We start from the raw sequence: 57,671 nt of genomic DNA, 5'->3' as shown, positions 1-57,671 counted from the left end.
CGCCTGCTGACGCAACCCTTAGCGTCACTGACGTTGAAAAAAGTGCTGCTCGGTGGCGCGATGATCCCGGTAGAACTGACCGAACAGGCGGAAGCGCTGGGCATTCGCTGCTGGTGTGGTTATGGTCTGACCGAGCTTGCATCCACCGTCTGTGCCAAACGCGCTGATGCACGACCTGGCGTTGGGGTGCCGCTGGCAGGACGGGAAATTAAGCTGGTCAATGAAGAGGTCTGGATCCGTGCGCAGAGCCTGGCGCGGGGATATTGGCAGCACGGCACCTTACAGCCCCTTGCCGATGATCAAGGCTGGTTCCATACGCGCGATCGCGGCGTGATGGAACAGGGTGAGTTACGGATCCTCGGGCGATTGGACAATCTGTTTTTCAGTGGTGGAGAAGGCGTTCAGCCAGAGGATATTGAGCGCGTGTTGTCGGCTCACCCGCAGATTTCCATGGTGGTGGTGGTGCCTGTGAATGACGCTGAGTTTGGTCAACGACCGGTGGCGGTGATCGACAGCGAGGAGCCCCTGTCGTTGGAAGCGCTGCTGGCCTGGTCGCAGGAGCGATTGGTGAATTTCCAGCGGCCGATGGCGCTGTTGGCGATGCCAACCGAATTGAAAAGCAGTGGTATTAAAGTATCGCGCCGGCAGTTGCAACAATGGGTGGCGCAACAGATAGCAGGTCGCTAAGAAAGGCCGCCGAAAGGCGGCCTAAATGATCACGGAGGGGCTATTTCAGGCCAAGTGCTTTGGCTACACCTGCACCGTAGTTCGGATGCACTTTAGTAAACAAGTCAACCTGACGACGTTGGATCTGTTCCGGCACTTGCGACAGCTCCCCGGCGATGCGGGTAAACATGCGCTCATGCTCTTCGGCGCTCAGCAGGTTGAAGAGTGCGCGCGGTTGGCTGTAGTAATCATCGTCTTCACGATGGTTCCAGTGGTCGGCTGCCCCTTCAATGCTCAATGGCGGTTCGCTAAAGTCCGGTTGCTCCTGGAACAAACCGAAGCTGTTTGGCTCATAGGTTGCGCCGTTGCCGCTATTGCCATCCACCCGCATGGCACCGTCACGATGATAATTGTGGAACGGGCATTTCGGGCTGTTGACCGGGATCTGGTGATGGTTCACGCCCAGACGATAACGGTGCGCATCCCCGTAAGAGAACAGACGCCCCTGTAGCATTTTGTCCGGCGAGAAGCTGATGCCTGGCACCACGTTGGCCGGATTTACAGCCACCTGTTCCACTTCTGAGAAGTAGTTTTCCGGGTTGCGGTGCAGTTCGAAGAAACCGACGTCGATTAACGGGTAGTCGCCGTGCGGCCAGACTTTGGTCAGATCGAACGGGTTATACGGGGTCTGTGAGGCTTCGTGTTCCGGCATAATCTGGATTTGCAGTTTCCAGCGTGGGTAATCACCCCGTTCGATGGCCTCATAGAGATCCCGTTGCGAACTTTCACGGTCTTTGGCGATGATGGCTTCCGCTTCATCATCCATCAGGTTTTCAATGCCTTGTTCGCAGCGGAAATGGAATTTCACCCAAAAACGCTCGTTGTTGGCATTGATAAAACTGAACGTATGGCTGCCGAAGCCGTGCATATGACGATAGGATTTCGGGATGCCGCGGTCGCTGAAATCTATGGTCAACTGGTGCAAACTTTCCGGTGACAGCGAGAAGAAATCCCACTTGTAGGTTGGATTGCGCAGATTAGTGCGGGGATCGCGTTTGACCACGTGGTTGAGATCGGGGAATTTCAGTGGGTCGCGCAGATAGAAGACCGGCGTGTCGTTACCCACCAGATCCCAATTGCCTTCCTCGGTATAAAACTTCATGGCGAAACCACGAATGTCGCGTTCGGCATCCGCGGCACCGCGCTCACCGGCAACGGTAGAGAAGCGGATAAACATGTCGGTTTGCTTGCCGATTTCAGAGAAGATTTTTGCGCGGGTGTACTGGGTAATATCGTGAGTGACGGTGAACGTGCCGTAGGCGCCGGATCCCTTGGCGTGCATGCGGCGTTCAGGGATAACTTCACGGTCGAAATGGGCCAGCTTTTCCAGGAACCACACGTCCTGTAGCAGCATCGGACCGCGTTTACCTGCGGTAATCACGTTATTATTATCGACAACCGGTGCGCCGGCTGCAGTAGTCAGTCCTTTCTTGCTCATTACTTGCTCCTTATCGTATTGCAATCGAGTAAAACTCGGGTGGCTTAAGCATTCATCATATAATCCTGCAAGGGGGCTTACCCTGACCTCGGTTAATGCCACTACTAGTTGTAGACCTATTGAACGCTCGCGGCAAATAGGTCTGAGTTATCGTTGTCATTGCCGTCAAGGGTGATGCCTTTGTTTGCACAACTTTACATTCATTTGATTAATTAAGGATTTTTTCGCCTTTATCCCTTAAAGACTGGTTGTGCTTTGGTATAGACTCGTGACGGTATTATTACGGGTTAACTCATATCGTCCGTAATGGATGAAGTAGCAAGAGGGATAGATGATGAAAAAGACGTTGGTCGCCTGCGCAGCAAGCATGCTGTTTGTGACGGGTGCAGCGAGTGCGCTTAGCCTGTCGGGCGAGGCCGGGCAGCATTACACCAATCTTGGCTTTGGCCAGGATACCGGCACTTCCGGGTTAGGATTAACAGGCAACTGGGCGCGCAGTGACCATGACGGCAACGTTGGTAGCCTGGGGTTGAATTTCGGCCTGCCACTGGGGCCGTTGACCGCGACGGTAGGCGGTAAGGCACTGTATCTGAGCCCGAAAGACGGTAAAAGCGGTGGTGCAGTAGCATTGGGTGGTGGTCTGGATTGGGCCATCAACCGTTACTTCAGCCTGCATGGCGAAGGCTATTTTGCACCAGACTCGCTGACCAGCGGCGTGAAGGCCTACAACGAAGCCAGCGGCGGCCTGCGCTGGAATATCTTCCGTCCGCTGAGTGTGGATGTGGGTTACCGCTACATGAAGATGGAAGGAAAGGATGGGCGTCGTGACAACACCTTGGCCGATGGCCCGTATGTCGGTGTTGGTCTGAGCTTCTGATCCAAACGACAAGGGGCCCAGTGGGCCCCTTGTTTTACTGACAATTGATCACCCCACCGCAGGCAATATGCCGCTGGCGATGCCCAACTGAATGGCAATCACCGTTATCCCGCAGACAAACACCAACGCCAATGCAGGCGTCCCACCCCAAACACGGTATTTCGCTTGATGCTGCTGGCGTGTTTTCCATACCAACAGCGACGGCAGCAGCAACGCCAATATCGCCAGCGCAATGGCGGCAAAACCCAGAGCCAGTACAAAGCCTCGTGGGTAGAACAGGGCGAAAGCCAACGGCGGCAGGAAAGTGATGGCACCGGTTTGCAGACGACCGCGGACGTTATCCTGGCGTTTGAACAAATCGGCGAGGAAATCAAACAACCCGAGAGCGACGCCAAGGAACGAGGTCGCCAACGCAAGATCGGCAAACAGATGCACGGCCAGCTCTACGTGTGGCGATGCGACGACGTCACGCACTGCCTGCAATAAACCGTTCAGACCCGCCTGTTGCGCCAAAATACCGACGAAGGTGGTTGAGCTGATGCTACCGAGGGTAGCCAATTGCCAGAAGATATAGGCTATCAACGGAATGGCGCTGCCGATAATGAACACCCAGCGCAGTTTGCGGATGTTGCCGCCCATGTAGTTTACGATGCTGGGTACGCTGCCGTGGAAACCAAATGAAGTGAAGATCACCGGGATGGCAGACAGTGCCAGCCCTTGTTCCAGGGGTAACGTCATCAGGTTGGTTTGGTGAATATTTGGCAGCATCAAACCCAGCATGACGATCAAGAACACCACTTTGGCACTGAACAGGATGCGGTTAAACAGATCGACCGAGTGGGTGCCGATGCAAACGACGCCACCAGCAACCAGAGTAAACAGCAACACGCCTAACGTGGTGGGGAAATTTTGTGAGGTCCATTGGCTGATACTGGCCGCCAGCAATTCGCCGGCCCCGCTAATGTAGGCGGCGGTCAGCGCGTACATCAGAAACATCATGCTGAAACTGGTTAGCCATTGGCCCCCACCACCAAGGTAGCGCTTTGCCAGGGTCCCCAGGCCGGTATCTGCTTGCTCGTGCTGATAGACTTCGACCAGCAGCAGGGCGGTATAGCACATCAAGAGCCACAGTCCGACCAGCAGACCCAGCGTGACGCCGAAGCCTACACCTGCTGCCGCCAACGGCATTGCCAACATCCCGGCGCCAATGGTGGTTCCTGCCACGATAAAAACACTGCCAAGCGTGCGATTTTTCACGTTTTTCTCTATCAGCAAAAGATTTTGGAAAATTATAGGTAACCTATTCTAAGTGCGGCAGGATAGTTGATGCATTATTTTGTGTCAAACAGGCGTTACGGGTGGTGTTCAGATATATTTACACTGTTAAGGGCCGCGTGATGCCGTAAAAAAATGCCTCCGACAGAAATTATCCGGCGATGCTTAGTGAAAACTTATTTACGGGCTTCTATAGTGGAAAGATCAGAAAATGTGGGAGAGATCAATGTTAAGGGTGGAGATGCTCAGCACCGGTGATGAGGTGTTACACGGGCAAATTGTAGATACCAACGCTGCCTGGTTGGCTGACTATTTGTTCCAGCAGGGCATGCCGATGAGCGGCCGTGAAACCGTGGGGGACAACCTCTCCTCTTTGATCGAGACATTGCAGGAGCGCAGCCATATCGCCGATGTTCTGATCGTTAACGGGGGATTGGGGCCGACCAGTGACGATCTCAGCGCCCTGGCGGCGGCGATGGCCTGTGGTGTTGAGCTGGTTGAGCAAGCGGAATGGATGGCCCGCATTGAGGCCTATTTTGCCGAGCGTGGTCGGCCAATGGCCGCCTCCAACCGTAAACAGGCGCAGATCCCGGCTAACGCAGAGATGCTCGACAATCCGGTGGGGACGGCCTGCGGTTTTGCCTTGAAACTGAACCGATGCATGATGTTTTTCACGCCGGGGGTGCCATCTGAATTTAAAGTCATGGTCGAGCAGCAGATTGTGCCGCGTTTACGTGAGCGATTTACGCTGCCTGAACCGCCGCTGTGCCTGCGCTTAACCACCTTTGGCACGTCTGAAAGCGATCTGGCTGCGGAGCTGGACGGCATGCCGTTGCCACCGGATGTGGTACTCGGTTACCGTTCTTCCAGCCCGATTATTGAACTGAAGCTCACTGGCCCGGTGACCCAACGTGCGGCGATGGAACAGGCGTGGGAAAAGGTTCGCCAGGTCGCCGCTGACAACACCTTGTTTGAAGGCACACTGGGTTTGCCTGCGGTGCTGACGCAGAAGCTGACCCAGCAGGGGTTGAAGCTGGCGTTGAGCGAGCAGTTTAGCGCCGGGTTGATCAACCTGCAGTTGCAGAGTGAAGGCGCACCCCTGGCCGGTGGCGAGTTATTGCCGTCGCACTGTGTAGAAACGCTGGAAACCACGCTGGCGCGTGCGCGTTCGCTGGCTGAGCTGACCGGGGCGCAAGTGGCGTTGGCCGTCAGTGCCATGCGCGGTGATCAGGTCAGCGTGGTGCTACATACGCCGAAAGGCGGTATGGGCCAGACGGTGCGTTATCGGGCTGCTCGTCACCATTTACGGCTGCGGCAGGAGTCGGTCGCAATGCTGGCATTGGACATGTTACGACGTTGGCTGAACGGTGGGCCCGTGTGTGGCAAGAACGCTTGGCTGGAAATCGTCGAGAGTATTGAGTGATGCGCTGAATGGGGGATTTTCCCCCATTCGTTATTTAGGCTGCGGGTACAGTACCCAATGATAGCCGCGCCGATGCCTGACGCGATAACTGCATAGCGCGTTGCGCACGGTCCCTCATTTCCTGCTCATAGCCCCTCAATGCCGCGATGCCTTGCTGTACGGTCCTGGCGCTGCTCAGGCAATCAGCCAGGTTGGCGGCATCAGCCAGAGCGGTATTCGCCCCCAATCCACCCGCAGGGCTCATGGTATGTATGGCGTCACCCAAGAAACTGACCCGTTCACTTGGCCATAGCGGGATATCCTGTGCGATATAAACGGGGCGGGCGCTTAGCGAAAGAGGGTCGCTTAGTGCCAGTAGTGTCCGTAACTGCGTGTCCCAGCCATGGGTGAGCGCGAGTATCCGTTCTTTTAGCTCGATGCCGTTATCGGCTAACGCGCCACCAAGGCGTGATGACGTGCCAATGAAGGCCCAATAAAGATAATTATCTATCGGGCTGAGTCGGCAACGAGGCGCGTATTCTGCCGCTAATTGTGGCATTGAAGCTTGAAATATCATCGGCTCAATGACCAGGGTAAAACCCTCGGCGAAAACCACGGAAACCTTTTGCAGCCAGGCCGACGCGAGTTGGGCTTGCGTTTCTACGGTTATTGGCGTTTTGCCATAGAGCGTGATGGTATCGCTATCCACGGGCTCTGCCTGAGGCAAACACTGTTTGCGCACCGCTGAATTTATGCCATCGGCCGCAATCAGCAGGTCAACCCACATTTTTTGCCCTTCTGCCAATTGGAGTTCAATGCCCTGAGACGTTTCCTCAAACGCGCTTAACGCTTGGCCGAAACGCACATGATCTTGCAGGCCATCAAGAAGAATCTCCCTTAGCGTTTGCCGATTAACCGCCAGATCGCCGTTGGGCACTGCCATTTTCACTTTACTCGAGGGGAGCCAATGTTCAGGGCGGCGATGATGAAGTTGGTTGAGGAAAGGATCCAGCAAGCGGCTTTCACCCAGATTTTGTGCGCAAGTCGCGCAGAAAAGTTGGTATTGTTCAGCCGACAGGCATCGGGCAAGTGCCTGTTGGCCTGTGGGATCGACGCGTAGCCGATAACCTTGATTGCGGATCTGCGGTGTGGCATCGCGCTCAATAATCACGACGTCGATACCGGTTTTGCGCAACCCTTGCGCAAGACACAAACCGCCTAGCCCGGCCCCTACAATTCCAATGCTGAATGTTGTCATGACATCTCTCCATATGTGTTCTTTTCTATTGAGATCGTGAGCGTACTGCCGTGACGCTCTGGAAAGATTTCATTATGCGAGTCATGGCAAAAGCCGATATAACGGCATATGGACTATAAATAGTGATTAATGGCCAATGTGAGGGATGAAAACGTGCAGTATCAACATGACTTCAGCGAGTGGTTGGCGGGGCCATCGTTGATTGCACTTGGCGGCGATGATGTGCCAGACACGGAGTTCCGGCTCGGCACGCGTGAGTACGACTGGCATCAGCATGCTCGCGGGCAGGTGTTTTGTGTCGAGACGGGGTTGATTCACGTTCAGACTGTACAAGGTTCCTGGGTACTGCCGCCGCAGCGGGCAGGATGGATCCCGCCAGGGACAGTGCATAAAGTGCAAGTTTGCGGTGCTCTGACCGGTTGGAGCCTGCTGATCACGCCAGACGTTTGTACTGATTTGCCATCAGAGCCCTGTGTCATTGGCACCAGCGAACTTCTCAGGGCCTTGGTCAAACGGGCGGTGACGTGGGAAAAACACGACGTGTTGCAACCCGAACAAGAACGGATGGTATCCGTGATGTTTGACGAAATACGCCGTGCACCGGATGAACCCCTCCATTTACCGATGCCGCGGCATCCTCGCCTTACTCGCATTCTGCGTGCATTACTGGAAGAACCTGGCAGTGATCGTTCATTAGAGGAGTGGGCAAAATGGGGGGCGATCTCGTCGCGCAGCCTGCGGCGGTTAATGATGGCAGAAACCGGGTTAAGTTTTGCACAGTGGCGGCAACAGGCCCGATTATCCTATGCCTTGGCCCGCCTAGCTAACGGTGAGGCCGTCACGCAGATCGCGGAGGCGCTGGGCTACGCGTCGCCGAGTAATTTTATTGCCATGTTTCGCCGTGCTTTTGGCGAGCCGCCCGCACGCTATTTTACGGGACGCCCCTAAAAGGCCTCAATGCGAATAAGGGCTGGGGTTTTACAAGGATATAGGGATTGAGGCATGTTTGAGACTGTTCGTCTTGGGCATGGTGTGAAAATGCGGATAATTTAGGTGATTGAAGGTTATTTTTGAAAATCAAATTTCCAGCTCGATGTCCGTCAGCGGCATGCAGCAGCAGGGCAGGATCTCGCCGTCATTGATAAACGCCAGCGGCTGTTGGTGATAGGTCACTTCGCCTTTTACCAATTTCAGGCGGCAGGCGCCGCAATAGCCTGAGCGGCACTGGTATTCCACTTCGACGTTGTGCAATTCCAGGACATCGAGCAGGCTGCGTTCATTCTTGGGGCAGGATAGCTGCGTACCTGTGGTACGCAGCGTCACATTGGATGATGACATCGCTTAGAGTTCGAAGTCGCTCAGGTCGTCGGCATGCACTTCCGAGTCGATCTGGCCTACCAAATAGGAACTGACTTCCACTTCCTGCGGCGCAACCTGGACGTTGTCGGAGACTAACCAGGCGTTGATCCACGGGATCGGGTTAGAGCGGGTTGCGAACGGCAGGCCGAGGCCCACTGCCTGCATGCGGATATTGGTGATGTATTCCACATACTGACACAGGATGTCCTTGTTCAGGCCGATCATAGAACCGTCACGGAACAGGTACTCTGCCCACTCTTTTTCCTGCTCTGCCGCCAGCACGAACAGGTCGTAGCACTGCTGTTGACACTCAACGGCGATTTCCGCCATTTCCGGGTCATCGGCACCGGAACGCATCAGGTTCAGCATGTGCTGTGTGCCGGTCAGGTGTAACGCTTCATCACGGGCGATCAGTTTGATGATTTTAGCGTTGCCTTCCATCAGTTCGCGTTCCGCAAAGGCGAATGAACAGGCGAAGCTGACATAGAAGCGGATAGCTTCCAGGGCGTTGACGCTCATCAGGCACAGATAAAGCTGTTTTTTCAGCGCACGCAGGCTGACGGTGACGGTTTTACCGTTGACCTGGTGTGTGCCTTCCCCCAACAGGTGGTAGTAACCCGTCATCTCGATCAGATCGTCGTAGTAGCCGGAAATGTCTTTCGCGCGCTTGAGGATCTCTTCGTTGGTGACGATATCATCAAACACGATCGCCGGATCGTTGACGATATTACGGATAATATGGGTGTAAGAACGGGAGTGGATGGTCTCGGAGAATGACCAGGTTTCCACCCAGGTTTCCAGTTCCGGGATCGAGATCAGCGGCAACAGCGCCACGTTAGGGCTTCGGCCCTGGATCGAGTCCAGCAGCGTCTGGTATTTCAGGTTGCTGATGAAAATGTGCTTTTCATGATCCGGCAGTGCCTGATAGTCAATACGGTCACGGGAGACGTCAACTTCTTCAGGACGCCAGAAGAAAGACAGTTGCTTCTCAATCAGTTTTTCGAAAATTTCATGTTTTTGCTGATCGAAACGCGCAACGTTAACGGACTGACCGAAAAACATCGGCTCCAGTAACTGATTGTTTTTGTTCTGAGAAAATGTGGTGTAAGCCATAAGCCTGAATCCATTAGTGCCGTGCTGAATTAAGAGGGGCCGGAAGAGTTCCGGCCCGCTGTGTCAAACTTTAGATCTTGCAGGCGCCGCTTTCGCAATCATCATCGCCGTCTTTAGCCGGCAACAAATCTTCCTGGACATCTTCTGCACCGTCGCGGGTGTTCTGATAATACAGCGTCTTGACACCAAACTTGTAGGTGGTGAGCAGGTCTTTCAACAGCTGCTTCATAGGCACCTTGCCGCCCGGGAAACGGGTCGGATCATAGTTGGTGTTGGCAGAAATCGACTGGTCGATAAATTTCTGCATCAGACCGACCAGTTGCAGGTAACCGTCGTTGTTCGGCATTTCCCACAGCAGTTCGTAGTCGTTTTTCAGACGCTCATATTCTGGCACTACCTGGCGCAAAATACCGTCTTTCGACGCTTTGATACTGATGTGGCCACGTGGTGGCTCAATGCCGTTGGTGGCGTTGGAAATCTGCGAAGAGGTTTCCGAAGGCATCAGCGCTGACAGGGTGGAGTTACGCAGACCGGTTTCCACGATCTCTTTACGCAACGTTTCCCAGTCGTAGTGCAGAGGCTCCTGGCAAATGACATCCAAATCTTTCTTGTAGGTGTCGATTGGCAAGATACCCTGCGAATAGGTGGTTTCATTGAACCACGGGCAGGCGCCTTGCTCCTGAGCCAGACGGTTCGATGCCTTCAGCAGGTAATACTGGATAGCTTCGAATGTCTTGTGGGTCAGAGCGTTAGCGCTGCCGTCAGAGTAACGCACGCCGTTCTTCGCCAGGTAGTAAGCATAGTTGATCACGCCAATACCCAAAGTACGGCGGCCCATCGCGCCACGGTGAGCGGCTTTGATTGGGTAGTCCTGGTAGTCCAGCAGGGCGTCCAGCGCACGTACTGCCAGGGTAGCCAACTCTTCCAGATCGTCCAGGCTTTCGATAGCGCCCAGGTTAAAGGCCGACAGCGTACACAGGGCGATTTCGCCGTTTTCGTCGTTGACGTCGTCCAGCGGCTTGGTCGGCAGAGCGATTTCCAGGCACAGGTTAGACTGGCGCACCGGTGCGATCTGCGGATCAAACGGGCTGTGGGTATTGCAGTGGTCGACGTTCTGGATGTAGATACGGCCGGTTGAGGCACGTTCCTGCATCATCAGTGAGAACAGTTCAACCGCTTTCACACGTTTCTGACGAATACTGTCGTCTTGTTCGTACTGGGTGTAAAGACGTTCGAATTCGTCTTGATTGGCGAAGAACGCATCATACAAACCAGGGACATCAGACGGGCTGAACAGGGTGATGTCCTGGCCCTTGATCAGGCGCTGGTACATCAGGCGGTTCAACTGCACGCCATAGTCCATGTGTCGAACGCGGTTGCCTTCAACGCCACGGTTGTTCTTCAGTACCAACAGACTTTCAACTTCCAGATGCCACATCGGGTAGAACAGGGTGGCTGCGCCACCGCGAACGCCGCCTTGAGAGCAGGATTTTACCGCGGTCTGGAAATGCTTGTAGAAAGGGATACAGCCGGTATGGAAGGCTTCACCACCGCGGATCGGGCTACCCAGCGCGCGGATGCGGCCAGCGTTGATACCGATACCGGCGCGTTGCGAAACATATTTCACAATGGCGCTGGAGGTCGCGTTGATGGAATCCAGGCTGTCACCACACTCGATCAGCACGCAAGAGCTGAACTGGCGGGTTGGGGTGCGTACGCCGGACATGATTGGCGTAGGCAATGAAATCTTGAAGGTGGAAATCGCGTCGTAGAAACGTTTGATGTAATCCAGACGGGTTTCACGCGGATAGTTGGAGAACAGGCAAGCTGCCACCAGGATATACAAGAACTGCGCGCTCTCGTAGATCTCACCGCTGACGCGGTTCTGCACCAGGTATTTCCCTTCCAGCTGCTTAACGGCCGCGTAGGAGAAATTCATATCACGCCAGTGATCGATAAAGGAGTCCATCTGCTCGAACTCTTCAGAGCTGTAGTCTTCCAGCAGATGCTTATCGTACTTGCCCATTTCTACCATGCGCGCTACGTGATCGAGCAGCTTTGGCGGCTCAAATTGGCCGTAAGCTTTTTTGCGCAGGTGGAAGATTGCCAGGCGTGCTGCCAAATACTGGTAGTCCGGCGCATCGCGCGAGATCAGATCGGCTGCAGCTTTGATGATGGTTTCATGAATATCAGCAGTTTTGATGCCGTCATAAAACTGAATGTGGGAACGCAACTCTACTTGAGAAACCGAGACGTTATTTAACCCTTCCGCGGCCCAGTCGATGACGCGGTGGATTTTGTCGAGGTTGATGCGCTCTTTACGGCCATCGCGTTTAGTTACAAGCAGACTTTGGTTCATGTGGTGTTTTACCTGTCCGTATGGTGCCCCTAAGCAGAAGTGTAGTAGCTCTGCTCAGTATGTAAACACTATATATAGGGGGTGTATGTCGGTGAGGTAACAAGATAGTGAGAAAATAGGGCGTTTGCAAGTGAACAAAAGTGGGCTAATTTGTGGATAACTTGGGGGTGAAATGTGACTTGTCTTTGGAAGTGCGCGCTGTGACTGGCGCGACAAGCTTGTCAATAAGTGGGATAAGAATTTCCCTATAATCAGAAAAACGTGATCGTTTGCCGCTTTATTAAACGTTAGAAAAAAACGGCATATTGATCTGATTTAATATTCTTAAAAACTGTTTACAACGGTGATTTTGATCGAAAGCGGATAAATTAGGTATTTATCTTACTGTTAGCTGCGCACCGGAGCTGGCAAGCCAGTCCCGGCGCGGGACGGATGACTCAGCCTTCGTGCTGAGTATGTACCATATAGTTCACATCAACGTTACGACCCAGTTTGAAATGGTCGGTAATCGGATTGTAATGCAGACCAATCATGTGTTTTTCGCGTAGCGGTGTGCCATCAACCCAGCCGATCAGTTCAGAAGGGCGAATGAACTTCTTGTGATCGTGTGTACCCTGCGGCACCATTTTCAAGATGTATTCTGCACCAACCACCGCCATCAGCCAGGCTTTGGTGTTGCGGTTGATGGTGGAGAAGAACACGTGGCCGCCCGGTTTCACCAGGTGAGCACAGGCGCGTACTACGGAGGCCGGGTCGGGGACGTGTTCCAGCATTTCCATGCAGGTGATGACATCATACTGTTGCGGGTTGGCCTGCGCATGGCTCTCTACCGTTTCCTGTATGTAATTCACTGCCATGCCGCTTTCCAACGCGTGCAGCCGAGCGACCTGCAGCGGTTCAGCACCCATGTCCAACCCGGTGACCAGAGCGCCTTCACGTGCCATGCTTTCCGCTAAGATGCCGCCGCCACAGCCCACGTCGAGCACTTTTTTGTCAAAAATGCCGCCGGCACGCTGCAGGATGTAGTTCAGGCGCAACGGGTTGATACGGTGCAGCGGTTTGAATTCACCTTCCAAATCCCACCAGCGTGAGGCAACGGCCTCGAACTTGGCGATTTCATGATGGTCTACGTTTTGCGCTTGGCTGGATGATTCTGCATTCATGGGCGTATTTGGCTCCTGGTTCTCGTTGCGCGGATTATACATGTTCCGGCGCAGCGCCGTCTGCGCCGATGCATTTTTACCGCACATATATGCACAATTTCAGTTAAAGAGCGGCGGTTATTTTCCCGTAAAGCGTGCTTTGTGATATAGTTTTACACCTTTGCCACTATGGCAGCGGGCAGATGAATCATTAGTAGAGGGATAGCAGCTCCATGAGCGACCTTGCCAGAGAAATCACACCGGTAAACATCGAAGACGAGTTGAAAAACTCGTATCTGGACTACGCGATGTCCGTCATTGTCGGACGTGCGCTGCCAGATGTTCGTGATGGACTGAAGCCGGTGCATCGCCGCGTACTGTACGCGATGAATGTACTGGGTAACGACTGGAATAAACCATACAAGAAATCGGCCCGTGTCGTCGGGGACGTGATCGGTAAATATCACCCTCACGGTGACAGCGCGGTTTACGACACCATCGTGCGTTTGGCCCAACCGTTCTCGCTGCGCTATATGCTGGTGGACGGTCAGGGTAACTTCGGTTCCGTCGACGGCGACTCCGCTGCGGCGATGCGTTATACCGAAGTGCGCATGTCCAAAATTGCTCACGAACTGCTGGCGGATCTGGAAAAAGAAACCGTCGATTTTGTGCCTAACTATGATGGCACCGAACAGATCCCAGCGGTCATGCCAACCAAGATCCCGAACCTGCTGGTCAACGGCTCGTCAGGTATCGCTGTGGGCATGGCGACCAATATTCCGCCACATAACCTGTCAGAGGTTATCAACGGGTGTTTGGCGTATATCGATGATGAAAACATCAGCATCGAAGGCCTGATGGAGCACATCCCAGGGCCGGACTTCCCGACTGCAGCGATCATCAACGGCCGTCGCGGTATCGAAGAGGCCTATCGCACTGGGCGTGGTAAAGTTTACGTCCGCGCACGCGCTGAAGTAGAAGCCGACGCCAAAACGGGTCGCGAAACCATCATTGTTCACGAGATCCCGTATCAGGTGAACAAGGCGCGTCTGGTCGAAAAGATCGCCGAACTGGTCAAAGAAAAACGCGTTGAAGGCATTAGCGCGCTGCGTGACGAGTCTGACAAAGACGGTATGCGTATCGTCATTGAAGTCAAACGTGATGCGGTCGGTGAAGTGGTGCTGAACAACCTGTACTCGCTGACTCAGCTGCAGGTGACCTTCGGTATCAACATGGTGGCATTGCATCAGGGGCAGCCAAAACTGCTGAACCTGAAGGATATTTTGCAGGCGTTTGTTCGCCACCGCCGTGAAGTGGTTACCCGTCGTACCATCTTTGAACTGCGTAAAGCGCGCGATCGTGCCCATATCCTGGAAGCGTTAGCCATTGCGCTGGCGAATATCGATCCGATTATTGAAATGATCCGTCGTGCGCCAACCCCTGCGGAAGCCAAAGTTGCGCTGGTTGCTCAAGCGTGGGAGCTTGGCAACGTGAGCGCCATGCTGGAACGCGCCGGTGACAATGCTGCTCGCCCTGAGTGGCTGGAGCCGGAGTTCGGTATCCGTGACGGTAAGTACTACCTGACCGAGCAGCAAGCCCAGGCGATTTTGGATCTGCGTCTGCAGAAACTGACCGGTCTGGAGCATGAAAAGCTGCTGGACGAATATAAAGAGCTGCTGACGGCGATTGCTGAGCTGATCTTTATTCTGGAAAACCCAGACCGTCTGATGGAAGTGATCCGCGAAGAGCTGATTGCAATCAAAGAGCTGTATAACGACGGTCGCCGTACTGAAATTACCGCCAACACTTCAGATATCAATATCGAAGACCTGATCAACCAGGAAGACGTGGTCGTTACGCTGTCGCACCAAGGCTATGTGAAGTATCAGCCGTTGAGTGACTATGAAGCGCAACGCCGTGGCGGTAAAGGCAAGTCAGCTGCACGTATCAAAGAAGAAGACTTTATCGATCGCCTGTTGGTTGCCAACACCCACGATACGATCCTGTGCTTCTCCAGCCGTGGCCGTTTGTACTGGATGAAGGTGTACCAACTGCCTGAAGCCAGCCGTGGTGCGCGCGGGCGTCCAATCGTCAACTTGTTGCCGCTGGAAGCCAATGAGCGTATCACCGCTATCCTGCCTGTACGCGAGTACGAAGAAGGGCGTCACGTGTTTATGGCGACGGCCAGCGGCACAGTGAAGAAAACCGCCTTGACCGAGTTTAGCCGCCCACGCAGTGCCGGCATCATCGCCGTTAACCTCAATGAGGGTGACGAGTTGATTGGTGTTGACCTGACCGACGGCAGCAACGAAGTCATGCTGTTCTCTGCCAATGATAAAGTGGTTCGCTTCCCAGAAACGCAGGTGCGTTCGATGGGCCGTACTGCTACCGGTGTTCGCGGTATCAATCTGGGTGAAGGCGACAGCGTTATTTCCCTGATTGTGCCACGCGGTGAAGGCGATATCCTGACCGTCACCCAGAACGGCTACGGGAAACGTACAGCCGTGACCGAATATCCGACCAAATCACGCGCCACCCAAGGGGTTATCTCTATTAAGGTGAGCGAGCGTAATGGTCAGGTTGTGGGTGCGGTACAGGTTGAAACGACCGATCAGATCATGATGATCACCGATGCCGGTACGCTGGTACGTACTCGCGTATCTGAAGTCAGCGTGGTGGGTCGTAACACCCAAGGTGTTACGCTGATCCGTACTGCTGAAGACGAGAACGTCGTCGGTCTGCAGCGCGTTGCCGAACCGGTGGAAGACGAAGAGCTCGACAGCTTGGAGCCGGGTGCGGAAGGCGCAGAAGAAGACGCAGCGCCGCTGGACGAAGGCGATGATGATTCTGACGCGGTAGACAATGCGGATGATGATAACGCCTAAGTTGTAGGGGGGCGTGTCTCCCCTGTTGCATTGGTATGAAGGGCCTGGCAGCGATGCTAGGCCCTTTTTCAGTTATATGGTTTAATTACCAAACCCAAACCAGAGATACCGTCTCTGATATGAATTCGCTGGTCGCCACTTACTTCTGTATGGTATCCGATTGAAATATTTAGCCTCTTTTCGTACCACGTTAAAAATATCCCGCTATCTGTTCCGTGTACTGGCGATTATGTTGTGGTCGTTGGGAGCGTTGCTCACCACCTTCTATATCCTGAATATCCTGCACCAGAAAGAGTCTGACATCCGTCAAGACTACAATTTGAATTTTGATCAGGCGCAGGGATATATCCGTCATTCTGCCGATATCATTCGTGATATTAAGTACATGGCAGAAAATCGTCTCAATGGTTCGGTCAATAGTCTGGACATGTTCAGCGGCATCTTCCCCGGCAAGAGCAGCGCCCCGGAGTTTTTCCCGTTGTATCCTGAGTCCAACTGTTCACTTAACACCACATACCGCAGTTCGCTTACGTCGCTGAGCGGGCTGATTCAATACTGGAAAGAGAATTTTGTCGCAGCCTATGACCTCAATAGGGTGTTCTTCATCGGCGGCGACAGCCTGTGCATGGCGGAGTTTGGTGGCAGCAGCGGTGTCGCCAACCGGGCAGACGCGCTCAAAACCCTGCATGAGCGAATCCTCAAATACCGTAACGCCAAAAACCAGGACAAAGACAATAATCTGTACTGGATAAGCCCAAGCCAACAGCGGCCGGATGTCGGCTATTTGTATGTGCTGACCCCAATTTATATTGGCAACAAGCTCGAGGCGTTGCTGGGCATTGAGCAGACGATACGTTTAGAAGACTTCGTCACCGCTGGCAACCTGCCGATTGCGGTGACTCTGCTCGATGAGAATAACGATCCGATATTGCGGCTGGCAGATGGCGAGCGCGATGTGCAAGCGTCCAGCAGCTACCCGGACGAGCAAGCCTACTTTGGTTATGTGGATAATTACCGCGATCTCATCATGAAAAAGGCGCTGCCACCGTCATCGCTCAGCATTGTGTATTCCGTGCCGGTGAAGACCGTGGTTGAGCGTTTCAAGATGCTGATACTCAATGCGATATTGCTTAATTTGCTGTCCGCTATTGTGCTGTTCACACTGGCCTGGCTATTTGAGCGGAAAATGTTTTTGCCAGCGGAGGACAATGCGTTCCGGTTGGAAGAGCATGAGCAGTTTAACCGCAAAATTGTTGCTTCGGCGCCGGTGGGGATTTGTATTTTACGTATCAGCGATGGCACGAACATTCTGAGTAACGAGCTGGCGCATAACTACATCAATTTACTGACTCATGAAGACCGCGATCGCATTACACGCATCATTTGCGAACAGCAGGCAAATTTTGTCGATGTGATGACCAGTAATAACAATAACCTGCAAATCAGCTTTGTTCATTCCCGCTACCGCAACGAGGATGTGGCGATCTGTGTGTTGGTCGACGTCAGCGCCCGCGTGAAAATGGAAGAGTCGCTGCAGGAGATGGCGGCGGCGGCTGAGCAGGCCAGCCAGTCGAAGTCGATGTTCCTGGCGACGGTGAGTCACGAACTGCGCACCCCCTTGTACGGTATCATCGGCAACCTCGATTTGTTGCAAACCAAGGAACTGCCGCAGGGCGTCGATCGGTTGGTCAATGCGATGAACAACTCCTCGGGACTGCTGCTGAAGATTATCAGTGATATTCTCGACTTCTCCAAAATTGAGTCCGAACAGCTGAAAATTGAGCCACGCGAGTTTTCCTGCCTGGAAGTGATCACCCATATTGCCGGCAACTATTTGCCGCTGGTGGTGAAGAAACGTCTGGGCTTGTACTGCTTTATCGAACAAAACGTGCCGGAACGTATTTCAGGCGATCCGGTACGGTTGCAGCAGGTCTTATCTAACTTGTTGAACAACGCCATTAAGTTTACCGATACCGGTTGTATCATCTTGCAGGTCTGCACGCGCGGCAGTTATCTGGAGTTCAGCGTTCGCGATACCGGCGTCGGCATTCCTGAGAAAGAAATCACCCGCTTGTTTGATCCGTTCTTCCAGGTGGGGACTGGCGTTCAGCGTCATTTCCAGGGGACTGGGCTGGGGCTGGCGATTTGTGAAAAGCTGATTAACATGATGGACGGTGACATTGCTGTTGAATCCGAACCGGGATTGGGCAGCATGTTTACTATCCGCATCCCCCTGTTTAATGCACTGTTCCCGATCCCGCAGGCCAGTGACACCTGGCAGGGGAGAACACTGTGGCTGGATATCCGCAATCAACGGCTAGAAAGCTATCTGATGGCGATCCTGGGCGGTTATGGCGCTACGATGTTACGCTATCAGGGGGAGAATACTGCCGCGAGTGATGTGATGCTCAGTGACCATCCACTGATGATCGGTACGCCGCTGCTGGCGCAAATCCAATTCTCTATTGAGCATATTGGTCCGTCGCAGGAGACCCGGCCGGGTTACTGGATGCACAGTACTTCGACGCCGCGTGAAACCATCGCATTGCTTAACCGGCTATTTGGTACTCTTGATGAAAGTGGCAATACTCTGATGCAATTACCTTTGCCGGTTAAGGCCAGCAAGGTAGACAACGGCGATATTCATTTGCTGGTGGTGGATGACCATCCTATTAACCGCCGGTTGTTGTCCGATCAGTTGAGCTCGCTGGGTTACCAAGTGGTGACGGCGAATGATGGTGTCGATGCATTAGATGTGCTGAATCACAATAGGGTCGATATTGTGCTGACCGACGTTAACATGCCGAACATGGATGGGTATCTCCTGACTCAGCGTTTGCGTCAATTGCACTTTACCTCACCGGTGATCGGCGTGACGGCGAATGCGTTGGCGGAAGAGAAACAGCGTTGTATCGAGGCAGGGATGGACAACTGCCTGTCAAAACCGGTGACGTTAGAAACGTTAGAACAAACGCTGGCATATTACAGTCAGCAGGTACGCCGCCTGCGCGCTGAGCGGGAAGAGAAATAAAAAGCAAAAGGGCGCAGCATGATGCCGCGCCCTTTGAGCACCACCGGACGGTTTTAGTCTTTGTCCAACGGTGCCATGCTGACAGAAGAGAGGTAGTTGAGCAGCGCGATATCGTTCTCAACACCCAGCTTCATCATGGCCGATTTTTTCTGGCTACTGATGGTTTTGATGCTGCGATTGAGCTTCTTGGCGATCTCAGTCACCAGGAAACCTTCGGCGAACAGGCGCAGTACTTCGCTCTCTTTCGGTGACAGACGCTTATCACCGTAGCCACTGGCGCTGATCCTCTCCAACAGTTTGGAGACGCTTTCCGGCGTGAACTTTTTGCCTTTCTGCAATGCGGCCAGTGCTTTAGGCAGGTCAGTGGGTGCACCTTGCTTCAACACGATGCCTTCAATATCCAGATCCAACACGGCACTCAGAATTGCCGGGTTGTTGTTCATAGTCAGAACGATGATCGACAATTGCGGATAATGGCGTTTGATGTATTTGATCAGCGTAATGCCATCGCCATACTTATCACCAGGCATCGAAAGATCGGTGATCAGGACGTTAGCGTCCAGTTTGGACAGATTGTTGATCAGTGCTGTTGAGTCTTCAAACTCCCCAACGACATTCACCCATTCAATTTGCTCAAGTGACTTCCGGATGCCAAACAGTACGATAGGATGGTCATCAGCAATAATTACGTTCAGGTTATTCATGTTGTTGGCTACCTTGCTGCAGCAGTCTACTGACGAAAAAATCAATCTGACTGATGTTATTCTCGATCTTGAGCGCATCACCGTCTGCGATGTGCTGTTCTAACGATTCACACAGTTGCTTACCGGGAAGCAGATTTAACATGGCAAACACGCCTTTTAGGCGATGTGCGGTCTGTGACAGAGCATTGAAATCACTGCTGCCCGCCTCAGTATACAGTTTTTTGACATCGTCGGGTACTGTATCGACAAACAGGCCATAGTAATCACTTGATTTCAATTGTTTTTCATAGAGTTGGATGTCATTTGCGGTCAGCGAAAGCGCACTTTCCTGCTGTTCCAGAGCGGCCATTTGCTGCTCAATCAGCATGAGAACGGCGTCGATCATTGCACCACTCAGGTTATAGTTTACTCGAATGTACCGTTTTTCAAGCTGTTGCCACCCGGCCTCATCGCTGGTCAGCAGCAAGGTATAATCGTCAGCCCGTTGTGGGTTATCCGTCAGTAGCACGTCGTAATCGCGATTAATCTGTCGTTCATCGGTTACGATGCAGCTTGCACCATAGGCATGCAGCAGGTGAGTGACAATGCCGCGGACTTCCTCAGAAGTAATGTCCAGCAGCGCCGTTACGCCATCGAGCAGTTTTTCCTGTGCTTCCGCGTCTTTTTTCTCCATCTCCATCGGCACACGGATGGTATAGCGCGTGCCGATATCCACCTTGCTGCGTATATCCAACTGCCCATTAAGCTTTTTGCACAGTTGGTTGCACAGGAAGAATGTGAGGCCGGAGCCATGATTAAAGCGATCCACCAACGTCTGGCTAAGGAACGGGTAGTTCAGATTGCTGATTTCCTCATTGGAAATTCCAGAGCCGGTGTCGTTAATATGGAACACCAGGCGATCGGGGTGTTCGGGTTCATGATCGACCACCAGCGAAATCTTGCCGCAGGACGTGGTGATAATGGCGTAATGCACCAACAGAGAGAGCACTTTGCGTAGCGCGTCGGCGTCACCCACATAGTGCTGCTCAACATCGAGTTGGAAATGGTTAAACAGCGTCAGCCCTTTTTGATTGATGGACGGCAGGGCTTCACGCAGTAATTCATCAATCAAGACAGACGGACTGAAAGGATGGCGCGAAGGCTGCCAATCCTGGGTTTCCAGGCGGGTGAGCAGGGTGATATTTTCAATCAGGCCCAGCACCGATGAAGACTGTGCCGTCAGCTGTTTCAGCAGTGCTTGCTGCTGTTCTTCATCGGGTTGGGTGCGCAGGCGGTCGGCCTGGTCGTGCATTTGGCGCACCGGCTGATTCAGCTCAATACCCAGATTATGCAACATCAGTTTACGCGCCTGCACGTTCTTGTCGTATTCGCGCTGTGCTTGCTGCAGGCGCTTGTTCACCATCACTTCTTTGTCCTGATCATTGAGCAGGAACAGATACGTTTCCGGCGACAGCTGGCTGCGGAAGATACGAATCTCATACACCTCGTTGTTGACTGTCGCCTGGATAACGCCGTGGTGCTGTTCGGCCATATGGGCAATTTTTTGCAGGCTGAGGTGAGGTAGCAGGTGCTGGGCAATCTTATTACTGGCAATGACGGTGTTACTGGTGAAGTTATACACCAGCAGGCCTGAAGGTAAACTGGCGATGATTTCCTGATTCAGTGCGCGCTCGGTTTCCAGCTCCACGGCCATATTTTCGCTCGGGCGAATGTATTGGCGACGAATAAAGTAAATGCCCACCATCGACAGCGCCAACAGCAACAGGTTGATGGCGATCAACCAGATATTGTTGCGCAGTAGATCAATGGCGAGGTTGATAGCAGAGACGCGATAAACCACTTTCAGCGGTGCATTGGGCAGTGGGGCACTGAACTCGACCCAGTTGCCGGTCATTGAGACACCGGCATTGGTCGCGGTATCTCCCGAAACAGCGCTGTCATCCAGAGTCATATCATCAGGCAGCAGCATAAAGTTGGCGCGTGCCATATTGATAGGAATGATGTCATTAATCGGCAGATCAAAGGCGATCACCGTGGCCAGATGCCCCGGTTGGTTAAAGGTGGTGCGGATTGAAAATGAATAAGCGTTTTGGAAGCGCTGCTTACGCAGTGCAGAAAAGCTTTCACGTTCATCGAGCATGTTGGCTTGCTGCAGCATCTCGGCCCGGCGATCCTCCGCCGAGGTCGTCAGGTAACTTTCTTTGAAGCGTGAGGCCAGTTCTTTTAGCGGTTGAGTGGTGATCAAACTCAGGCTGTTGTCTTGGCCATTGAGATAATACATGGCGTAATTTTCGGTCTTGGCTCCCCAGCGGGTATCCAGATAATCTGAAATGTTGGCGATCATCGCCAAGGTGCCTTCGTCATGGCTGCCGAAAATTATCGCATCCGTTTTCTTATGCGGTTTTTCCAGGTAATAAACGTCCGGACGCAGTCGAGTTTCCTGCAGGCTGGGATCTACGTTTAAAGAGGGGGCATTGCCGAACTTGTCGTAAATTTGATAGGTGATGTAACGGTAACTATCAATACGTTTTTGCAGGGCGTTGGCGATGCTATTCAGTGCATACTTTTTTTCTGCCACCCAGGCATTGGTATAGTTGTAGCCGTACAGGCCGATAGCAATCGTCAGCAGTACAGCAAATAACAGGAAGCAGCGGGTGATATTGCTTGAGCTAATCGTCAGTTGTTTATTTTGCATAGTTGACTGCGTATTCCTGAATCAACGGGTTACGGCTCTGGCGCTGGCGGTGACCGCCAGAAGTAATACTGCAACGCAGGCAAAAGCCGCTGTCAGACTCGAGAATTGTGCGATGAATCCGATCAGTGCAGGCCCCGCGAGAATACCGGCATAACCCACGGTGGTGACGGAGGCAATGGCCAGGTTTGCGGGCATATCGTGCTGATTGCCAGCGGCACTGAACAAAATCGGCACCACATTAGAGGCTCCCAGGCCGACCAACATAAACCCCATCAACGAAATGATGGCGTTATTGAAGACAATGGCCAGACTGAGGCCAATCGCGGCGCACAGGCTGCCGAGCAGCAACACTTTGTATCGACCCAGCGTGTTCACCACCCGATCGCCATTCAGCCTGCCGATGGTCATGGTGATAGAGAATAATGCATAGCCTAGCCCTGCCTGGCTGTGATCGACACCCCGCAAGGTGGTGAGGAACAGAGCACTCCAGTCGAGCATCGAACCTTCGGCGAGGAACATAATAAAGCACAGAATACCGATAAACATGACCCAACCGCGTGGCAGCACGAACATTGGGCCGCCTTCTTCGCCGCCGCTTTCACGCAGTAAATTGCGGCTGGCGAGCATCAATAGCGCGGCGATGGTTAATACGGTGATCCACGTTGCGACTAAGGGCGATAATCCTAGCCATAGCATCACGCTGACTCCACCGGCACCGGCAATGCCACCCACACTGAAAAAACCGTGGAAACCCGACATCATCGCTTTGCCACTGGCGCGTTCGACCACCACGGCTTGCACGTTCATCGCCACATCAATCATGCCGATTGCCGCACCAAACAGCAGCAGGGCAAGCGCCATACCTGTCGTGGTATTCATCAGCACCAGCAGGGGTAAATCAATACACAATGCCAGACCGGCCAGCAAAATCACCGGGCGACACCCCAGCTTACCTGTCAGATAGCCGGTTAATGGCATTGCCAACATCGAACCGGCACCAATGCACAACAGCAGCAACCCCAGAGAACCGTCATCTATACCGATGCGCGCTTTGGCAAATGGCACAAGCGGTGCCCAAGCGGCCATGCCGAAGCCGGCGACAAAAAAGGCCAACCGCGTGGCTATCTGCGCCGGAACGCCAGGTTTTTGCTGTTCATTGCACAAGGTGGATGTCATGTGGGCATCAGGATCTGTTGTGGGAGTATGGGCTGAAAGTTATGGAGTGTTTTTATCACAATCCGCGATCCGGGTCGAAAGGATTTGCGCTGTCATCGGCCTTTACGCTGGCTCTGCGTTCCAACCACAAAGCAATGACGGCCACAATATAGTGCTTTTGCTGTTCGTCCAGGGCTTGGCCTGGTGGAATATTATGCCATTTGGCCAGACAGCCGCGACAACAGGTGGCCGTGGCGTGCTGCGCGACAAACACCGGATGCCCGCGCATTGGCGTTTGTTTGCCGTCGTTTTTTGGAAACGGCGCGGCAAGTCGTTGCTCGATAAAGTCTCGAGCGTGGCTGAGGATCAGCGGCAGACCTTTGATTTCAAAATAGAGTTGGTCTTTGGCGTTAAGACGGAACTTGGCGCGGAAAGGGGAGCTCTGTAGCCGACGCCATAGTGCTTCGGGTTGCAATAGCATAGGTCATTTTCTTTTGGGTATTTATTGCAGACTATCAAAATAGACACTGTGCGGCCAATGTTGCCGTCTTAAACTGTTCTATACCCCAATGGATAGCTATTTAATCAATACAACGCTTTCCAAATTAATGCGCTTAATATGTAGACGATAATAGAAGAAAAGATTAGCGATTAGTGCGGAAGTTAATTGGCGGGATGATATCTGTAGGTGATTATTTTTTAGCGAAAAGTGCGCTTAACGGCAGAATGTGGCGAAAATGTGAGGAAATAAAAAACCGGCCAGAAGCCGGTCGAAGTGTTCAGAAATTATCTTACAGATAATGAAGGTAATAATGAAAATAATGATGATAGCGGGATTATTATAACGGCAGTGTTCCGAGGCGCTTTTGGCACAATGTGCTTATTGGGTGTGACTTTTGTATGCCAGTCTGTTTTTTCTTAAAGTTTTGTATAACTGCATGATTTTATATCTATAAGTGTATTTTTTGGCATTGTGTGCCTTATTTTGTTTGTCTGTAATGTTTTGTGAAAGTTCGCTCATGTTTACATTTGGAAACCTTTATTAATCACAATGAAACACTATCGGATACTTGGTATCATTTTCTTTCTGGATTAATATTACCCTTGTTACCAGAATGGTAATGCACAGTCGTGCTAATAATGCTCAAAAGAGCAGTGGCCATAGCTCGACATAATTAACGAGGATAATAACAATGAAACTTCGAGTACTCTCTCTGATAGTACCCGCTCTGCTGGTTGCAGGCACAGCAGGCGCGGCGGAAATCTACAACAAAGACGGTAATAAACTGGATTTGTACGGTAAAATCGATGGTCTTCACTATTTCTCCGATAACAGTGGCTCCGATGGTGATATGTCTTATATGCGTTTCGGCCTGCGCGGCGAAACACAAATCAGCGATCAACTGACCGGCTATGGCCAGTGGGAATATCAGGCAAACCTTAACCACGCGGAAAGCCAGGATAACAAAAACTTTACCCGTTACGGTTTTGCCGGTCTGAAGTTTGGTGACTACGGTTCATTCGATTACGGTCGTAATACCGGCGTGCTGTATGACGTAGCCGCTTATACCGACTTGCAGCCTGAGTTTGATGGGTCTACGTACGGCGCTGACCAGTTCATGTTCCAGCGTTCCAGCGGTTTGGCAACTTACCGTAACACCGACTTCTTCGGTCTGGTGGACGGCCTGAACTTTGCCCTGCAGTACCAAGGTAAAAACGGCAGCGGTGAAGAGTCTAACAATGGCCGTGATGTGCTGGGTCAAAACGGCGACGGCTACGGCATGTCGGTGAACTACGATCTGGGCTATGGCATTAGCGCCGCAGGTGCTTTCTTCAACTCTAAACGTACAACCCAGCAGAACGGCGGTGACGGTTATAGCGGCATCATGGGCCGTGGCGATCGCGCTGAAGGTTATTCAGGTGGTCTGAAATATGACGCGAACGACACCTACCTGGCCGTGATGTTCACTCAATCCTACAACGCTGCCCGCTTCGGTTCTTCAAGCAGCGATGCCTATGGCTATGCCAACAAGGCACAAAGCTTCGAAGCCTATGCACACTACCAGTTTGATTTCGGCCTGCGTCCATTTGTTGGTTATAACCAAACCAAGGGTAAAAACCTGGGTCTGGCAGCTAACGGCAAGGATTATGGCGACGAAGATCTGGTCAAATTTGTTGACTTGGGTACCAGCTACTTCTTCAACAAAAACATGTCCACCTATGTTGACTACAAAATCAACCTGCTGGACGAGAATGACTTCACCAAAGCTGCCGGTATCAACACCGACAACGTGGTTGCCGTGGGCCTGGTTTACCAGTTCTAAGCAACAGAGTGTGAATGTGACCACGCGGCCTTCGGGCCGCGTTTTTTTTGCCTGTGATTTGGCACGAATTGACATAACTGTGGCACGGATTGCCATTTTGACGTTCTGCCGTTTACCTACACTTCCTTCATCTAGATAAATCAGGAGGTTAGTATGAAACTCAATATTGAGCGGGTGATTGAAACGGTGTTGTATGTCAAAGATATCGAGCGCGCCGCCGCTTTCTATCAGCAAATATTAGCGTTGCCGGTTATGGTCGCCAACGCGCGCTTCCGCGCCTACAACGTGGGCCAGCAAAGCGTGTTGCTGTTGTTTATTGAAGGAGATTCGGTAAAGGGGGCACATTATCCTGAAGGGTATATTCCCCCACATGATGGCAATGGACCGCTGCATATTGGACTTGCGGTGACGAAAGAGCAGTTGCCGCATTGGGAGCAACACCTAACGGCGCATGGCATAGAGATAGAAGGGCGCATGAGTTGGGAACACGGTGGAGAGAGTATCTATTTCCGTGATCCCGACAATCATCTGTTGGAGCTGGTTACGCCGGGGATCTGGGCCAACTACTGAGTGTTCCAGGCTGCGGCTAGCGTCTTCAACATTTCTTCCAGCAGCTGCAGTGCATGTTGTGCCTGCTGCTCAATCTGTACTTTAACGATCGCGCCGTCAATCAACATCGCCAGCATCTCTGCCCGTTGTTCCCGTTCTGGGCCAGCGGGGAGATGGCGGGCAATCTCTTCAGACATCTGTTTCTTGTGCCGGTGCGCGATGTTCAGGCTTTCAGGCAGCATATCTGCCAGTTCGACCGCCGTATTGATAAACGCACAGCCGCGATACTGTGGATCGTTAAACCACTCTTCAAAACAGGGCACTAAAGCGAGGAGAACATCCCCACGTTGCGCGACATGTTTCTCTAGCGATGCGCTGAACCAAGTTAACCATTGCGCATGGCGATAAGCCAGGAACGCTTCAATCAGCTCATTCTTGCTAGGGAAGTGACGATAAAACGTGACCTTGGCCACGCCTGACTCGCTAATAATGCGATCGATACCTGTCGCACGTATCCCTTCACGGTAAAACAAATCATGGGCTGTCAGCAGAATACGCTGGCGCGGCGGTAGAGTGTTGCTGACAACAGACATCAAACATCTCCAGAAATATTGGTCACAGCGATTGTAGACAAGTCTGTCTACATGCGCTAGCTTATTTGTGTAGACAGACTTGTCTACATTATTAAAACCCAAGAGGTGAGTGATGAGCATTAAACCCCCGTTACCCCCGTTTACCCGTGAGTCGGCAATTGAGAAAGTCCGTTTGGCTGAGGATGCCTGGAACAGCCGCGATCCTGAACGGGTTTCGCAGGTCTATTCTGTCGACACCCACTGGCGCAACCGGGCTGAGTTCGTTGATGGCCGGGACGCCGTGTGTGCATTCTTACAACGGAAATGGGCGAAAGAGTTGGAGTATCGGTTAATTAAAGAGCTTTGGGCATTTGATGAGGCGCGTATTGCGGTCCGTTTTGCTTATGAATGGCGTGATGACTCCGGTAACTGGTACCGCAGTTTTGGCAACGAGAACTGGGAGTTTAATCCAGAAGGCTTGATGATTAACCGACATGCCTGCATCAACGATATGCCTATCCGCGAGCAGGACCGCAAATTCCACTGGCCGCTTGGCCGTCGCCCAGATGATATTGCGGCCCTGAGCGAGTTTGGCTTCTGATCCTTGTTACTGATAGTAGGGCCGTAGTTCTGCATGAAGAGTGGATATAAGCCTTTTTTTCCACTCTATTTCACCTTGGCGATAATGCGAGAACAGATGGCCCACTGCCAGATTGTCCTGAATGGGGAGGGTTCGCAGTCCCTGTTTATCCGGTTGGGCACTGAACCAAGGTTGTGGAACGACAGCCATTAAAGGGGCCGTCCGCAGCACTGGGGGTAATTGAGCATAATCGGCGCAGCTGAGTTGAATTCTACGCTGCAGCCCCTGCCGTTTTAGCTGGCGGTCCAGCTCATTTTCCTCTTGTGGCCACGGGTGGCAGTAATAGTGCGCATAGTCCGCTAATTCGCTGAATCTCAACCCACTCTTGTGCTGTAACGCCTGATGCAAAGGCGGCCCGAATACCGCCACCAGACGCGTACTGCCAATAAGTTCATACCGTAGTGCGCTGGTGCGTTGTTGATGATCGCCGACCGCGATGACCATATCGATACTGCCTTCCAGCAGTTCGTTGCGCCATGAACGGCGCTCAAAATTCTGGCAGCGGATAGCTGCATTGGCGAGCGTACTTTTCTGCGCTAAAAGCGGCAGTAAAATCGGGTACAGCGCGGGCGGGGCGACCAACGTGAAGTGTCGTGGCGTGTTCTGCACATGGCCGAACAGTTCATTGTCCAGTGAAGAGAAGAGCGGCGTCAGCTTTTCTTTCAGCGACAGAGCAAACAGGGTCGGTACTTGAGTGTGCCCTTCTCTGCGGAATAACGGTTCATCCAGCACTTCGCGCAGGCGGGCTAACGCGTGGCTGACCGCTGAGGTGCTGATACCCAGTTTATCTGCCGTTTTCTGGCTGGAGCCCGTGATGGTCAAAAGATAGAGCACTTTCAGCAGGTTCATGTCCATTTGTAGGATATTCATTAATGGCCTTATAAATTGAATACGCCTCAATATTGCTCTGAGTATACTTCAGCCCCGTTTACCTCCATAGAATTGGAATATGAAAAAGAACTTGGGTTATTTGGCCGTCATGACTATCACGTTGTGTTTCAACGTGCAGGCACAACTCAATCCTGCACAGCCGCTTTCCAGCGCACCGCCGTATACCTTGTTTGAAGAGTGGGCGCAGCCGGTGGCGCCATTTCAAATGTTCCCGCATGTTTATTATGTCGGTACCCGCAATCTTTCGTCCGTATTGTTGAGTACCCCTGAAGGGCTGATTTTGATCGACGCTGCATTAGATGCCAGTGCGCCTACGATAAGGGCGCACATTGAGGCGCTGGGCTTCGACATTAAGGATCTACGCTATATCCTCAACAGCCATGCGCGCCTTGATCAGGCGGGGGGCATCGCGCGGTTGAAGGCATGGAGCGGGGCGAAAGTGGTTGCCAGTGCCGCAAATGCCAGGCAGCTGGCGCTGGGAGGAAAACACGATTTTGCTCTCGGCGATGCGTTGAGCTTCCCCCCCGTGAAGGCCGATATCATCGTCGGTGACGGCGACAGCATTACATTGGGCGGTTTGACGTTAACAGCCTTGATGACGCCAGGCCATCTGCCAGGGGCGACATCGTGGTTGGCCACGCTGCGGCAGGGGGAGAAAAACTACCGGCTGGTGTATGCCGACAGCCTGGCAACGCCGGATTACTATTTGATCGACAATAAAAATTACCCCGACCTGGTGCAGGATATCCGCGGTAGCTTTGCCCGGCTTGCCAAACAGCAGGCGGATATTTTTATCGCCAATAAGGGAACGCGTTTCGATCTGGAAAATAAAATGGCACGTCTGCGGGCCGGTGATTTAGACGCTTTCATCGACAATCAGGGGTTGCAACGCTATGTGAGAGAATCACAAAAAGCCTTTGAGGCGCAGTTGCAAAAACAGCAGAAGGAAATGTAAATCCTGCAGTTGAGGGGGCCGTGACGCCAGGACGATGAGGGCGGCCGATCGCCGTTAGCTGACGAGCGGTTTTAGGGAGTCGCCTGCTGCGTTATCCACTAACGAATGGGAAAAGCGCACCGAGAGATAAAGCGAAATTTGTCGAAAAGCCTTTCTTCTTCTAGAGTTAGGGGACAATAAACGCACTCTAAGAGGACAAGCTATGACGAAGAAGCTGGTTTTAGCCGTTTGCACAGCGGCGGCATTTTCCATCCTGGCTGGCTGTACTGCGTATGACCGTGCCGCCAGTTATGTTGATGAGCCGGTGGTCAGCGACGTAAAAGTAGGGATGACCAAGCAGCAAGTTCGGGCCATTGCGGGCCCACCGTCAACCACGGCTACCCTGGTTCATGCGCAGGGCACTTGCGATACTTATGCTGTGGCACCGCGTGACGGCAAGGTGCAGACCTATTTTGTCAGCTACAACGACACGGGCCATGTAATGAACAAAGGGTATCAGACCTGTTCAGACTATGACTCCCAGCCTAAATAATCTGAGTGTTGCTGAGTAATTGAGCCCCGTTTATGCGGGGTTTTTCATTTTTTAACCACTGATGGTGCGAAGTTTAACCAAACGCACTTTTTCCTGCATTTTTTTGAATGAAACGATAGACATTTCATAACGGTAGCGCTAATATCTGCGCCCATTGGAAGGATGGCCGAGTGGTTTAAGGCAACGGTCTTGAAAACCGTCGAGTGTAACAGCTCCCAGAGTTCGAATCTCTGTCCTTCCGCCAAATTTAGCCGGCTTAGCTCAGTAGGTAGAGCAACTGACTTGTAATCAGTAGGTCACCAGTTCGACTCCGGTAGCCGGCACCATATACGCAGTACAGACGTTTAACACGTCTACGAACCCCAGTAATCTTAAAGATTACTGGGGTTTTTTGTTTTCTGGTTCTTCATAAGAAGTAAGTTGGTTATTTTAGTCCGTAGGGGAGCTGAAGAGCGATGTTGTTAAGGGTGCCAGGCACCCAACACTACCCCAAGGATATCGTACTCATTACCATTCAACGGAGTGAGTCCAGGCATAATCCCCTTAAGCCATTTGTGTTCCGCGTCTTCGACATAAATTCTAAAGACAAGCTCGTCAGAGTCTTGTTTTTTGGCAATGACTTTGTCACCGGAGACTAACTCAGTCACACCATATGTTGTTGGTTCTACAAGTATTAATGAGCCCTTTGGGTAGTTTACACCTACCGAACCACTCATCGTGTTGTCCCGCACCGTCAGCCAGTAAGCACTGGAACTGCAATTAACAACGGCAGGGTATTTTACGTTGTTGTTGTTTGGGTTTTTGTCGTGCAATAAAGGCAATGCCCACTCTAATAGAGGCAGAGTTCTAATATGGGCGCCTTGGTTTTGCTGAAGGGCGTCGGGGCTACGGCGTTTTTCAAGGTGTTCCAAGCCATCAAGCCAACCGATCTGGATAGAGAAAAATTGCTCAATTCGTCTGGCCATATCTCCGCTAATACCTTTCTTGCCTTTTTTACCTGCGGGATAAAGCATTCTGGAAACGTAATCAGCAGCGATGCCAAGGGCTTCCGCCATGCGCCTCTGCCCTCCAACGCCAAGGCTGTTGATCAGGGAGGAAAGGCGTACCCGCCGTGTTTCCTGCAGTTGATTTTTTTGCTCATTTTTCATAAGGCCATCGTACCCAAATTTACCGTTAGGTAAATGACTTTCTGGTATTGATAAAAAAATACCTTTGGGTATACTTGATACTGTTTATTTATACAGTATTTGGTTGGGTGAGGGTTTCTCAACATTTGGTGACACGGAGTCATTGGCGGTTTGGCAGCCCCGGAGAGGTCAGTATGAGAGATATGAACAAAGTTTTGGAACGGTGGGGAGTATGGGCGCGTGATAGCAGCGGGATTGACTATTCTCCAATTGCCGCTGGTTTTAAGGGCCTACTGCCGCATAGGTCATCTGGTGAACTATCCTGTTGCGATGATGATGGATTGGTTATCGACGGTTGTGTCATTCGCTTGAAGAAATATAAACCTGAAGAGTTCGACTTGCTGATTGCGCATCATGTTTATGGGGTATCGCTTCGCAAGATAGCGAGAAAAAGAAAATGTTCAGATGGCACGGTACGAAAAGAGATGCAAACTGCGGAAGGTTTCGTGGGGGGATGTTTGGCGATGCTGGATGTGAAGTTGAGTATGGATTACTGAAATCCTCCGGCCAGGTTTTTATTCATATACTGTGTTGGTGTTATTTTAAAGAGAGTGTAAAAGTTAATATTTTAAAGCCGATTTTCACTCTGTAGTGGCTGGTGTAATTTCAATAATAAAAATATAGTGCGTGCTAAAAATAATTTTACCTGATTTTTGTGATAAGACATTACGCAATCACTCAATAAAAAAACCTCGCTTCTGCGGGTTTTTTTGCTTTCAATAACCAACGTTTTTCACCTTAATAAGTTCTTTAATATGATTTTATGTATGTGAATATTATAAAATAACAGCAATATCAATTGGTTATTTTTTTTTGATAAAAAATTAACGCGTACGCAAAAATGCTGATAGTCTGATATAAATGGCAGTTGCTTACGTGGTGGTGGAAGTGTAACCCAGTCATTGGTTTTTTAAAGGATAAAAATAGTTTAAAAAAACTAACGCGTACGCAAAAATGGCTGTAATCTGATAAAAGTAGTTAGTTGGTTACGCACTGACCCAATCTAAAACCTCGCTTTGGCGGGGTTTTGTTTTTTTAGTCTGCTGACTGAAAAGTACGGTTTGAGGCCGCGAGCTATTGGCCACTTTCCACAATATCTGAAAACTTCACTATGCCTATATAATGTGAATATTGTGTCACAAAAAATGAGACCACCTTTGGGTGGTCTTTTTTATTTCAATTACCCGATGTTCGGGCAATGCCCCGGAAGGGGGAGGGAGGTTATGAAAATGCCCTGGAAAAGTGAGCCCAACATCCTATCTATGCTGATTGCCGTTGGCATGACCTTGTTGGGCGCCATTGCCAGTTACTCATTCAAAATATTGAGCGGAGAGGCGTTCAGTTGGCGAACGCTGTTTCTACAGCTATTTGTTTCTATTTTCGCCGGTTTGACCATGGTGATGATTGCGCTGCATTACGACTGGCCAACGGAAGTTATGGGCGGTGTTTGCGGCATGGCCGGTTGGTCGGGTGCATCGCTGATCAAATCGTTGGAACGCCGATTTCTCAACAAAGCCTCAGGGGGAAGCCAATGAAGCTGAGTGAAAACGGAATGGCACTGATTAAGCATGCGGAAGGGTTGCGTCTGAAGGCATATCAGGACTCGGTGGGCGTCTGGACCATCGGCTATGGCTGGACACATCCTGTGGAGGGCAAGAAAGTCGGCGCTGGCATGCAAATTAGCCAGACGATGGCAGAACGTTTACTGAGGTGTGGCATCGCTCAGTTTGAACAAGGCGTCGGTCAATTGGTGAATGTACCTATCACCCAGGGGCAATTTGATGCTCTGGTGAGCTTTGCTTATAACCTTGGCTTACGTTCGCTGGCATCCTCGACTTTACTTCGCAGGGTGAACGCCGGTGATAAGCAAGGTGCAGCTAACGAATTTGGTCGTTGGGTAAATGCCGGTGGTATAAGGCTCGATGGGTTGGTGGCAAGGCGTGCCGCAGAGTGCGCATTGTTTTTATCCTAAATGGCCGCTTGTTATTCCCCAGACGTTCTGTTGCTCGTCGCATACCCCTGCCGCAGCGTTTCTTATCGTAAAAACAATGAATACACATGAACCTCGATGTGCAGATCTTCTGTACCTCAAGCTACTCGATTGCAGATGACAACGGAGGCTGATGCTCACAATGATTGAATTTGAAATTAAAACTGCACTGGAGGAATTAACTCATATGTCGGTATATCCGCTGGTGCTGTCGGATCCCGGACAAGAGGGCGTGACCTATCAGAAAATCAGCGACTTGAAGCTGAATACCGGTTTAGTCGATACCTCACTGGTGCAGAGTCGCTTTCAAATCGTGTTGTACGTTATAGATGACTACGCCCGGCTAATCACGCTGGACAAGACCATTCTTACCGCCTGGGAGGGGATTCAGCACGGTCATATTGGGCATTGGCCGGTACAGGCCGTGACGCGCAGCACGATCTTGCAAGGCGCCACAACGCTGGCTGATAACCGTATTCAATACCGCATGGTGCGCGATTACATCATTTGCCATTCGGAGAACGCAGCATGATTGGCGTCAACGTTTTCGGCATGGCTGAGTTGGCTCGCAGGCTAGAGGCCGTGAAGCGTGATGTTGCCTCAAGAGTTCTGCATGACGCCGGGCGCTCTGCCTTGGCTCCCGTGCTCAGGGATATGCCGCAGTATATCGGCGATAGCGCGATGGAAAACGAAGCGCATTTGCGTGACAGCATTGCCATCGTTTCTGGTGTTGCCGGTTGGGGGACGCTGACGCTGCGTGTCGGCCCCAGTAAGAAGCATTACCAAAAAGCATTGGCGCAGGAGTACGGCACGGTAACTCAAGCTGCCGTGCCATTTATCCGGCCAGCATTGGATCACAACAAAACCCAAGTGTTACGCATCCTGGCGGCCAACATCCGCTATGGCATCGAAAACCGGTAGCAACCGCTACCACCATCCTTCATCAAAAAAGAGAGAGAAATTATGGCTGATAAAACTTCGCCAGAGTACGCCATGCTGCCTACTGGAACTATCGTTAAGTGGGGCACCGTAGGCGCCACGCCGGCGACGATGAAAGCACTGACGAACTGTAAAGCGATAGGTGAAATGGGGCAAACGGGCAGTTTTGTTGACTGCACCACGTTGCTTGATACCACGAAACAGTTTATTTCCGACCTGCCTGAGGGGGCGGAGAAATCCCTTGGCTTTATCGACGATCCTGCCAATACCGATTTTGCCGCGTTCCTGAATGCTGCAGATAAGCGTGAAACCGTGCAGTTTTATGTTGAGTTGCCGAATGGCCGCACTTCCACCTCTATCTTGTCTTTATCTGGTTGGAAAATGAATGAGATCACCGCCCCAGCGAGTGAAGTTATTCAAATCACCGTACAGGGCAAACAGAATAGCAACACCTGGGGAGCGGTAACAGCGAAGGTCTGACAAATCAACAAATCGCGTTGAATAAGCGCCCGGGGCGAACCGCCTCTGGGTGCTTGCAGAGTGTTTTCCGCCGCAGGCAACAATGACCTGCGGCGATCATTTATATAAATCACGCATTGTGAAAAAGGAATAACCGTGACTGAGAAATATGATCTGAAGGCCCTAAAAGCGGCGCTGTTGAAATCCGACGACCACGTGATTGAAACGCCAATTTTTGGAGTCAAGACTTTCATCCGCCGTCTGAAAGCCGCTGAGCTTCAGGAAAATGAAGATGGCATGAAAGCCGCCATCGACAGTGGCGATATGAGCCAAGCGGCAAAGCTCAACGTTCAACTCCTACTGTCTTGTTTTATGACGCCGGACGGTAAGCGCATCCCGGCAAGCGCGTTGCCCAGCGTGGATGAGCTGCTGGCGGCACATGACAACCCAACGTTGGTCGATGCCATTGGCACCGTCAAACGTCATGCGGTCGGTAGCCTGGAGGATGCGGAAAAAAACTGACTGACTCGCCCTGGCTGATGTTGATGTTTCAACTGGCCGATCGCTGGGGTGAGTCGGACCCACGCAAGATCGCCGCGTTGCCGGCGCAAATCCTGAATCACTGGCGGGCATATTTCAAACTGCAGGGCATCACTGCTGATACTTTGGAAAATGCCCCTATTCATCAATCCGTTCAGCCGGTGCAAAGCAGTATTGATATGCAGTGTGCTGACGTTATGCGAGTGCTGGGAAATGGCTGATGTAGCATCGTTGGCGGTCGGGTTGTACCTGAATGACGCCAACTTTAAGAACAAACTGACGGCGGCTTACCGTACCGCCGGCGATCAATCCACCAAGTTTAATCGTCAGGCTCAACAGGACGCGAAAAAGACCGATGAGGCCTATCAACGCATCGGCGGTACTCTTGGTGGCCTGGCGGGCAAATTGGCAGGTCTGACAGGTGTTGACTTGTCGCTGAGGGATCTCGTTGCTACCGCCCGGCAGTATGGGCAGGTGCTCACCGAACTTTCTTCCGTCACGAGCGCGGCGACAGCGCAGATGAAACAATTGGATGACGCGGCTCGCCAGGCGAGCAACAGCTCTGGAGAAGGGGGAGGCAGCCGAACGGAGGAGGTGTTGAAGCTGGCCTCTGGTCTGAATGACAGCGCGGCGGCTTGGCGCGATCAGGCAGCGGCTGCGCGTAGCGCCGCGCAGGCGACGGAGGGGGTCAGTTCCGCATCCCATATTGCCAACGTAGCCCTGGGAGCGCTTGGCGGCCCGATCGGTGTCGCCATCCAGGCGGGATTAGCGATGCTGTATTTTCATGAGCAGAACCAATTGGCTCGGCAATCGGCTTTGGCGTTGAAAGATGCGGCAATTGAAGTCATCCCAACCCTGGCTGAGATGTCTGATAAACAGTTAGCCGTAAAACAATTGGATTATAGCGATCAGCTTAAGAATCTTTTGGATGAAAAAAAGAAACTGCAAGCTAATGAAACATATCTCAAAACACGGATACAACAGGCTAATAAAGCATGGGGGGGCGGCCGCTTCTTGTTTGGGAATCCAGAGGACCGGAAGAATGAACTGACTCGAACGGTTGCTGACATGGAGTCGATGGATGAAGCCATCAAGAAAACTCGTATTAACCTGGACAATGTTAACAGCGCTCGTTTTTCTGCACACACAGCGCTTGGTCAGCGTGTCAGCCAGCTTGCCTCTGATGTCAAGGGAATAACAAAGCCAGATCAGACTGCTAACGATAAACCCCCCGTTGCTTTCCCTATTTATCCATTGGGGATTGTAGAGTCAGGTAATCGTGGACGTGAAAGACAGCAGTCTCTGGATCAGTACCAGCAACTGCGTCAGCAGATCGAGCAGGCACATCTTAGCAGCCTCGACAAGATCGCCTTGGATGAGCAAAGCGCTCAATCCAGGTTAGCGTCAACGGCCAAAGCCGCCGGTGTTAGTCAGGCTGACGTACAGCGTGAGATGGCGCTGAATGCCGAGAACTATCAGCGGCAGCGCGAACAGCTGGCTGAGCAATACGCACCTGGGAAGGCAGTGGTACGCAAGGAGCAAGAGGTCAGCAAAGAGCTAAAAGCGCTGTATGACGGGCGGCTGCTAACCGAGAATGAATACCAGACTGCCAGCCAGATGCAGCAGCAAGAAACAGCGCGACAGCGGTTGAAGGCAGAGACCGATACTCTTGCCGCGCCACGCTTGAGCATTGCCGGTGATGTGGATCCTGCAGCGCGATTGAACAACCAGCTAGTGCAACAGCAAGCTCAATACCAAGCTTATTATCAGCAGGGTTTCCTGGATAAACAGCGTTACGAGCTGTTGATGCAGGCGGCAACGCAGGAATCAGCAGACGCTCAGTATCAGCAGGCACTGAGCCTGTACGGGGGCCAGAGCCGCGTGCACAAAATGGCATTGGGGTTGGTGGATATGGCGCGAGAACGGACCTCCAGCATGATGTTTGATTTGCTGACCGGCACGCAGAGTTTTAAACAGAATATGCTTGGGCTGTTTTCTTCCATTACCCAGTCTGTGGTTCAGCAACTTATCGATATGGCGATGCAAGCGTTGTTGACGAGAACCATTCTCTCTACCTTTATGAGCATCGGCGGTGGCTTGCTTGGTGGTGCTAGTGCTGGTGCCAGTGCAGCAGGTTCTGGTGCGATGGGGATGCCGACGGATTGGTCGGGTTATGTTCCCAATGCTAAAGGGGGTGTCTATAAATCGCCTTCGCTGAGTGCTTACAGTGGGCAAGTGGTGAACAACCCGACTCTGTTTGCTTTCGCCAAGGGCGCCGGCTTGATGGGTGAGGCTGGTCCAGAAGCGATCATGCCGCTTAAGCGTGGCTCGGATGGTTCTCTGGGTGTTCAGGCGAATGGCGTGATGGGGAATTCATCGCTAATTAACGTCGACATCACAATTAATTCAGAGGGTGCTAGCCAGGTACAGGCCACGGGTGGCTTTGAATCCGCAGGAAACGACATTGCCAATTATGTCGATCAGCGCTTTCGCATGTTACTGAACAAAAGCATGAGCCAGGGCGGGACATTGAATCGAGCAATCAAGGGGAACCGATGAAACTAGAAACGTTCAACTTTCCTGCACGGGTTGGTACCTCTGGCGATATCGAGCCGGTAGTGAGAACGACCCAGTTTGGGGACGGGTACGCCCAGAGCTCCGGTGAGGGTATCAACAGCGAGAAGGAAAGCTGGCCATTGATGTTTGTCGGTGTATGGGATGAGATAAAGCCCATCGTCAAATTTCTGCGGGAGCACAAAGGTTACCGCTCCTTTAAGTGGAAAAACCCGATGTTTGAGCTGGGTCTCTATCAGGCAGGCAAATACACCGTACAGGCCAGTGGCGCTTACTTTTCTCTTTCCGTTACCTTTACCCGCGCCTACCACCCATAGGAAAAATCATGTCGATTAATACTGATCACCAGCGTCTTGAACCTGGGAGTAAAGTGCGCCTGTTCGTTGTGGATGGGACCCAGTTTAACGGGCCGGAGTTGTACTTCCACAGTTACACCATCCCCCACTCTGAGGGTGAGCTTGAAGCCGCTGGCGATGATCCCGGTATGCTGCTGGCAAAATCAATCTGGTGGCAGGGCCGGGAATATAAACCCTGGCCGGTGAAGATTGAAGGGCTGGAGGTGACCAGCGATGGGTCGGCACCAAGCCCCTCCCTGTCCGTTAGCAATATCGACGGCACGATCGCCTCACTCTGTTTGTACTACCAGAACATGGCTAAAGCCAAGGTGACGATACGCGACACCTATGCGCATTATCTTGACGCCCGTAATTTTCCTGAAGGCAACCCGGAGGCCGATTCGTCTCAGGAAGATATCGAAGTTTGGTATATCGATCGCAAACTGAGCGGGAATAACACGGTCATTGAGTTTGCGTTATCGTCACCGGCAGATCTGGAAGGGCTCATGATCCCCACGCGGCAAATCCACGGGCTCTGTACGTGGTGCATGCGTGGGCAGTATCGCGGCGCATCCTGTGGTTATACTGGCACTGCGTATTTTGATGCAGACGGCAACCCAACCGACGACCCATCGAAAGATGACTGCTCAGGTTTACTTTCTACCGGCTGCGAACCACGTTGGGGGAAAGGCAATCCACTTCCGTTCGGCGGGTTTCCTGGATCCGCCTTGTTGAAGAGGTAATCATGCGAAAGCACATTGTCAGCGCCATTATGGCGCACGCGGAGGCGGAGTATCCAAACGAGTGTTGCGGGCTGGTGGTGCAAAACGGCCGTCGGCAGCGCTATGTGCCGTGCCGTAATTTGGCAGCGGAACCGACGGAGCAATTTAGCCTGGCACCGGAGGATTACGCCGAGGTGGAGGATAGCGGTGATATTGTCAGTATCGTTCATAGCCACCCCGATGCAACGACACAACCCAGCCAACTCGATCTTGCCCAATGCGACCTGTCACAGTTGCCGTGGATCATCGCCAGTTGGCCGGAGGGTGATATCCGGCAGGTAATGCCGACGCAAGGTATCAAGCCGCTGCTGGGGCGTCCATTCGTGCATGGTTTCTGGGACTGCTACGCTATTGTGCGGGATTGGTATCAGCTCGAGCGAGAAATAACCTTGCCGAACTACCTGCGTGAGGATGGTTGGTGGGATCGTGGTGAAAACCTTTATATGAAACTTCATTCAGATGCAGGTTTTTTGCCTGTATCTGGCGAAATGCAAGTCGGCGATGTAATTATTATGCAAGTTCGCGCTGATGAGCCAAACCACGCTGGGGTTTATCTGGGTGAGGGCGTCATGCTCCATCACATGTATGGCCATATGAGCCAGCGCGTTCCCTATGGCGGCTACTGGCTGGCACGGACGATTATTACATTGAGGCATAACTCAAAAATAATTAGAGAAGTATAAATTATGAATCAATATAGGACAGTGCGCTTATATGGTGTACTTGGCTCAACCTTCGGCCGTGTACATCGATTGGTTATCGATACACCGCGTGAGGCAATTAAGGCTCTATCGATAACTATTCCTGGTTTTGAGCGTTTTTTGCAAACTGCAAAAAACAAAGGGCTGACATTTGCTGTATTCAATGGGAAAAAGAATATTGGGCTGGATGAGATAACGTTTACTGGCCGTGAAGATATCAGAATTGCACCGTTAATTATCGGAAGTAAAAAAACTGGGGTATTTCAAACCATTCTAGGTGCAGTATTAGTTGTTGCTGGTACTGTAATAACATATCTATCAGGAGGCACAGCTACACCGCTGACAAGTAGCATGATGATGTCTGGTGCCGCGATGATGCTGGGGGGCGTCGTTCAGATGTTATCGCCCATGCAGGGTGGGTTAGCATCCCGACAAGATCCAGATAACAAACCCAGCTATGCATTTGGTGGCCCGGTTAATACTATTGCACAGGGTAATCCGGTCTCGATTGGGTACGGTAAGCGCCGGGTTGGTGGGGCAATTATTTCAGCCGGTATTTATGCCGAAGACCAGCAATAATTTTTAAAATGAAAAATGACCCGCTCCGGCGGGTTTTTTTATGCCTGGAGTAAATATGACAGCTATCACCGGTAACAAAGGGGGGAGCAGCAACATCACCATCCCAACAGAGTCTCCCGACTCTCTGCAATCTACATCCTATGCCAAAATCCTTTTGGCGCTAGGTGAAGGGGAGTGGGAAGGCGGCCTGGATGGCACAAACATTTTTCTCGATGGTACGCCGATTGTTGCCGCTGACGGTACTCAAAACTTTCCCGGAGTTAAATGGGAATTTCGTTCAGGTACACCCGATCAGGAATACATTCCGGGTATGCCTGATGTAGAAAATGAGATCACTGTCGGCACAGAGTTAACCAGTCAAACTCCGTGGGTTCGCTCGTTGACGAATACCCAGTTATCGGCGTTCCGTCTTCGCTTCTCTTGGCAACAGCTGCAGCAGCAATTAGATAACGGTGATGTCGTCGGCCACCGAATTGAATACGCGATCGACGTGGCGACGGATGGCGGTGCTTATCAGGAGATACTTAATACCGCTATCGATGGTAAGACTACAACGAAATATGAGCGCAGCCATCGCATTGACTTGCCGAAATCCACAACGGGTTGGCAAGTGCGTGTGCGCCGCCTAACGCCGAACAGCACCAGTAATCGGATAGCCGATAAAATGGTGATCGAATCTGTTACTGAGTTGATTGATGTAAAACTGCGATACCCAGAAACAGTATTGTTGTTCATTCAGTTCGACGCTAAGCAATTCCAGAACATTCCGCCGGTGTCCTGCGAACCGAAAATGGGCGTTGTACGCGTACCGACGACTTATGACCCGATCACCCGTTCTTATACCGGTACATGGGATGGTTCATTTAAATGGGCCTGGACGAATAACCCTGCATGGGTGTTTTACGATTTACTGGTCAATGACCGCTATAGCATTGGTGAACGTGTCAAAGCCGAAAATCTGGTGATGACGAAATTTGACCTGTACGCCATTGCTCAGTATTGCGATCAAATGGTGCCTGATGGTCGGGGCGGTGATGGAGTGGAGCCGCGGTTCCTTTGTGATGCTTACATTCAATCTCAAGAGGACGCCTGGACGGTGTTGCGTGACTTTGCCAACATTTTCCGGGGCATGACCTACTGGGCGAAGAACAGCATGAACGCGCTGGCTGATATGCCACGCGACCTGGATTATATCTACACCCGGGCCAACGTTAAAGATGGTGAGTTTAACGACGCAAGCTCAAGTGAGAAAGCGCACTACAGCACGGTTATGGTGAGTTGGGCCGACCCTGCGAACGGCTACCAGGATGCCGTAGCGCCAGTTTTCGAAAACTCACTGATCCGCCGATATGGAATTAAACAGGCTGATATTACAGCGATCGGTTGTACCCGGGAGACCGAGGCAATTCGTCGGGGTAAATGGCTGCTGTTGACGAATGACAAGGACCGGGCGATTAATTTCACCGTAGGTATGGACGGTAATATCCCCCTCCCTGGTTACATCATTGGTGTTGCGGATGAAACGCTGGCCGGTCGCCCACTTGGTGGTCGTATCAGTGCCGTCTCTGGTCGCAATATCACTCTTGACCGCGAATCGTCGGCTGCACTGGGTGAGCGCCTTATTGTTAACTTGCCATCGGGTAAGTCGCAGGCACGCACCATACAGGCAGTAAATGGCCATATCGTTACAGTAACTACCGCATACAGCGAATTGCCGGTAGCGGAATGCGTGTGGGCGGTGGATGCATCCGACCTGGCCATTCAATTGTTCCGAGTGACCGGCGTGACTGAAAATGAAGACGGCGTGTCGTTTGATATTACGGCCATTGAGCACGATCCGAACAAATATGCGCGTATCGATACTGGTGCGCGTATCGAGGATCGCCCGATCACGGTTATTCCTCCTGGCGTACAGCCACCACCGAAGAACGTTGCGATCGGCAGTTTTTCGACGATTAGCCAAAATATTGCCGTTACTACATTACGCGTGATCTGGGATCCGGCAGAAGGCGCTATTGCTTATGAGGCAGAGTGGCGTCGGGATAATGGCAACTGGATACCGGCAGCCAGAACGTCAACGCAGGGGGTCGAGGTACCAGGTATTTATGCCGGACGCTATCAGGCCCGTGTACGTGCTATTAACGCAGCGGAAATTTCCAGCCTCTGGACGAACGCGCCAGAAACTGTGCTGAAAGGCAAAGAAGGGAAACCGCCGGTACCGGTTGGGTTTAAAGCATCGCCTTTGCTGTGGGGCATCCGGCTGGATTGGGGATTCCCTGGAGGCGCCGATGACACGCTAAAAACAGAAATTCACTACGCGGACAATGCTGCAGGCAATAACGCCATGTTGCTGGCTGATATTCCGTACCCGCTGCATACCCACACAATGACCGGGTTGAAGGCTGGGCAAGAGTTCTGGTTTCGTGCACGCTTGCAGGACAGGACCGGGAATATCGGGGACTGGACTGGCTGGATCAGAGGGCAGTCTAACGCGAACGCCGGCGACTATCTCGAGAGTATCGGGGATGGATTCCTGACGGACAAAGACGGTGACCGGCTGACGGGGGACATTGACACAAATATTGAAGCCATACTGCAGAATGCTCTGGCCAACAACGCTACGGTAGAGCATCAGTGGGAACAATACGGCACGGTGCGTGCCGATATTCTTATTGTGAAGACTACCATTGCCGCAGTTGATCGAGCGTTGGCCGAAATGTCTACCCAGGTCCAGGCGCAAATTAACGACGTCACCGCAGTGCTGGAAGACAAACTGACCGCTACGGTAGACGCCAACGGTGCAACGGCCATCCATACGCTGAAAGCGGGCGTGCGGGTGAACGGGACTTTTTATAATGCTGGAATGTCGATAGCGGTATTGGCGGAAGCTGGAAAACCGGTAATCACTCGCGTCGGGTTTAACGCCAACCAGTTTGTGTTGATGAGTGGTAACAACAGTAATCAATATTCGCCATTTGCTGTAGTTGATGGACAGGTGTTTATCAGTGATGCCTTTATTCGTAATGGCACCATTGATAGTGCCAAGATTGCGCAGCATATCCAGTCATCAAATTGGATAGACGGCCAGCGTGGTTGGGCGATAAATAAAGATGGTAGGGCCGAATTCAATAATATTGTCGCTCGTGGGACGATATATGCGGACACCGGTGAGTTTAAAAATGGGGTCATTGGTAACTGCCGGATCCTTGAAAACTGTTCTATTGAGGGGAAACTATCCGCTGCCAATATCGAAGGCGCGATTATGGATGGTTCGATGCTCGCTTGGACAGGGGGGCATACCAATGTCAGTCGTTTTTTACGCTTTGGCGGCAATAATGTTATTCCGGTTCGTGTTTTTGGACAGATTCAGATAACAAGAAGAGGGAGTAATGGCGCGCATGGCTATGGTGGTGTGCGTCAAAATAGAACGGACGGCAGTTATCTTCCTGAAACAATAATAAGCTCAGGAGCTGGTCAGCCCTCTGTCTCAATCGTGTATGTCGATATCTCCGCTGCAAGAGGAGAATCTGTTTTTTGGCATTTGGCTGCTGGGGAATTAAATCAGGCGGCAAATCAAAAAACATCTTTCTTGGTGAATGTTTTTGCCACTCCGCAATATACAGCATTCCGCTTGGAATAATCTTCGTTTCTAGTTCGAGGGTTTATCAATTTAAATTAGGAGAACACCATGCCAGCAGGCACTCTAATCTTAACGAATAACTCCGCTGTAGTGAAGGGGGCGGGAACGGCATTTATCACTGAGCTGAAGGCCGGTGACTTTATCGTGAGCGTAGTTGGAGGGGTAACCTATACGCTGCCGGTGAAGATGATTGACAGCGTCACACAGTTGACGCTGATTAAAGCCTACGATGGCCCGACGCAGGCTGGCGCTGCGTGGTATGCAGTACCGCGCGAGATGCAAAACTCCATTACTGCGCAGTTGGTGTCCGAGGCAACTAAAGCCATGCGTGGGATGAACTACGACAAGCAGAACTGGCAGCAGTTCTTCACCGCTGACGGTGATGTAACGATTACGCTACCAGACAATAGCCAGTCAACGGGGCCTTCTGCTAAAAAGCTTATAAATAGTGTTACCAATAAAGCCAATAAGGGGGGCAATAGCGATATCACATCACTGTCCGGGTTAACTACAGCGCTTAGCGTCCAGCAGGGAGGGACGGGGGCTAAGGATGCAGCAACTGCACGCTCTAATCTCGGGCTTGGGTCCGCGGCAACCGCTAATATAGGTGCTAACCTCAACCAGGTAATGCTCAATGGCGCTTGGGGAATTGGCGGCGGATGGTCTGGATATCAATCCCTCAACACATCGGATATTAACCAGTTACCGGGAACTATGGGGGAGCGTGGGCTTATTGCGTTCAGGAATAACACAAATATTACTAGTCCTGGTTGGCAAACCCCAGCATGGGGGCCATCGCTTTGGGTGAGAACACAGGACGTGTATGCAGTATTTAATATGGCCTCTACAGAGGCTCATTTATCCGTTTCTACCGGCCATACCGCCACCGGCTGGAACCAACATAAAGTTATCTGGCACAGCATGAATACCATTGTCGATGGCAACGGGTTCATAAAAAAGGCATCGCCAGTGACTAACATTTTTGGTGATGGTACTTGTGAAAGCAATAAGGAAGCAGAGGGAGTTAACTGTAAGCGTCTTAGTGTTGGTCTCTATCATGTGGACGGCTGTTTAGGTTTCTATATCGATAATGGCTGGAAATTCGAAGTGCCTAAAGATGAGAACGGTAATGCCTTGCTGTGGGTTGATTACAACGTTGAGAAAGATGGTTCAATTATCTTTAAGACTTATCATCGAACTAATGAGTGTTCAATTCCTGAATTACAGAATAATGTTGATGGCTACAAAAATGGCGACCCTATCGACATTCCTGAAGGAAAGTTTTTAATGGTTAGATTGAATGTCCCAAATAGCCAATTCGATGAATATGTTCCCGATAATTCAATTCCCCAGCCATTTAACGAGTCTGATGTTGAGTGAAATAAACACATGCATTTTCTACACAGTACGTTCTAACGGGTTTTCTAATTGGAGTTAGTATATGACGGTTATTAGCGGTGTATTAAAAGGACCTTATGGCGACGCCCGGACAGGCGTAACTATTACGATGCGATCAATTAAAACCTCGTCAACGGTGCTTAATCTGGCAAAGTCTCAATCGGTGACGAATGACAGCGGCCTGTATTCGTTAAACGTAGAGCCAGGCGCATACGAAGTCATTGTATCTGTTTACGGTTCTCAACCGGAACGAGTGGGCACAATAGAAGTTTATACCGATTCCCTTCCCGGCACGCTCAATGACTTCCTGCACCGCCCTGGTGAAAGCGACATAACACCGGAGATTGTACAAACTGTTGATCGCATGCGTCTGGAGGCTGCAGAGTCTGCCAACAAATCAGCTGGGTCAGCAACGGCGGCAAAGCAAAGCGAGAATAAAGCAGCAGCTACATTGGCAGGGGCTGTTAAAGAAAGTTCGCGTGCTGTCGTAATCCCTGCAGTTGTGAATGCGATCGGTAGCGCTCAGGGGTATTTAAAATTAGCCACTCTCGCAGCGACAACAACGGGAATATCCGGTGTACATTTGCTTATAGCTGCTGGCAGAACATACGGCAATCCCGGGCTGGATATCAAGCTGGTCCAATTTTCAGCGCGTAATGCTACAGCATCGGTAATTGATCCCCGTGGTCTGATGGTTGCTGGTATTGGCCCCGGTGGCTCAGATGTGAAATTTGGCGCGGTATACAATCCAGATATAGCACGTTGGGAGCTATGGATGGTTGGGCCTGCTTACAGCATGCCATCTATAACGATTCTTGCAAGTAGTTCGCCGACGGCAATGTTTGGCATTGATGTTGTAAAAGATACAACATGGCAGAAAACAGGCCCCAGTGGACTCACTACAGTTAAAGAAAGCCGGGTCTTTACTGATTATAACGTAACGGTGGATGGTAATGGCTTCTTGAAAGCTGCATCACCCATCGCCAGGCTTTCCGGGGAGCCTGAAAAAATGCCAGATGATTACCTAAACGGTTTTACTCTTTCCGGTTGTGTGGCAGTGAACGGGGAGGCAGAAGGTGTAACCGCTGAGCGTATTTCTGTCGGGGTTTATAAGGTCACTGGTTCGCTTGGCTTTGCTGAGGAAGGCTGGAATATCGAAGTACCCCAGGACGTTAACGGTAACCGTCTATGCTTTGTGGAAACCAGCACCGGTAAAGATGGTACAATTTATGTGAAGGTCAGCAGGCGCCGTTTTGATGTTGATACTGCAGCTATTGTGGCTGGCGAGCCAATGGACATTCCTGATGGCCGCTGGATTGATCTGCGCCTTGAGAGGCCGGTGCGAGAGGTGGTTGAAGAGCTTATCACTGGTGTACAAGAGCCGCAGGTTGATGATCTTCGGTCCGAATCTGTTGCTCTGTAATGTTAAGAGCCGGAATGTTTTCCGGCTCTTAACGACGTTATAGACGTTGAAGGAAATAGCAGCTTCTATAGCGTCATTTTTAGTTTTAAAAGGAATTGGGGGATGAGAACCATTGATGGACGTTTTGGCATACAACCAATACATGCACTCTTCATCTTCTCGAATCCCAACCTGATGGCGCAGTTGCGATCAGGCTCTGGGTATTGTCTTTTTCGGTAAGAATGAAATCTTGTTTACTGGCTAGGCTTAAACGAGCCATTAGATATCAGCGACCAACCATTCATCGGCTTCTTCGAACATCTCTTCCAACATACGATTGAGCTTTTCTCTGTCGCTTTTGTTTGCGTCGGAGTTAAGCCCATTCGCCTGCATCGGCTTCACTCTCACATCGGCATCGGGGAAAATCCGATGTACCCGCTTCGTCAACTCAGCCAGGATCAGTTCATCAGCGCCAGGCAGTTCTGCCACATTACGTTTATCAAAAACGAGTTCTACAAACATTTCGAAACCTCAAATAACACTGTTTATTATTACAGTGTATTTGAGTGTGGAGTTTTTTCAAAGCTTGGATTTTTAGGTGGTGTGGTTGGTGGGTTTTACCCGCATATTGCCAGTGTTTTACCATCGTAAAATGGCAGGCATAAAAAAACCAACCACAAGGGGTTGGTTTTTCTAAGGATTTTGGTCGGCATGAGAGGATTCGAACCTCCGACCCCCGACACCCCATGACGGTGCGCTACCAAGCTGCGCTACATGCCGATACTATGGAAAATTATACTACCTGTTCCAAACGCCAAAGCAAGAGTACATACGCCTGACTGCTTGTATTTTAAGCAGTTAGTTGGCGATGAAACGTTTCACGTCGGTCAGCACCTGCAGCAGCAGGGCAAGTTGCGGTTTCTCGTCTTTTATCTCGTTGTCATTCTTGTCGTATGCGCGGTAGGTGCCATTGTTGTCCAACACCAGGGTTTGCGTTGGCGTGGTGATAACTAACAGATTGTTATCACCCGTGGCAATCCAGTTGTTCCTGCGCTGCGCGGTAAACAGGTCTTCCCCTTGAGAATAGTCATTAGGGGCGGTTTTCACGTGCAGCAGGCGTTGCATCAGGGTGCGCATGACGTCGTTATGACCGGTCAGTTTATTAATGGTCTGCGCCGGGGTGCCTGGCCAGTGGATGATCAACGGCACTTGTAACTGTTGCTGGTTGAAACTGCTGCCAGCCCCCCAATTGCCTTTGCCGGTATCATTGAACTCAACGCCGTGTTCTGCCGTAATCACCACAACGGTTTTATCCAGCATGCCGCGCTCTTTCAGCGTGCTGATGACCTGTGCAATTTGTGCGTCCACATCTTGCGCGCCTGCGCGGTAACGCTGAATAAAACCGGCGGGGGCAGGGGTTTTCTCATCGGCCGCAGGTTCGGCGCCGCGGAAATTGATATAAGAGAACCACGGGCCATTGCCGCTCTGGTCGGTCAGCCAGTTTTGCCACTGCTGCGTAGTGACCGCATCGTTTTGCTTGATCGGTGTAGGCAGTGAGAAGTCTGTCAGCAGCGCCTGTCGGTAAAGGCTGGCATTGAAGCCATCAGATGAGAACAAACCAAACTGATACCCTTGGGCGCTGAGCGCACTGACCAGCGCTGAGGGTTTGCGTGACGCAAGGATGCTGTCCAGATAGGTTGGTGAAATGCCGTAGAACAGGCCAAACAGACCGGTGTCCGCATGATTACCTGAGCTGTAGTGATCGCTGAAACGGACATTTTCCTGTGCGAAACGGGTAAGGGCAGGCATATCCTGCTTCATGTCCTGCTCCCGTACGCCATCCACCACGATCATCAGCAGGTTATAACCACTGCCTTTGTCGCTATAGCTAAGGTCGCTAAGCGGGTATTCAACCGCAACGGCCTCTGGATTCCCTTGCTGTACCAGGCGGCGTTCATATTCTTGCGAATCGAGCAGCCCGTGTTTCTCAAGGAATTTTCGCGCGGTCATTGGGTATGACAGCGGCAGATTGGCACGCTGCATGGTGATCGGGCGATAAAAATTGGCGTCAGCCCAAATATAAATCAGGTGCGATGCAAAAAAGGCACTGATGAACAGCACGGCCAGTGGCTTGCCGAAACGTTGACGGTTCAGGCTGCGCAGTTTTTGCCAGCTCCAGGTACCAAACAACATCTCCACCAGGAAGATAACGGGCACGCAGATAAACATCAGCTGCCAGTCACGCGCGAGCTCACTCTGATCGGGGTTGATCACCAGTTCCCATACGACAGGATTAAGGTGAAGGTGGAAGTGCGTAAACACTTCGCTGTCTACCAGCAGTAACGTGAGCCCGGTCGTGGCCAGCGCGGCGGAAATAAACCGCAGCAACCGCTGCGACATCACCACAAAGGTGAGCGGGAATATCACCAACAGGTAGCCAGCGAAAACGATAAAGCTGAAATGCCCCAGTAAGCTGACCAGGGCATAAACCCGACCCAGCAGGGAAGAGGGCCAGTCGGTGACAAACAGGTAGCGGCTGCCTAGCCCGAGGGCAAGCAGAATATTGAATAAGGCGAACCAGTGCCCCCAGCTAATCATCTGGGAGACTTTTTCACGATAACGCTGACGGTTTGTCACCATAATTATTTATTAATGCGCTTTATCTTCACGAATAGAAGCTTGCAGAGCTTCTGCAAACGATCTTGCCAATGTTTTCCGCTGCGCGGGAGCAACACTGGTGTTGATCAGATTAGTTACCATGTTGCCCAGCACCATCAGAGAGAGATCGGTGGGAGTATGGTGTTTTTCCAGAACATTAACCAGCTCAGAGAGCAGCTGTTCAACGTGTTCGTCACTGTAACGGGATGATTGTGGCATAAAATTGCGCTTCGTAGCCTGACAAAGTCCCATATCTTACCGTATAGGGCAGTGATTTTCCGCTCTTTTATCGATCCCCTTCATACTTGGTGCATCAGCAGTGCCGGCTATTTTGGATTCCTCGTATCATCTGAGGGATCTCCCCCTGCACGCAGCGTTCAAATCTGCACCTATCAGGTTTAGCCCAACAACAACGAACTGGCCTGCGTTCATCAGGACTCCCACCTTTTCCGTCTTGCGGCAGCGCCAATACCCTGGGAAATTGCCCTTTCAATTTCACCTTTTTACCGGTCTTAAAAGTTGCAGGGCGGGGACTTCAGTGTTTGAATACGCGGCTAAAGAACAGGAGGATTTACCATGAGTCTGGATATCGACCAGATCGCTCTGCACCAGTTGGTCAAACGCGACGAACAAACGCTGGACGTAGTGCTGCGCGACTCTCTGCTTCCCACCAATGCGGCGGTGGAAGAGATGATGGAAGAGCTGCACCGTGTCTACAGTGCCAAGAGCAAGGCCTATGGCCTGTTCAATGAAGGCAGTGAGCTGGCGGATGCGCTGCGCACCTGCCGGAAGGAAGATAAGGACTTTCTGGCTTTCAGCCGTGCGGCGACGGGCCGTCTGCGCGATGAACTGGCCAAGTATCCGTTTGCTGAAGGTGGCGTAGTGCTGTTCGGCCAGTACCGTTACCTGGCAGTGGAGTACTTGCTGATCGCGGTGCTGAACAGCCGTAACAGTTCGCGTGTAAATGAAGAGCTGGATATCAACACCACCCATTATCTGGATATCAATCATGCCGATATCGTGGCGCGTATCGATCTGACCGAGTGGGAAACCAATCCAGAATCGACCCGCTATCTGACGTTCCTGAAAGGGCGCGTAGGCCGTAAGGTCTCCGATTTCTTCATGGACTTCCTGGCGGCGTCTGAAGGGTTGGATACCAAGGCCCAAAACCGGGGTTTACTGCAGGCCGTTGATGACTATTGCGCCGACGCGCAGTTGGATAAAAACGAGCGTCAGTCGGTGCGTCAGCAGGTTTACAGCTATTGCAATGAACAGTTGCAGGCGGGTGAAGAGATTGAACTGCAAGAACTGTCGAAAGAGATCGCGCCGGTAGGCGAAAAAGACTTTATGCAGTTCTCCAGCGAGCAGGGTTATCAGTTGGAAGACAGCTTCCCTGCCGATCGCGGTACGCTGCGCCAGTTGACTAAATTTGCCGGCAGCGGCGGCGGTATCAGCATGAACTTTGACGCCATGTTGTTGGGTGAGCGCGTTTTCTGGGATGCGGCCACTGACACATTGACGATCAAAGGCACGCCGCCGAACCTGCGCGATCAGTTACAGCGTCGGTTGAACAGCGGCAACAAATGATGTCGCCGGATCGCAGACAATAAAAAACGCCGCAATTGCGGCGTTTTTTACTTCGGCGTCCCGAAAAGCTCGAATACGTTGCGATTACGCGCGAACGAAGTCGATGTGGGTCAGCTTCGGCTTGAACGGGTGACGCTGTACAGCCTGAACTTTAACTTTGGTTTCTTTACCGTCGATAACCAGAGTTACAGCTTCGCTGTAGAATTCTGCTTTGGCTTCCATGTTCTTAACAGAATCATGGTCCAGCTCGATGGAAACTGGAGCTTCTTCGCCACCGTAAACGATAGCTGGGAATTTATTTGCTGCACGCAGGCGGCGGCTCGCACCCTTACCCTGGTCTTTACGTACTTCTACATTGATAGTGAACATTGTTTTTTCTCTTAAAAGAAAATTTACCCTGCTACAGGCGACCCAGTAGCAAGTTCGATTTACCCGTTGCCGTCCAGACGCTAGCCTGTAATGCGTAAGGTATAACCTGCTTTAGCGCCGGGCGAACCCAGGCAAAGCGGGCGGCATTTTAACGGAAAGCCGGCCACAGGGCAATGGAAACCTACCCAATGTGCCTGCAACCAACATCAATACAGTTCATTGGCACGGCGGAAGCGGCCTTGATAATCGAACACTTTTTCCCGCACCTGCCAGAATTGCCCGCGCTTGCGTGCCACAACGAAATCCGGATGGCGTAGCAATGTTTGTTGAGCCAGCACGTCGGCAGCCGTTTGCCAACTGAACGGCACCCCCGGTGCGCGCTGGTGGGGGCGTAAGAACAGCATCTCGAAGGCTTTACGCTGCGCCGGTGTCTGTAACCGGAAACGTTCACCGGTGCTGGTGCCCTCTTCGTCGTAATAGGTGGCCTTCAACCATTCGCCTTTTTCATCGCGACCGCTTTGCAATTCCATGCCGCCACAGCGTAGCACCAGAGCATCTTTTAATTTCAGCGCTGCCTTCAGCATATCATCGGGATCGACTAACACCTCTTGGCACTGGTGGCAGCGGCGGGCCGCAATGTCGTTTTCAGCGCCACAATGTGGGCAAATTTTGAAGCGGAAACGGTAATCGCATTGCTCGCGATGGCCTTCATCGTCCTCCAGCCAGCCTTGGCAGCGGCGCCCGTAGTGTTCGATGATATCGCCATTCTCGGTGCATTTGCCCCAAAACAGGTTGGCGAAACCGCAGCCGGGACAGAACACCTGTACCGGTTGGCTATCACTGTGTGGCTTACTGACGCCCACTTCCGGCGTGAACAGATCGTGTGGATTACCGGCATAATCGAGGATCAGACAATCCTCTTTACCGGGTGATAACCGCAGCCCACGCCCGACAATTTGTTGATACAGGCTGACGGATTCCGTCGGGCGCAAGATGGCGATCAGATCGACGTGCGGTGCATCAAAACCGGTGGTTAACACCGCCACATTGACCAAATAGCGCAACTGTTGCTGTTTGAACGCCTCAATCAGTGCATCACGCTCAGCGGCAGGGGTTTCGGCGCTGACCAGTGCGGCTTCGCCCGCTGGCAGCAAGCCGTGAATTTCACGTGCGTGTTCAACGGTGGAGGCAAAAATCATCACTCCCTTGCGGGTTTCAGCGTATTCAACGATCTGGCTGATGATGTGTGGCGTGATGCGATTTTGCTGTTTTAGCTCACGGTTCAGGTCAACTTCACTGAACAATCCGTTGCTTCTGGCCTCCAGGCGGCTGAAATCATACTGTACGATGGGCATATCCAGCCGTTCCGGCGGGACCAAATAGCCATTCTTGATCATATAACGCAGCGGCAACTCATAAATGCAGTCGCGAAACAGGCTGCTGGCATCGCCGCGAGTAATGCCATGATAGTGGTACTGATAAATCCAGCCTTTGCCCAGCCGGTAAGGGGTTGCAGTCAGGCCCAGCAGGCGTAACTGCGGATTGGTTTTTTGCAGATGTTGGATAATCTGTTGGTATTGGCTGTCGTCATCGTCGCTGATGCGGTGACATTCGTCGATAATCAGCAGGGAAAAGGCGCCGTCGAACAGCGGCAAGTTACGCGCCACAGACTGGACGCTGCCGAACACCACCTTACCGGCACTGTCCTTTTGCTGTAGGCCGGCAGCAAAGATATCTGCATCCAGCCCATAGGCGCAGTATTTAGCGTGGTTTTGTGCCACGAGTTCCTTTACGTGGGCCAGCACCAAGACGCGGCCGCGAGCGCGTTTCGCCAGTTCGGCAATCACCAGGCTTTTGCCCGCGCCGGTTGGCAGCACGATCAGCGCCGGTTGCGGATGCTGGCGGAAATGTTTGATGGTGGCTTCGACGGCCTCCAGCTGATAGGGGCGTAAAGTAAAGGTCATAAATTAACGCCTTGAATTGATTGGGGCTGTCAGGAACAGGTTTTGTAACATCTGAACCCAAAAAAACAGTGACATTTTACTCCCCTGACGGCCAAATAATTTCTATATTATGCCTTCTGAGCGCTCGCGGTGCGAGACATGTGGAAATTACCTCTGTCAGGGGGCCGTTTCCGCCGCTATACTCGTGTGACAGTAATCGCTGTTTCCCCCCCTTCGATCCTGCCCTGTTGCATTTGGTGCAACTGCGGGTGTCATATTTTAGCAATACGATCAATGCGATCATAACAACGACAGGCAAAGCAGATTCAATGCGACTGGACAAGTTTTTATCTCAACAGTTAGGTGTTAGCCGCGCGCTGGTAGCGCGTGAACTTCGGGCAAAACGCGTCACCGTGGACGGTGAAGTGGTGAAGAGCGGCGCACTTAAGCTGACGCCGGAGCAGGAAGTGGCGTTTGACGGTAATCCACTGCAGCGTCAGAACGGCCCACGTTACTTTATGCTGAACAAACCACAGGGTTACGTCTGTTCTACAGACGATCCCGATCACCCGACGGTGCTGTATTTTCTCGATGAGCCGGTTGCCTACAAGCTTCATGCTGCTGGCCGCCTGGACATTGATACCACCGGTTTGGTGCTGATGACCGATGACGGTCAATGGTCACACCGTATTACCTCGCCAAAGCATCATTGTGAAAAAACCTATTTGGTGACGCTGGAACATCCACTGGCGGACGATACTGCGCAGCAATTTGCTGAAGGTGTGCAGCTGCATAACGAAAAAGATCTGACACGGCCTGCGCAACTGGAAAAAATTGAAGACAAACTGGTGCGTTTGACCATCAGCGAAGGGCGTTATCACCAGGTTAAACGTATGTTTGCGGCGGTCGGTAACCGCGTTCTCGAGCTGCATCGTGAACGTATCGGTGCCATCGTGATGGATGACGATTTGGCTGAGGGCGAATACCGTCCATTGACCGAAGAAGAAATTGCCAGCGTGGGTGCACCGCATCTGCAGGATTAATTCATTATTACACTACGGCTGATGAAGGAGTCGTCGAACGTGCTACAGAACCGGTCATCTCACCTCGGTTTGATTTTTATTCTGGGCCTGCTGTCCATGTTGATGCCGTTGGCTATCGACATGTACCTGCCCAGCATGCCGGTGATTGCTAAACAGTTCGGCGTAGAGTCGGGTAGCGTGCAGATGACGCTCAGCGCCTATATGCTCGGTTTTGCTTTGGGGCAACTGTTCTACGGACCGATGTCGGACAGCATTGGCCGCAAACCGGTGATCCTGTGGGGAACGCTGATCTTCGCCATTGCCGGCGGAGCCTGTGCGATGGCGCAGTCGATCGATCAACTGATCAACCTGCGCTTCCTGCACGGGCTGTCGGCTGCGGCGGCCAGCGTGGTGATTAATGCCCTGATGCGCGATATGTTCACCAAGGATGAGTTCTCGCGCATGATGTCGTTTGTCATTCTGGTGATGACCATAGCCCCACTGCTTGCCCCGATGATCGGCGGTGCGTTGCTGTTGTGGTTCAGCTGGCATGCGATTTTCTGGACGATGGGCGCGGCAGCCCTGATCGGCTCGCTGTTGGTTGCGTTCTTCATCAAGGAGACGCTGCCCAAAGAGCGGCGGCAGAAATTCCATCTGCGTACCACGTTAGGCAACTTCGGTTCATTGTTCCGCCACAAGCGAGTGTTGAGCTATATGCTTGCCAGCGCCTTCTCATTTGCCGGTATGTTCTCGTTTCTCAGCGCCGGGCCGTTTGTGTATATCGAACTGAATAACGTTTCACCACAACACTTTGGCTACTATTTTGCGTTGAACATTGTGTTTTTGTTCCTGACAACGTTGGTCAACAGCCGCAATGTCAGGCGACTGGGGGCGGTCAAGATGTTCCGCCTGGGGCTGTTTGTTCAGTTGGCGATGGGGTTATGGTTGTTGGCGGTGAGTGCCGTGGGCTTGGGGTTCTGGGCGCTGGTCATTGGCGTTGCGGTGTATCTGGGCTGTATCGCGATGATCTCATCAAACGCCATGGCGGTGATCCTGGATGATTTTCCGCATATGGCGGGCACAGCCTCTTCACTGGCCGGGACGCTGCGTTTCAGTATCGGTGCGCTAGTGGGGGCAGTGTTGGCTATGGCACCGGGCAAGAGCGCATGGCCAATGGTTTCCTCCATGGCGTTGTGCAGTATCGTTGCCGTGCTGTTCTATTTGTATGCCAGCCGACCACGGCATAAAGCCTCGCCTGCTACCCTGTAATGTGATTATACCCCCACTCAAGGTCTCAACAAATGTGGGCTTGAGTGGGGTAAACTTTCCGTCCTCTCCCTTCTCAAATATCCAATGGCAAAAAAACTGGCTGCTAAGCATCAGCGTGCTAATTAAATGTGCGCTGAGAGGGCTGTGTTTTTTTTGTTAAAAATAATGCTCGTTCTATGCCGGAGAACCGCAGGGTGTAACGCGGTATGTTTTGTCTGGAAATTACGCTTAATTTGATTTAACGATAATGATAATCAATGAGTTATCTCATTGTGACCTTCTGATGTTCGAGGTTAAATGTTTCTGCAATGTAAAATTATAAAGAGCAAAAAGTAGCCGTATTGCAAGAAAAAAGAGTTGTGATCGGGACGGGAAAGGGTTACATATAACGCAAAAATGCGAGCTGAGTCGCAAAATGCCGTGAAACGACACCGCACGGCGCATGAAAACACCATGACATCAGCACGCGCAGGCCTAAGTTAATTAGTCGTGACAAATTTACATTTAAATAACATTTGTACGCGGCAGAGTCGGTAGTCAGCGGCTATAACTTAGTAAGCCTGTCAGGAAAAAAGTGTTTCATCTTTTCAAACTAGGGATTTCATGTGGAAAGTATCCAACTTTCGGTAGTGCATCGCTTGCCGCAAAGTTATCGTTGGCTATCAGGTTTTACCGGCATCAAGGTTGAACCCATTCCGCTCAGCGGAATAGACGAAGATAACAATCTGATTGGCCTGAAATTACTCAGCCATGAAGGGGCTGATGCGTGGCAGGTTATGCAACAGCTTAATCTGTCTTTGCAAGAGATTCAGGTGGATTGCGCCGTTGTGGAGTGGGAAGGGCAACCTTGCCTGTTCGTGCAACGCTGTGACGAAAGCGCAACCATGTGCCGCTTAAAAAATGTAGGCGCTGCGATTGCTGAACCTATGAGCGCCCAATACCCATTCTGATCCCGTCGCTAGTCCGCCAACTGTAACAGTTGCTGCGTGTAAGCGGCGGCGGGCGAAGTAAAGATCGTCTGGCAGTCACCTTGTTCGACCACCTCTCCCTGCCGCAGCACAATCACTTGATGGCACAGTGAACGCACCACCTGTAAATCATGACTGATAAACAGATAGGCCAGCCGGTGGCGTTGCTGCAGCGATTTCAACAGCGTCAGGATTTGTGCCTGTACCGATTTGTCCAACGACGAGGTCGGCTCATCCAGGATCAGTAACTGTGGCTGTAAAATCAGCGCGCGTGCGATGGCGATGCGTTGACGCTGCCCACCGGAAAACTCGGTCGGGTAACGGTGGCGCAGGGCAGGATCCAGCCCGATCTCCTGCAATACAGCTATCACCCGTTGCTCTCGTTGCTCGGCGTTTAACGTCTGATGAACCTCTAACCCTTCGGCTATGATTTGCAGCACATTCAGCCGTGGATTGAGTGCAGAGTAAGGATCCTGAAACACAATCTGCATTTGGCTACGGTACGGCAGCATTTGTTTCATGTTGAACTGGTGTAACGGCTGACCGTTAAACCACACCGCACCGCCAGCGTTCAGCAGGCGCAGTAACGCCAGCCCGGTGGTGCTTTTCCCTGAGCCAGATTCGCCCACCAGGCCGATGCTTTCCCCCGCCCTTAATTCAAAGCTCAGCCCTTTCAGCGCGTAATTGTGATCAATCGTACGGCGTAACAGCCCGCGTTTGATCGGGAAACTGACTTGCAGATTTTCCACCTTCAGCAGTGGCGCGGCATCAGCCGGTAGCGGTAATGGCACACCGACATCTTCTGCCGCCAACAACTGCTGGGTATACGCGTGTTGTGGCCTGCTGAACAGATTGGAGCGGCTGTTTTGTTCGACGCAATGGCCATGGCGCATCACGGCCACATTGTCCGCCAGGCGGCGCACAATATTCAGGTTGTGGGTGATAAACAGCAGCCCCATGCCCATCTCTTGCTTTAGCTCTTTCAATAACGACAGGATCTGTGCCTGAATGGTCACATCGAGCGCGGTAGTGGGCTCATCGGCAATCAGCAGTTTGGGCTGGGTTAACACCGCCATGGCAATCATCACCCGCTGACGTTCGCCGCCGGAAAGTTGATGCGGGTAGTCTTTTAATCGGCCTTTAGCGTTGCGGATACCAACGCGATCCAGACACTGGATAACCTCACCACGCGCAACGTCGCGTCGCATACCGCGATGCAGCGCCAGCACTTCCGTCAGCTGTTTCTCAATCGTGTGCAATGGATTGAGCGACACCATCGGCTCCTGGAAAATCATCGAAATCTGGTTACCGCGGACCTTGCGGAGTTCGGCCTCTGGCGCATGCAGTAACGAATGGCCATTAAACTGGATATCACCGCCGGTATAGATCACGGGAGGCGACGGCAGCAGGCGCAGTATCGATAAAGCCGTGACGCTTTTGCCCGAGC

At 51.9% G+C, this 57,671-nt stretch carries 51 protein-coding genes and 3 tRNA genes (2 of these 54 cut by a window edge); 33 read left to right on the top strand and 21 right to left on the bottom strand.

The window, feature by feature from the left end; translation table 11 throughout:
- Positions 1-687, top strand: the 3' end of a protein-coding gene (gene menE / locus AC2FCQ_RS05855; protein WP_490308467.1) for an o-succinylbenzoate--CoA ligase. Its footprint begins 699 nt before the window's first position; the window shows 687 of its 1,386 coding nt (coding positions 700-1,386); the start codon falls outside the window, past its left edge; it ends in the stop codon at positions 685-687.
- Between the two features lie 40 nt (positions 688-727).
- Here the strand turns inward: menE and katA are convergent, their stop codons facing one another.
- Positions 728-2,164, bottom strand: a complete 1,437-nt coding sequence (gene katA, locus AC2FCQ_RS05850; protein ID WP_209638965.1) for a catalase KatA — start codon at positions 2,162-2,164, stop codon at positions 728-730.
- Between the two features lie 334 nt (positions 2,165-2,498).
- On the opposite strand from katA, the gene AC2FCQ_RS05845 reads away from it, so the two are divergent.
- Positions 2,499-3,041 (top strand): YfaZ family outer membrane protein, encoded by a 543-nt coding sequence (locus tag AC2FCQ_RS05845; RefSeq protein WP_209639052.1) that lies wholly within the window; start codon positions 2,499-2,501, stop codon positions 3,039-3,041.
- A 48-nt stretch (positions 3,042-3,089) separates the two neighbouring features.
- Here the strand turns inward: AC2FCQ_RS05845 and tyrP are convergent, their stop codons facing one another.
- Positions 3,090-4,298: a tyrosine transporter TyrP gene (gene tyrP, locus AC2FCQ_RS05840; RefSeq protein WP_490308466.1), complete on the bottom strand. Its 1,209-nt coding sequence runs from the start codon at positions 4,296-4,298 to the stop codon at positions 3,090-3,092.
- 244 nt (positions 4,299-4,542) lie between these two features.
- On the opposite strand from tyrP, the gene AC2FCQ_RS05835 reads away from it, so the two are divergent.
- A complete protein-coding gene (locus AC2FCQ_RS05835) occupies positions 4,543-5,739 on the top strand; it encodes a nicotinamide mononucleotide deamidase-related protein YfaY (protein WP_490308465.1) in 1,197 nt (398 codons plus the stop codon).
- A 34-nt stretch (positions 5,740-5,773) separates the two neighbouring features.
- Here AC2FCQ_RS05835 and AC2FCQ_RS05830 read toward each other — a convergent pair whose 3' ends face one another.
- The gene (locus AC2FCQ_RS05830; protein WP_490308464.1) at positions 5,774-6,976 is read right to left on the bottom strand and encodes an FAD-dependent oxidoreductase; all 1,203 of its coding nucleotides are present in this window, start codon (positions 6,974-6,976) and stop codon (positions 5,774-5,776) included.
- A gap of 153 nt (positions 6,977-7,129) precedes the next feature.
- Here AC2FCQ_RS05830 and AC2FCQ_RS05825 point away from each other — a divergent pair, with 153 nt between their 5' ends.
- Positions 7,130-7,924 carry an AraC family transcriptional regulator gene (locus AC2FCQ_RS05825; RefSeq protein ID WP_265555722.1) on the top strand — a complete coding sequence of 265 codons (795 nt, stop codon included), beginning with the start codon at positions 7,130-7,132 and terminating at the stop codon, positions 7,922-7,924.
- Between the two features lie 129 nt (positions 7,925-8,053).
- Here AC2FCQ_RS05825 and yfaE read toward each other — a convergent pair whose 3' ends face one another.
- The 4 genes from yfaE to ubiG all read right to left on the bottom strand — a co-directional run bounded on the left by yfaE (position 8,054) and on the right by ubiG (position 12,970).
- Positions 8,054-8,314, bottom strand: a complete 261-nt coding sequence (yfaE, locus tag AC2FCQ_RS05820; protein WP_209638975.1) for a class I ribonucleotide reductase maintenance protein YfaE — start codon at positions 8,312-8,314, stop codon at positions 8,054-8,056.
- A 3-nt stretch (positions 8,315-8,317) separates the two neighbouring features.
- A complete protein-coding gene (nrdB, locus tag AC2FCQ_RS05815) occupies positions 8,318-9,448 on the bottom strand; it encodes a class Ia ribonucleoside-diphosphate reductase subunit beta (protein ID WP_265555726.1) in 1,131 nt (376 codons plus the stop codon).
- A gap of 70 nt (positions 9,449-9,518) precedes the next feature.
- Positions 9,519-11,807 carry a class 1a ribonucleoside-diphosphate reductase subunit alpha gene (gene nrdA, locus AC2FCQ_RS05810; RefSeq protein WP_209638979.1) on the bottom strand — a complete coding sequence of 763 codons (2,289 nt, stop codon included), beginning with the start codon at positions 11,805-11,807 and terminating at the stop codon, positions 9,519-9,521.
- A gap of 437 nt (positions 11,808-12,244) precedes the next feature.
- Positions 12,245-12,970: a bifunctional 2-polyprenyl-6-hydroxyphenol methylase/3-demethylubiquinol 3-O-methyltransferase UbiG gene (ubiG, locus tag AC2FCQ_RS05805; RefSeq protein ID WP_209638981.1), complete on the bottom strand. Its 726-nt coding sequence runs from the start codon at positions 12,968-12,970 to the stop codon at positions 12,245-12,247.
- A 212-nt stretch (positions 12,971-13,182) separates the two neighbouring features.
- Between ubiG and gyrA the strand changes: the two genes are divergently transcribed.
- Positions 13,183-15,834 carry a DNA topoisomerase (ATP-hydrolyzing) subunit A gene (gene gyrA, locus AC2FCQ_RS05800; RefSeq protein ID WP_490658445.1) on the top strand — a complete coding sequence of 884 codons (2,652 nt, stop codon included), beginning with the start codon at positions 13,183-13,185 and terminating at the stop codon, positions 15,832-15,834.
- A gap of 160 nt (positions 15,835-15,994) precedes the next feature.
- The gene (gene rcsC, locus AC2FCQ_RS05795; RefSeq protein ID WP_209638985.1) at positions 15,995-18,865 is read left to right on the top strand and encodes a two-component system sensor histidine kinase RcsC; all 2,871 of its coding nucleotides are present in this window, start codon (positions 15,995-15,997) and stop codon (positions 18,863-18,865) included.
- Positions 18,866-18,918: 53 nt separating this feature from the next.
- Here the strand turns inward: rcsC and rcsB are convergent, their stop codons facing one another.
- The 4 genes from rcsB to AC2FCQ_RS05775 are packed head-to-tail and all read right to left on the bottom strand — an operon-like array spanning position 18,919 to position 23,900.
- Entirely contained in the window at positions 18,919-19,569 is a 651-nt protein-coding gene (gene rcsB, locus AC2FCQ_RS05790) for a response regulator transcription factor RcsB (protein WP_037420903.1), read from the bottom strand.
- Positions 19,562-22,264: a phosphotransferase RcsD gene (rcsD, locus tag AC2FCQ_RS05785; RefSeq protein WP_490308462.1), complete on the bottom strand. Its 2,703-nt coding sequence runs from the start codon at positions 22,262-22,264 to the stop codon at positions 19,562-19,564. Before rcsD ends, rcsB begins: the two co-directional genes overlap by 8 nt.
- Positions 22,265-22,285: 21 nt before the next feature.
- A complete protein-coding gene (locus AC2FCQ_RS05780; protein WP_265555736.1) occupies positions 22,286-23,440 on the bottom strand; it encodes an MFS transporter in 1,155 nt (384 codons plus the stop codon).
- A 55-nt stretch (positions 23,441-23,495) separates the two neighbouring features.
- On the bottom strand, positions 23,496-23,900 hold the full coding sequence (locus AC2FCQ_RS05775) for a DUF4186 domain-containing protein (protein WP_209638991.1): 405 nt from the start codon (positions 23,898-23,900) through the stop codon (positions 23,496-23,498).
- A gap of 712 nt (positions 23,901-24,612) precedes the next feature.
- On the opposite strand from AC2FCQ_RS05775, the gene ompC reads away from it, so the two are divergent.
- Both ompC and AC2FCQ_RS05765 read left to right on the top strand, forming a co-directional pair.
- A complete protein-coding gene (gene ompC, locus AC2FCQ_RS05770; protein ID WP_037420895.1) occupies positions 24,613-25,743 on the top strand; it encodes a porin OmpC in 1,131 nt (376 codons plus the stop codon).
- A gap of 153 nt (positions 25,744-25,896) precedes the next feature.
- The gene (locus tag AC2FCQ_RS05765; protein WP_209638993.1) at positions 25,897-26,313 is read left to right on the top strand and encodes a VOC family protein; all 417 of its coding nucleotides are present in this window, start codon (positions 25,897-25,899) and stop codon (positions 26,311-26,313) included.
- On the opposite strand, the gene AC2FCQ_RS05760 is transcribed toward AC2FCQ_RS05765, so the two are convergent.
- Entirely contained in the window at positions 26,307-26,885 is a 579-nt protein-coding gene (locus tag AC2FCQ_RS05760; protein ID WP_404759234.1) for a TetR/AcrR family transcriptional regulator, read from the bottom strand. The two genes, AC2FCQ_RS05765 and AC2FCQ_RS05760, sit on opposite strands and share 7 nt — an antisense overlap.
- 112 nt (positions 26,886-26,997) lie before the next feature.
- Here AC2FCQ_RS05760 and AC2FCQ_RS05755 point away from each other — a divergent pair, with 112 nt between their 5' ends.
- Positions 26,998-27,465: a nuclear transport factor 2 family protein gene (locus AC2FCQ_RS05755; RefSeq protein WP_404759235.1), complete on the top strand. Its 468-nt coding sequence runs from the start codon at positions 26,998-27,000 to the stop codon at positions 27,463-27,465.
- A gap of 6 nt (positions 27,466-27,471) precedes the next feature.
- Here AC2FCQ_RS05755 and AC2FCQ_RS05750 read toward each other — a convergent pair whose 3' ends face one another.
- On the bottom strand, positions 27,472-28,374 hold the full coding sequence (locus AC2FCQ_RS05750; RefSeq protein WP_490308461.1) for a LysR substrate-binding domain-containing protein: 903 nt from the start codon (positions 28,372-28,374) through the stop codon (positions 27,472-27,474).
- Positions 28,375-28,453: 79 nt separating this feature from the next.
- On the opposite strand from AC2FCQ_RS05750, the gene blaSPR reads away from it, so the two are divergent.
- From blaSPR to AC2FCQ_RS05730, 4 genes are all read left to right on the top strand, one after another.
- On the top strand, positions 28,454-29,350 hold the full coding sequence (gene blaSPR, locus AC2FCQ_RS05745; protein ID WP_490308460.1) for an SPR family subclass B3 metallo-beta-lactamase: 897 nt from the start codon (positions 28,454-28,456) through the stop codon (positions 29,348-29,350).
- Positions 29,351-29,552: 202 nt separating this feature from the next.
- The gene (osmE, locus tag AC2FCQ_RS05740) at positions 29,553-29,882 is read left to right on the top strand and encodes an osmotically-inducible lipoprotein OsmE (RefSeq protein ID WP_037420878.1); all 330 of its coding nucleotides are present in this window, start codon (positions 29,553-29,555) and stop codon (positions 29,880-29,882) included.
- A 156-nt stretch (positions 29,883-30,038) separates the two neighbouring features.
- Positions 30,039-30,126 (top strand) — tRNA-Ser (locus AC2FCQ_RS05735).
- 6 nt (positions 30,127-30,132) lie between these two features.
- A tRNA-Thr gene (locus tag AC2FCQ_RS05730) sits at positions 30,133-30,208 on the top strand.
- Positions 30,209-30,343: 135 nt separating this feature from the next.
- On the opposite strand, the gene AC2FCQ_RS05725 is transcribed toward AC2FCQ_RS05730, so the two are convergent.
- Entirely contained in the window at positions 30,344-31,030 is a 687-nt protein-coding gene (locus AC2FCQ_RS05725; RefSeq protein WP_490308459.1) for a LexA family protein, read from the bottom strand.
- A 173-nt stretch (positions 31,031-31,203) separates the two neighbouring features.
- On the opposite strand from AC2FCQ_RS05725, the gene AC2FCQ_RS05720 reads away from it, so the two are divergent.
- From AC2FCQ_RS05720 to AC2FCQ_RS05645, 16 genes are all read left to right on the top strand, one after another.
- A complete protein-coding gene (locus AC2FCQ_RS05720) occupies positions 31,204-31,566 on the top strand; it encodes an antiterminator Q family protein (RefSeq protein ID WP_490308458.1) in 363 nt (120 codons plus the stop codon).
- Between the two features lie 726 nt (positions 31,567-32,292).
- Entirely contained in the window at positions 32,293-32,604 is a 312-nt protein-coding gene (locus AC2FCQ_RS05715; protein ID WP_490308457.1) for a phage holin family protein, read from the top strand.
- The gene (locus AC2FCQ_RS05710) at positions 32,601-33,041 is read left to right on the top strand and encodes a lysozyme (protein WP_490308456.1); all 441 of its coding nucleotides are present in this window, start codon (positions 32,601-32,603) and stop codon (positions 33,039-33,041) included. Before AC2FCQ_RS05715 ends, AC2FCQ_RS05710 begins: the two co-directional genes overlap by 4 nt.
- A gap of 151 nt (positions 33,042-33,192) precedes the next feature.
- Positions 33,193-33,591, top strand: a complete 399-nt coding sequence (locus AC2FCQ_RS05705) for a hypothetical protein (protein WP_490308455.1) — start codon at positions 33,193-33,195, stop codon at positions 33,589-33,591.
- A complete protein-coding gene (locus tag AC2FCQ_RS05700; RefSeq protein ID WP_490308454.1) occupies positions 33,588-33,980 on the top strand; it encodes an HK97-gp10 family putative phage morphogenesis protein in 393 nt (130 codons plus the stop codon). The genes AC2FCQ_RS05705 and AC2FCQ_RS05700 overlap by 4 nt, the downstream gene beginning before the upstream one ends.
- A gap of 42 nt (positions 33,981-34,022) precedes the next feature.
- Positions 34,023-34,478, top strand: a complete 456-nt coding sequence (locus AC2FCQ_RS05695; RefSeq protein ID WP_490308453.1) for a phage tail protein — start codon at positions 34,023-34,025, stop codon at positions 34,476-34,478.
- A gap of 135 nt (positions 34,479-34,613) precedes the next feature.
- Positions 34,614-34,979, top strand: a complete 366-nt coding sequence (locus AC2FCQ_RS05690) for a phage tail protein (protein WP_490308452.1) — start codon at positions 34,614-34,616, stop codon at positions 34,977-34,979.
- A 23-nt stretch (positions 34,980-35,002) separates the two neighbouring features.
- On the top strand, positions 35,003-35,218 hold the full coding sequence (locus AC2FCQ_RS05685; protein ID WP_490308450.1) for a hypothetical protein: 216 nt from the start codon (positions 35,003-35,005) through the stop codon (positions 35,216-35,218).
- Positions 35,211-37,556, top strand: coding sequence for a phage tail tape measure protein (locus AC2FCQ_RS05680; RefSeq protein ID WP_490308449.1), 2,346 nt, complete (start codon positions 35,211-35,213; stop codon positions 37,554-37,556). Before AC2FCQ_RS05685 ends, AC2FCQ_RS05680 begins: the two co-directional genes overlap by 8 nt.
- Entirely contained in the window at positions 37,553-37,888 is a 336-nt protein-coding gene (locus AC2FCQ_RS05675) for a phage tail protein (RefSeq protein WP_490308447.1), read from the top strand. Before AC2FCQ_RS05680 ends, AC2FCQ_RS05675 begins: the two co-directional genes overlap by 4 nt.
- A gap of 8 nt (positions 37,889-37,896) precedes the next feature.
- On the top strand, positions 37,897-38,649 hold the full coding sequence (locus AC2FCQ_RS05670; protein ID WP_490308446.1) for a phage minor tail protein L: 753 nt from the start codon (positions 37,897-37,899) through the stop codon (positions 38,647-38,649).
- 2 nt (positions 38,650-38,651) lie between these two features.
- On the top strand, positions 38,652-39,371 hold the full coding sequence (locus AC2FCQ_RS05665; RefSeq protein ID WP_490308445.1) for a C40 family peptidase: 720 nt from the start codon (positions 38,652-38,654) through the stop codon (positions 39,369-39,371).
- A 3-nt stretch (positions 39,372-39,374) separates the two neighbouring features.
- A complete protein-coding gene (locus AC2FCQ_RS05660; RefSeq protein ID WP_490308444.1) occupies positions 39,375-39,968 on the top strand; it encodes a tail assembly protein in 594 nt (197 codons plus the stop codon).
- 55 nt (positions 39,969-40,023) lie between these two features.
- Positions 40,024-43,608 (top strand): TipJ family phage tail tip protein, encoded by a 3,585-nt coding sequence (locus AC2FCQ_RS05655; protein ID WP_490308443.1) that lies wholly within the window; start codon positions 40,024-40,026, stop codon positions 43,606-43,608.
- A 48-nt stretch (positions 43,609-43,656) separates the two neighbouring features.
- The gene (locus AC2FCQ_RS05650; protein WP_490308442.1) at positions 43,657-44,988 is read left to right on the top strand and encodes a phage tail fiber protein; all 1,332 of its coding nucleotides are present in this window, start codon (positions 43,657-43,659) and stop codon (positions 44,986-44,988) included.
- Positions 44,989-45,049: 61 nt separating this feature from the next.
- Positions 45,050-46,429: a phage tail fiber protein gene (locus tag AC2FCQ_RS05645; protein ID WP_490308441.1), complete on the top strand. Its 1,380-nt coding sequence runs from the start codon at positions 45,050-45,052 to the stop codon at positions 46,427-46,429.
- A 258-nt stretch (positions 46,430-46,687) separates the two neighbouring features.
- Here the strand turns inward: AC2FCQ_RS05645 and AC2FCQ_RS05640 are convergent, their stop codons facing one another.
- The 4 genes from AC2FCQ_RS05640 to AC2FCQ_RS05625 all read right to left on the bottom strand — a co-directional run bounded on the left by AC2FCQ_RS05640 (position 46,688) and on the right by AC2FCQ_RS05625 (position 49,285).
- The gene (locus AC2FCQ_RS05640; protein ID WP_490308440.1) at positions 46,688-46,930 is read right to left on the bottom strand and encodes a DinI family protein; all 243 of its coding nucleotides are present in this window, start codon (positions 46,928-46,930) and stop codon (positions 46,688-46,690) included.
- Positions 46,931-47,111: 181 nt separating this feature from the next.
- Positions 47,112-47,188: transfer RNA gene (locus AC2FCQ_RS05635), tRNA-Pro, on the bottom strand.
- 78 nt (positions 47,189-47,266) lie between these two features.
- Positions 47,267-49,048 carry an LPS biosynthesis-modulating metalloenzyme YejM gene (gene yejM / locus AC2FCQ_RS05630; protein ID WP_490308438.1) on the bottom strand — a complete coding sequence of 594 codons (1,782 nt, stop codon included), beginning with the start codon at positions 49,046-49,048 and terminating at the stop codon, positions 47,267-47,269.
- A gap of 9 nt (positions 49,049-49,057) precedes the next feature.
- Positions 49,058-49,285: a YejL family protein gene (locus AC2FCQ_RS05625; RefSeq protein WP_006317912.1), complete on the bottom strand. Its 228-nt coding sequence runs from the start codon at positions 49,283-49,285 to the stop codon at positions 49,058-49,060.
- Positions 49,286-49,642: 357 nt separating this feature from the next.
- Between AC2FCQ_RS05625 and yejK the strand changes: the two genes are divergently transcribed.
- Complete coding sequence (yejK, locus tag AC2FCQ_RS05620) at positions 49,643-50,653, top strand: nucleoid-associated protein YejK (RefSeq protein ID WP_209636102.1); 1,011 nt, start codon at positions 49,643-49,645, stop codon at positions 50,651-50,653.
- Between the two features lie 84 nt (positions 50,654-50,737).
- Here the strand turns inward: yejK and rplY are convergent, their stop codons facing one another.
- Both rplY and radD read right to left on the bottom strand, forming a co-directional pair.
- Entirely contained in the window at positions 50,738-51,022 is a 285-nt protein-coding gene (gene rplY, locus AC2FCQ_RS05615; RefSeq protein ID WP_020827785.1) for a 50S ribosomal protein L25, read from the bottom strand.
- Positions 51,023-51,228: 206 nt separating this feature from the next.
- A complete protein-coding gene (gene radD, locus AC2FCQ_RS05610) occupies positions 51,229-52,986 on the bottom strand; it encodes a DNA repair helicase RadD (protein ID WP_490308437.1) in 1,758 nt (585 codons plus the stop codon).
- A 308-nt stretch (positions 52,987-53,294) separates the two neighbouring features.
- On the opposite strand from radD, the gene rsuA reads away from it, so the two are divergent.
- From rsuA to AC2FCQ_RS05595, 3 genes are all read left to right on the top strand, one after another.
- Complete coding sequence (gene rsuA, locus AC2FCQ_RS05605) at positions 53,295-54,008, top strand: 16S rRNA pseudouridine(516) synthase RsuA (protein ID WP_209636098.1); 714 nt, start codon at positions 53,295-53,297, stop codon at positions 54,006-54,008.
- A 39-nt stretch (positions 54,009-54,047) separates the two neighbouring features.
- Positions 54,048-55,256 carry a Bcr/CflA family multidrug efflux MFS transporter gene (locus tag AC2FCQ_RS05600; RefSeq protein WP_490308436.1) on the top strand — a complete coding sequence of 403 codons (1,209 nt, stop codon included), beginning with the start codon at positions 54,048-54,050 and terminating at the stop codon, positions 55,254-55,256.
- Between the two features lie 605 nt (positions 55,257-55,861).
- Positions 55,862-56,206 carry a YejG family protein gene (locus tag AC2FCQ_RS05595; protein WP_209636096.1) on the top strand — a complete coding sequence of 115 codons (345 nt, stop codon included), beginning with the start codon at positions 55,862-55,864 and terminating at the stop codon, positions 56,204-56,206.
- Positions 56,207-56,214: 8 nt separating this feature from the next.
- Here AC2FCQ_RS05595 and yejF read toward each other — a convergent pair whose 3' ends face one another.
- Positions 56,215-57,671, bottom strand: the 3' portion of a protein-coding gene (yejF, locus tag AC2FCQ_RS05590) for a microcin C ABC transporter ATP-binding protein YejF (protein WP_490308435.1). Its footprint extends 136 nt past the window's final position; 1,457 of the gene's 1,593 nt are visible here — the last part of the coding sequence; its start codon lies off the right edge, out of view; it ends in the stop codon at positions 56,215-56,217.

The sequence above is a fragment of the Serratia sp. CoH_134_PS_4 genome (assembly GCF_058190535.1).
This window is presented reverse-complemented; position numbering and strand designations above follow the sequence as displayed.

What these genes read in the sequence shown, in the direction of transcription:
- katA (WP_209638965.1), bottom strand. Translation starts at nt 2,164, where the DNA reads ATGAGCAAGAAAGGACTGACTACTGCAGCCGGCGCACCGGTTGTCGAT.
- AC2FCQ_RS05845 (WP_209639052.1), top strand. Translation starts at nt 2,499, where the DNA reads ATGAAAAAGACGTTGGTCGCCTGCGCAGCAAGCATGCTGTTTGTGACG.
- AC2FCQ_RS05835 (WP_490308465.1), top strand. Translation starts at nt 4,543, where the DNA reads ATGTTAAGGGTGGAGATGCTCAGCACCGGTGATGAGGTGTTACACGGG.
- AC2FCQ_RS05830 (WP_490308464.1), bottom strand. Translation starts at nt 6,976, where the DNA reads ATGACAACATTCAGCATTGGAATTGTAGGGGCCGGGCTAGGCGGTTTG.
- yfaE (WP_209638975.1), bottom strand. Translation starts at nt 8,314, where the DNA reads ATGTCATCATCCAATGTGACGCTGCGTACCACAGGTACGCAGCTATCC.
- nrdB (WP_265555726.1), bottom strand. Translation starts at nt 9,448, where the DNA reads ATGGCTTACACCACATTTTCTCAGAACAAAAACAATCAGTTACTGGAG.
- nrdA (WP_209638979.1), bottom strand. Translation starts at nt 11,807, where the DNA reads ATGAACCAAAGTCTGCTTGTAACTAAACGCGATGGCCGTAAAGAGCGC.
- ubiG (WP_209638981.1), bottom strand. Translation starts at nt 12,970, where the DNA reads ATGAATGCAGAATCATCCAGCCAAGCGCAAAACGTAGACCATCATGAA.
- gyrA (WP_490658445.1), top strand. Translation starts at nt 13,183, where the DNA reads ATGAGCGACCTTGCCAGAGAAATCACACCGGTAAACATCGAAGACGAG.
- rcsB (WP_037420903.1), bottom strand. Translation starts at nt 19,569, where the DNA reads ATGAATAACCTGAACGTAATTATTGCTGATGACCATCCTATCGTACTG.
- rcsD (WP_490308462.1), bottom strand. Translation starts at nt 22,264, where the DNA reads ATGCAAAATAAACAACTGACGATTAGCTCAAGCAATATCACCCGCTGC.
- AC2FCQ_RS05780 (WP_265555736.1), bottom strand. Translation starts at nt 23,440, where the DNA reads ATGACATCCACCTTGTGCAATGAACAGCAAAAACCTGGCGTTCCGGCG.
- AC2FCQ_RS05775 (WP_209638991.1), bottom strand. Translation starts at nt 23,900, where the DNA reads ATGCTATTGCAACCCGAAGCACTATGGCGTCGGCTACAGAGCTCCCCT.
- ompC (WP_037420895.1), top strand. Translation starts at nt 24,613, where the DNA reads ATGAAACTTCGAGTACTCTCTCTGATAGTACCCGCTCTGCTGGTTGCA.
- AC2FCQ_RS05765 (WP_209638993.1), top strand. Translation starts at nt 25,897, where the DNA reads ATGAAACTCAATATTGAGCGGGTGATTGAAACGGTGTTGTATGTCAAA.
- AC2FCQ_RS05760 (WP_404759234.1), bottom strand. Translation starts at nt 26,885, where the DNA reads ATGTCTGTTGTCAGCAACACTCTACCGCCGCGCCAGCGTATTCTGCTG.
- AC2FCQ_RS05755 (WP_404759235.1), top strand. Translation starts at nt 26,998, where the DNA reads ATGAGCATTAAACCCCCGTTACCCCCGTTTACCCGTGAGTCGGCAATT.
- AC2FCQ_RS05750 (WP_490308461.1), bottom strand. Translation starts at nt 28,374, where the DNA reads ATGAATATCCTACAAATGGACATGAACCTGCTGAAAGTGCTCTATCTT.
- blaSPR (WP_490308460.1), top strand. Translation starts at nt 28,454, where the DNA reads ATGAAAAAGAACTTGGGTTATTTGGCCGTCATGACTATCACGTTGTGT.
- osmE (WP_037420878.1), top strand. Translation starts at nt 29,553, where the DNA reads ATGACGAAGAAGCTGGTTTTAGCCGTTTGCACAGCGGCGGCATTTTCC.
- AC2FCQ_RS05725 (WP_490308459.1), bottom strand. Translation starts at nt 31,030, where the DNA reads ATGAAAAATGAGCAAAAAAATCAACTGCAGGAAACACGGCGGGTACGC.
- AC2FCQ_RS05720 (WP_490308458.1), top strand. Translation starts at nt 31,204, where the DNA reads ATGAGAGATATGAACAAAGTTTTGGAACGGTGGGGAGTATGGGCGCGT.
- AC2FCQ_RS05715 (WP_490308457.1), top strand. Translation starts at nt 32,293, where the DNA reads ATGAAAATGCCCTGGAAAAGTGAGCCCAACATCCTATCTATGCTGATT.
- AC2FCQ_RS05710 (WP_490308456.1), top strand. Translation starts at nt 32,601, where the DNA reads ATGAAGCTGAGTGAAAACGGAATGGCACTGATTAAGCATGCGGAAGGG.
- AC2FCQ_RS05705 (WP_490308455.1), top strand. Translation starts at nt 33,193, where the DNA reads ATGCTCACAATGATTGAATTTGAAATTAAAACTGCACTGGAGGAATTA.
- AC2FCQ_RS05700 (WP_490308454.1), top strand. Translation starts at nt 33,588, where the DNA reads ATGATTGGCGTCAACGTTTTCGGCATGGCTGAGTTGGCTCGCAGGCTA.
- AC2FCQ_RS05695 (WP_490308453.1), top strand. Translation starts at nt 34,023, where the DNA reads ATGGCTGATAAAACTTCGCCAGAGTACGCCATGCTGCCTACTGGAACT.
- AC2FCQ_RS05685 (WP_490308450.1), top strand. Translation starts at nt 35,003, where the DNA reads ATGTTTCAACTGGCCGATCGCTGGGGTGAGTCGGACCCACGCAAGATC.
- AC2FCQ_RS05680 (WP_490308449.1), top strand. Translation starts at nt 35,211, where the DNA reads ATGGCTGATGTAGCATCGTTGGCGGTCGGGTTGTACCTGAATGACGCC.
- AC2FCQ_RS05675 (WP_490308447.1), top strand. Translation starts at nt 37,553, where the DNA reads ATGAAACTAGAAACGTTCAACTTTCCTGCACGGGTTGGTACCTCTGGC.
- AC2FCQ_RS05670 (WP_490308446.1), top strand. Translation starts at nt 37,897, where the DNA reads ATGTCGATTAATACTGATCACCAGCGTCTTGAACCTGGGAGTAAAGTG.
- AC2FCQ_RS05665 (WP_490308445.1), top strand. Translation starts at nt 38,652, where the DNA reads ATGCGAAAGCACATTGTCAGCGCCATTATGGCGCACGCGGAGGCGGAG.
- AC2FCQ_RS05660 (WP_490308444.1), top strand. Translation starts at nt 39,375, where the DNA reads ATGAATCAATATAGGACAGTGCGCTTATATGGTGTACTTGGCTCAACC.
- AC2FCQ_RS05655 (WP_490308443.1), top strand. Translation starts at nt 40,024, where the DNA reads ATGACAGCTATCACCGGTAACAAAGGGGGGAGCAGCAACATCACCATC.
- AC2FCQ_RS05650 (WP_490308442.1), top strand. Translation starts at nt 43,657, where the DNA reads ATGCCAGCAGGCACTCTAATCTTAACGAATAACTCCGCTGTAGTGAAG.
- AC2FCQ_RS05645 (WP_490308441.1), top strand. Translation starts at nt 45,050, where the DNA reads ATGACGGTTATTAGCGGTGTATTAAAAGGACCTTATGGCGACGCCCGG.
- AC2FCQ_RS05640 (WP_490308440.1), bottom strand. Translation starts at nt 46,930, where the DNA reads ATGTTTGTAGAACTCGTTTTTGATAAACGTAATGTGGCAGAACTGCCT.
- yejM (WP_490308438.1), bottom strand. Translation starts at nt 49,048, where the DNA reads ATGGTGACAAACCGTCAGCGTTATCGTGAAAAAGTCTCCCAGATGATT.
- AC2FCQ_RS05625 (WP_006317912.1), bottom strand. Translation starts at nt 49,285, where the DNA reads ATGCCACAATCATCCCGTTACAGTGACGAACACGTTGAACAGCTGCTC.
- yejK (WP_209636102.1), top strand. Translation starts at nt 49,643, where the DNA reads ATGAGTCTGGATATCGACCAGATCGCTCTGCACCAGTTGGTCAAACGC.
- rplY (WP_020827785.1), bottom strand. Translation starts at nt 51,022, where the DNA reads ATGTTCACTATCAATGTAGAAGTACGTAAAGACCAGGGTAAGGGTGCG.
- radD (WP_490308437.1), bottom strand. Translation starts at nt 52,986, where the DNA reads ATGACCTTTACTTTACGCCCCTATCAGCTGGAGGCCGTCGAAGCCACC.
- rsuA (WP_209636098.1), top strand. Translation starts at nt 53,295, where the DNA reads ATGCGACTGGACAAGTTTTTATCTCAACAGTTAGGTGTTAGCCGCGCG.